The organism is Streptomyces sp. SP17BM10 (assembly GCF_036322405.1).
GTDB lineage: Bacteria > Actinomycetota > Actinomycetes > Streptomycetales > Streptomycetaceae > Kitasatospora.
Map to the genome: position 1 here is coordinate 1 of NZ_JAQYXB010000424.1, position 57283 is coordinate 57283.

The 57283-nt window shown below is 71.7% G+C and carries 51 protein-coding genes and 6 pseudogenes (1 of these 57 cut by a window edge); 36 read left to right on the top strand and 21 right to left on the bottom strand.

Going from position 1 to position 57283, the window contains the following annotated elements:
* A pseudogene (locus PUR71_RS03970) lies at nt 1-652 on the bottom strand (hypothetical protein); the annotation flags it as partial.
* Nucleotides 653-1613: 961 nt separating this feature from the next.
* Here PUR71_RS03970 and PUR71_RS03975 point away from each other — a divergent pair.
* Together PUR71_RS03975 and PUR71_RS03980 are read left to right on the top strand one after the other, a co-directional pair.
* The gene (locus tag PUR71_RS03975) at nt 1614-3266 is read left to right on the top strand and encodes a hypothetical protein (protein WP_329924906.1); all 1653 of its coding nucleotides are present in this window, start codon (nt 1614-1616) and stop codon (nt 3264-3266) included.
* 129 nt (nt 3267-3395) lie between these two features.
* Complete coding sequence (locus PUR71_RS03980; protein ID WP_329924907.1) at nt 3396-4916, top strand: phospholipase A2; 1521 nt, start codon at nt 3396-3398, stop codon at nt 4914-4916.
* 834 nt (nt 4917-5750) lie between these two features.
* Here the strand turns inward: PUR71_RS03980 and PUR71_RS03985 are convergent.
* Nucleotides 5751-6410: a hypothetical protein gene (locus PUR71_RS03985; RefSeq protein WP_329924908.1), complete on the bottom strand. Its 660-nt coding sequence runs from the start codon at nt 6408-6410 to the stop codon at nt 5751-5753.
* Nucleotides 6411-7146: 736 nt separating this feature from the next.
* Here PUR71_RS03985 and PUR71_RS03990 point away from each other — a divergent pair.
* Entirely contained in the window at nt 7147-7851 is a 705-nt protein-coding gene (locus PUR71_RS03990; RefSeq protein WP_329924909.1) for a hypothetical protein, read from the top strand.
* 196 nt (nt 7852-8047) lie between these two features.
* On the opposite strand, the gene PUR71_RS03995 is transcribed toward PUR71_RS03990, so the two are convergent.
* Nucleotides 8048-8518: a hypothetical protein gene (locus PUR71_RS03995; protein WP_329924910.1), complete on the bottom strand. Its 471-nt coding sequence runs from the start codon at nt 8516-8518 to the stop codon at nt 8048-8050.
* A 374-nt stretch (nt 8519-8892) separates the two neighbouring features.
* Between PUR71_RS03995 and PUR71_RS04005 the strand changes: the two genes are divergently transcribed.
* The 11 genes and pseudogenes from PUR71_RS04005 (at nt 8893) to PUR71_RS04055 (ending at nt 21392) form a co-directional block, all read left to right on the top strand.
* Nucleotides 8893-9912, top strand: a complete 1020-nt coding sequence (locus tag PUR71_RS04005) for a GlxA family transcriptional regulator (RefSeq protein ID WP_329924911.1) — start codon at nt 8893-8895, stop codon at nt 9910-9912.
* Entirely contained in the window at nt 9909-11675 is a 1767-nt protein-coding gene (locus PUR71_RS04010) for a thiamine pyrophosphate-binding protein (protein ID WP_329924912.1), read from the top strand. Before PUR71_RS04005 ends, PUR71_RS04010 begins: the two co-directional genes overlap by 4 nt.
* Nucleotides 11647-12339 (top strand): SRPBCC family protein, encoded by a 693-nt coding sequence (locus PUR71_RS04015; RefSeq protein ID WP_329924913.1) that lies wholly within the window; start codon nt 11647-11649, stop codon nt 12337-12339. Before PUR71_RS04010 ends, PUR71_RS04015 begins: the two co-directional genes overlap by 29 nt.
* Nucleotides 12336-13349, top strand: coding sequence for a ketoacyl-ACP synthase III family protein (locus PUR71_RS04020; protein WP_329924914.1), 1014 nt, complete (start codon nt 12336-12338; stop codon nt 13347-13349). The genes PUR71_RS04015 and PUR71_RS04020 overlap by 4 nt, the downstream gene beginning before the upstream one ends.
* A 9-nt stretch (nt 13350-13358) precedes the next feature.
* Nucleotides 13359-13541: pseudogene (locus tag PUR71_RS04025) on the top strand (MerR family transcriptional regulator); the annotation flags it as partial.
* A 290-nt stretch (nt 13542-13831) separates the two neighbouring features.
* Nucleotides 13832-16528 (top strand): LuxR family transcriptional regulator, encoded by a 2697-nt coding sequence (locus PUR71_RS04030; RefSeq protein ID WP_329924915.1) that lies wholly within the window; start codon nt 13832-13834, stop codon nt 16526-16528.
* 312 nt (nt 16529-16840) lie between these two features.
* Nucleotides 16841-17296, top strand: a complete 456-nt coding sequence (locus PUR71_RS04035; RefSeq protein ID WP_329924916.1) for an SRPBCC family protein — start codon at nt 16841-16843, stop codon at nt 17294-17296.
* Between the two features lie 72 nt (nt 17297-17368).
* Nucleotides 17369-18805 carry an MFS transporter gene (locus PUR71_RS04040; protein WP_329924917.1) on the top strand — a complete coding sequence of 479 codons (1437 nt, stop codon included), beginning with the start codon at nt 17369-17371 and terminating at the stop codon, nt 18803-18805.
* Between the two features lie 53 nt (nt 18806-18858).
* The gene (locus tag PUR71_RS04045; protein ID WP_329924918.1) at nt 18859-19299 is read left to right on the top strand and encodes an SRPBCC family protein; all 441 of its coding nucleotides are present in this window, start codon (nt 18859-18861) and stop codon (nt 19297-19299) included.
* Nucleotides 19300-19377: 78 nt separating this feature from the next.
* Nucleotides 19378-20724: a carotenoid oxygenase family protein gene (locus PUR71_RS04050; RefSeq protein ID WP_329924919.1), complete on the top strand. Its 1347-nt coding sequence runs from the start codon at nt 19378-19380 to the stop codon at nt 20722-20724.
* Between the two features lie 71 nt (nt 20725-20795).
* Entirely contained in the window at nt 20796-21392 is a 597-nt protein-coding gene (locus tag PUR71_RS04055; protein ID WP_329924920.1) for an SRPBCC family protein, read from the top strand.
* A 311-nt stretch (nt 21393-21703) separates the two neighbouring features.
* Here the strand turns inward: PUR71_RS04055 and cynR are convergent, their stop codons facing one another.
* Nucleotides 21704-22609, bottom strand: a complete 906-nt coding sequence (cynR, locus tag PUR71_RS04060) for a transcriptional regulator CynR (RefSeq protein ID WP_329924921.1) — start codon at nt 22607-22609, stop codon at nt 21704-21706.
* A gap of 125 nt (nt 22610-22734) precedes the next feature.
* Between cynR and PUR71_RS04065 the strand changes: the two genes are divergently transcribed.
* The 8 genes and pseudogenes from PUR71_RS04065 to PUR71_RS04100 all read left to right on the top strand — a co-directional run bounded on the left by PUR71_RS04065 (nt 22735) and on the right by PUR71_RS04100 (nt 27688).
* On the top strand, nt 22735-23322 hold the full coding sequence (locus PUR71_RS04065; protein ID WP_329924922.1) for a carbonic anhydrase: 588 nt from the start codon (nt 22735-22737) through the stop codon (nt 23320-23322).
* Between the two features lie 56 nt (nt 23323-23378).
* Nucleotides 23379-23849 (top strand): cyanase, encoded by a 471-nt coding sequence (gene cynS / locus PUR71_RS04070; RefSeq protein ID WP_329924923.1) that lies wholly within the window; start codon nt 23379-23381, stop codon nt 23847-23849.
* A 129-nt stretch (nt 23850-23978) separates the two neighbouring features.
* Nucleotides 23979-24500, top strand: coding sequence for a nucleoside deaminase (locus PUR71_RS04075; RefSeq protein ID WP_329924924.1), 522 nt, complete (start codon nt 23979-23981; stop codon nt 24498-24500).
* The gene (locus tag PUR71_RS04080) at nt 24493-24900 is read left to right on the top strand and encodes an NUDIX hydrolase (protein WP_329924925.1); all 408 of its coding nucleotides are present in this window, start codon (nt 24493-24495) and stop codon (nt 24898-24900) included. Before PUR71_RS04075 ends, PUR71_RS04080 begins: the two co-directional genes overlap by 8 nt.
* Nucleotides 24901-25045: 145 nt before the next feature.
* Nucleotides 25046-25144: pseudogene (locus PUR71_RS04085) on the top strand (mycothiol transferase); the annotation flags it as partial.
* Nucleotides 25145-25675: 531 nt separating this feature from the next.
* Nucleotides 25676-26863, top strand: coding sequence for a hypothetical protein (locus PUR71_RS04090; protein ID WP_329924926.1), 1188 nt, complete (start codon nt 25676-25678; stop codon nt 26861-26863).
* Between the two features lie 358 nt (nt 26864-27221).
* Nucleotides 27222-27551, top strand: a complete 330-nt coding sequence (locus PUR71_RS04095; protein WP_443077340.1) for a replication-relaxation family protein — start codon at nt 27222-27224, stop codon at nt 27549-27551.
* A complete protein-coding gene (locus PUR71_RS04100; RefSeq protein WP_443077341.1) occupies nt 27506-27688 on the top strand; it encodes a hypothetical protein in 183 nt (60 codons plus the stop codon). Before PUR71_RS04095 ends, PUR71_RS04100 begins: the two co-directional genes overlap by 46 nt.
* A 61-nt stretch (nt 27689-27749) precedes the next feature.
* Here PUR71_RS04100 and PUR71_RS04105 read toward each other — a convergent pair whose 3' ends face one another.
* Entirely contained in the window at nt 27750-28142 is a 393-nt protein-coding gene (locus PUR71_RS04105) for an ASCH domain-containing protein (RefSeq protein ID WP_443077348.1), read from the bottom strand.
* Between the two features lie 195 nt (nt 28143-28337).
* Between PUR71_RS04105 and PUR71_RS04110 the strand changes: the two genes are divergently transcribed.
* The gene (locus tag PUR71_RS04110) at nt 28338-29519 is read left to right on the top strand and encodes a hypothetical protein (protein WP_329924927.1); all 1182 of its coding nucleotides are present in this window, start codon (nt 28338-28340) and stop codon (nt 29517-29519) included.
* A 710-nt stretch (nt 29520-30229) separates the two neighbouring features.
* Here the strand turns inward: PUR71_RS04110 and PUR71_RS04115 are convergent.
* Entirely contained in the window at nt 30230-30709 is a 480-nt protein-coding gene (locus PUR71_RS04115) for a hypothetical protein (RefSeq protein ID WP_329924928.1), read from the bottom strand.
* 121 nt (nt 30710-30830) lie between these two features.
* Here PUR71_RS04115 and PUR71_RS04120 point away from each other — a divergent pair, with 121 nt between their 5' ends.
* Both PUR71_RS04120 and PUR71_RS04125 read left to right on the top strand, forming a co-directional pair.
* Nucleotides 30831-31853, top strand: a complete 1023-nt coding sequence (locus PUR71_RS04120) for a hypothetical protein (protein ID WP_329924929.1) — start codon at nt 30831-30833, stop codon at nt 31851-31853.
* 43 nt (nt 31854-31896) lie between these two features.
* A pseudogene (locus tag PUR71_RS04125) lies at nt 31897-32160 on the top strand (IS630 family transposase); the annotation flags it as partial.
* 334 nt (nt 32161-32494) lie between these two features.
* On the opposite strand, the gene PUR71_RS04130 reads toward PUR71_RS04125, so the two are convergent.
* The gene (locus PUR71_RS04130) at nt 32495-32857 is read right to left on the bottom strand and encodes a peptidoglycan-binding domain-containing protein (RefSeq protein WP_329924930.1); all 363 of its coding nucleotides are present in this window, start codon (nt 32855-32857) and stop codon (nt 32495-32497) included.
* Between the two features lie 411 nt (nt 32858-33268).
* Here PUR71_RS04130 and PUR71_RS04135 point away from each other — a divergent pair, with 411 nt between their 5' ends.
* The 3 genes from PUR71_RS04135 (at nt 33269) to PUR71_RS04145 (ending at nt 38537) form a co-directional block, all read left to right on the top strand.
* Nucleotides 33269-35050, top strand: a complete 1782-nt coding sequence (locus PUR71_RS04135) for an RNA-guided endonuclease TnpB family protein (protein WP_329924931.1) — start codon at nt 33269-33271, stop codon at nt 35048-35050.
* Nucleotides 35051-35374: 324 nt separating this feature from the next.
* Nucleotides 35375-35752, top strand: coding sequence for a VOC family protein (locus PUR71_RS04140; protein WP_329924932.1), 378 nt, complete (start codon nt 35375-35377; stop codon nt 35750-35752).
* Nucleotides 35753-36047: 295 nt separating this feature from the next.
* Nucleotides 36048-38537 (top strand): pectinesterase family protein, encoded by a 2490-nt coding sequence (locus PUR71_RS04145; RefSeq protein ID WP_329924933.1) that lies wholly within the window; start codon nt 36048-36050, stop codon nt 38535-38537.
* Here PUR71_RS04145 and PUR71_RS04150 read toward each other — a convergent pair.
* From PUR71_RS04150 to PUR71_RS04175, 6 genes are all read right to left on the bottom strand, one after another.
* Nucleotides 38522-38683 (bottom strand): hypothetical protein, encoded by a 162-nt coding sequence (locus PUR71_RS04150; RefSeq protein ID WP_329924934.1) that lies wholly within the window; start codon nt 38681-38683, stop codon nt 38522-38524. The two genes, PUR71_RS04145 and PUR71_RS04150, sit on opposite strands and share 16 nt — an antisense overlap.
* Before the next feature lie 107 nt (nt 38684-38790).
* Nucleotides 38791-39927 (bottom strand): LLM class flavin-dependent oxidoreductase, encoded by a 1137-nt coding sequence (locus PUR71_RS04155; protein WP_329924935.1) that lies wholly within the window; start codon nt 39925-39927, stop codon nt 38791-38793.
* A 21-nt stretch (nt 39928-39948) separates the two neighbouring features.
* Nucleotides 39949-40956: an ABC transporter substrate-binding protein gene (locus PUR71_RS04160; protein ID WP_329924936.1), complete on the bottom strand. Its 1008-nt coding sequence runs from the start codon at nt 40954-40956 to the stop codon at nt 39949-39951.
* A 26-nt stretch (nt 40957-40982) separates the two neighbouring features.
* Nucleotides 40983-41714 (bottom strand): ABC transporter ATP-binding protein, encoded by a 732-nt coding sequence (locus PUR71_RS04165; protein ID WP_329924937.1) that lies wholly within the window; start codon nt 41712-41714, stop codon nt 40983-40985.
* Complete coding sequence (locus tag PUR71_RS04170) at nt 41687-42538, bottom strand: ABC transporter permease (RefSeq protein ID WP_329924938.1); 852 nt, start codon at nt 42536-42538, stop codon at nt 41687-41689. Before PUR71_RS04170 ends, PUR71_RS04165 begins: the two co-directional genes overlap by 28 nt.
* A gap of 350 nt (nt 42539-42888) precedes the next feature.
* Nucleotides 42889-43482, bottom strand: coding sequence for a helix-turn-helix domain-containing protein (locus PUR71_RS04175; RefSeq protein WP_329924939.1), 594 nt, complete (start codon nt 43480-43482; stop codon nt 42889-42891).
* Between the two features lie 126 nt (nt 43483-43608).
* On the opposite strand from PUR71_RS04175, the gene PUR71_RS04180 reads away from it, so the two are divergent.
* Nucleotides 43609-44712, top strand: a complete 1104-nt coding sequence (locus PUR71_RS04180; RefSeq protein WP_329925008.1) for an aryl-sulfate sulfotransferase — start codon at nt 43609-43611, stop codon at nt 44710-44712.
* Between the two features lie 90 nt (nt 44713-44802).
* Nucleotides 44803-45207: pseudogene (locus tag PUR71_RS04185) on the top strand (IS5 family transposase); the annotation flags it as partial.
* 327 nt (nt 45208-45534) lie between these two features.
* Here PUR71_RS04185 and PUR71_RS04190 read toward each other — a convergent pair.
* From PUR71_RS04190 to PUR71_RS04200, 3 genes are all read right to left on the bottom strand, one after another.
* Nucleotides 45535-46974 carry a ricin-type beta-trefoil lectin domain protein gene (locus PUR71_RS04190; protein WP_329924940.1) on the bottom strand — a complete coding sequence of 480 codons (1440 nt, stop codon included), beginning with the start codon at nt 46972-46974 and terminating at the stop codon, nt 45535-45537.
* Nucleotides 46975-48067: 1093 nt separating this feature from the next.
* On the bottom strand, nt 48068-48313 hold the full coding sequence (locus tag PUR71_RS04195) for a TetR family transcriptional regulator C-terminal domain-containing protein (protein ID WP_329924941.1): 246 nt from the start codon (nt 48311-48313) through the stop codon (nt 48068-48070).
* Nucleotides 48310-48795, bottom strand: a complete 486-nt coding sequence (locus PUR71_RS04200; RefSeq protein ID WP_329924942.1) for a hypothetical protein — start codon at nt 48793-48795, stop codon at nt 48310-48312. Before PUR71_RS04200 ends, PUR71_RS04195 begins: the two co-directional genes overlap by 4 nt.
* 425 nt (nt 48796-49220) lie before the next feature.
* On the opposite strand from PUR71_RS04200, the gene PUR71_RS04205 reads away from it, so the two are divergent.
* The 4 genes from PUR71_RS04205 (at nt 49221) to PUR71_RS04220 (ending at nt 51833) form a co-directional block, all read left to right on the top strand.
* Complete coding sequence (locus PUR71_RS04205) at nt 49221-49526, top strand: hypothetical protein (RefSeq protein WP_329924943.1); 306 nt, start codon at nt 49221-49223, stop codon at nt 49524-49526.
* Nucleotides 49527-49759: 233 nt separating this feature from the next.
* Nucleotides 49760-50749 carry an SCO2583/SCO2584 N-terminal domain-containing protein gene (locus tag PUR71_RS04210; protein ID WP_329924944.1) on the top strand — a complete coding sequence of 330 codons (990 nt, stop codon included), beginning with the start codon at nt 49760-49762 and terminating at the stop codon, nt 50747-50749.
* A 309-nt stretch (nt 50750-51058) separates the two neighbouring features.
* Entirely contained in the window at nt 51059-51424 is a 366-nt protein-coding gene (locus PUR71_RS04215; protein ID WP_329924945.1) for a hypothetical protein, read from the top strand.
* Nucleotides 51425-51488: 64 nt separating this feature from the next.
* On the top strand, nt 51489-51833 hold the full coding sequence (locus PUR71_RS04220; protein ID WP_329924946.1) for a hypothetical protein: 345 nt from the start codon (nt 51489-51491) through the stop codon (nt 51831-51833).
* Nucleotides 51834-52206: 373 nt separating this feature from the next.
* Here PUR71_RS04220 and PUR71_RS04225 read toward each other — a convergent pair whose 3' ends face one another.
* From PUR71_RS04225 to PUR71_RS04240, 4 genes are all read right to left on the bottom strand, one after another.
* Nucleotides 52207-52773: a COG4315 family predicted lipoprotein gene (locus tag PUR71_RS04225; protein WP_329924947.1), complete on the bottom strand. Its 567-nt coding sequence runs from the start codon at nt 52771-52773 to the stop codon at nt 52207-52209.
* 289 nt (nt 52774-53062) lie between these two features.
* Nucleotides 53063-53602 (bottom strand): DUF6529 family protein, encoded by a 540-nt coding sequence (locus tag PUR71_RS04230; protein ID WP_329924948.1) that lies wholly within the window; start codon nt 53600-53602, stop codon nt 53063-53065.
* Nucleotides 53603-54118: 516 nt separating this feature from the next.
* Complete coding sequence (locus PUR71_RS04235) at nt 54119-54916, bottom strand: phosphatase PAP2 family protein (RefSeq protein WP_329924949.1); 798 nt, start codon at nt 54914-54916, stop codon at nt 54119-54121.
* Nucleotides 54917-55220: 304 nt separating this feature from the next.
* Entirely contained in the window at nt 55221-55367 is a 147-nt protein-coding gene (locus PUR71_RS04240; protein WP_329924950.1) for a hypothetical protein, read from the bottom strand.
* A gap of 248 nt (nt 55368-55615) precedes the next feature.
* Here PUR71_RS04240 and PUR71_RS04245 point away from each other — a divergent pair, with 248 nt between their 5' ends.
* Entirely contained in the window at nt 55616-56128 is a 513-nt protein-coding gene (locus PUR71_RS04245) for a MarR family winged helix-turn-helix transcriptional regulator (RefSeq protein ID WP_329924951.1), read from the top strand.
* A gap of 72 nt (nt 56129-56200) precedes the next feature.
* Nucleotides 56201-57088, top strand: a complete 888-nt coding sequence (locus tag PUR71_RS04250) for a sterol desaturase family protein (RefSeq protein ID WP_329924952.1) — start codon at nt 56201-56203, stop codon at nt 57086-57088.
* Nucleotides 57089-57118: 30 nt separating this feature from the next.
* Here PUR71_RS04250 and PUR71_RS04255 read toward each other — a convergent pair.
* Nucleotides 57119-57283, bottom strand: a pseudogene (locus PUR71_RS04255) (phosphotyrosine protein phosphatase) (its annotated part continues 21 nt past the right edge of the window); the annotation flags it as partial.

A 57283-nucleotide genomic window follows, 5' to 3' on the forward strand; every position in this document is an offset into this window, starting at 1 on the left:
CGGCACCGGTGTACTCGAAGACCCCGTGGTGATCGACGCTGACTCCGTACAGGTGGTCGCCAGTGGCGGCGAAACCGCTCCCGGGAGACCCGATCCGCATCCACGTCCCACGCGCCCGGTCGTACTGCTCGATGTCACCGGAGGCCGGGTCCGTCGCGTACAGCGTCGTCGCGCTGGTGTAGATCTGCCCGGCGGGGCCGCCGACTTTCGTCCACGCGCTGTTCTTGCCGGTGTACTCCTCGACAGCCGTGCGGTCGGGGGTGATCCGGTACAGGTGGCTGCCGGTCGCGGCCACGGTGGGACCGCCCGGTGCGGCCGCCGTCGCGACGGCGGGTGCCGCGGGCATGCCGGCGCTCGCGGACGCGGTGCGGCCGGGGACCGGCGCGGGAGCTGCGGCACTGGTAAACGGCAGACCCGGGGACGACGGCAGGCCCGGGGACGACGGCAAGCCGGGGTCCTCTCCGGGCAGCGTCGTTCCCGCAGTGGTGGGCAGCCCGGACGGGGACGGCAGGTCGGGGTCGGACGGCAGCGAAAGACCGTCCGGCGGGGCGGTCACCACGGGGACGGCCGTGTCCTCGCCGTGCCGCGGCTGCTGGTAGTGGTTCGCGACCACCACCGCTGCGAGCAGTGCCAGCAGCGCGGCCCACTGCACCGGGGTCCGCCAGCGCCTCCAACCGCCGGCGGTACGTGGCCGGGAGCCGTCCGCTCCGCCGCCCGGCCGAGGAGCCGGTGGTGCGGGGGCCGTCCGAGAAGCCGACGCCACAGGGGCGGGGGCGGCCGGGGCTGCGTGAGGACGGGATCCGGCCTCAGGCCGGGCGAAAGGAAGGGACTTGGTTGCGGGCCCGGCAGTGGAATCAGAGGTGGGCTCAGCAGCGGGCCCGGCGTCGGGCTCAACGCGCCCTGAGCCCGCCTCGGGGGCCCTGCCGGCGATAACCCCGGCCTCGCTGCCTCCCGCGGCCGGCGCGGCGCCCAAGGGTTGTTCGCTGGGCGGTGCGAATGCGTCCTCGCTGGTCAGGGAATTGTTCGCGGGTCGTTCGCCTGCGGGCGCGAGTCGTTCGCCGCCACGGGACGGACGCGGGGACGCCGGGGGCGATGCCGCGGCCGAGAGCTCGGTCTGGGCCTGCAGCGCGGCCACGTAGAGCCGGCGGGCCTCCTGGAGCTTGGCCACCCGCGTGGGGGCGTGAGGGAAGCGGTCCTCGGTCAGCTTCTTGAGCCGTTCCCACGGAATGATCTTGATGCCGGAGCGGTACTCGCTCCACACGCTTCTCACTCCCCCGTACTGCGCGTGCAGCTCCCCACCCGTACGGCCGTCGGTCAGCCCTCGCACGAACCGCGCGAGCGCGTTGGCCTGCTCGGTGCGCCCCTTCAACGGCCCCTGTGCCCGCCCTGCTCTGCCCATAGGTTCCCCCTCGATGATGACCGTCGTGTTCGCGGACGTTCGCCGAAGTTCGCCGAAGTTCGCGACGTTCGATTGACTTTGCCCCCGCTGACCTGCGGCGACAGCCAACGCATCCCGTTCGCCTCTGACGGTCAATCACATCAGGTCCCAGTGTGGTGATCCACCGCTTCCGCCAAACCCGGCGGCGGCCCGTCCACCACCCGAAGGGACCGCCATGCACCATGCCCTGTCGCGTCACCCGAAACGCCTGGCCGCGCTCGCCGGCCTCGCCCTCGTCGTCGGCGCCGCCGTCCTGCCCGCCCACGCCGACAGCAAGCGGTCCGGCGAAACGCCCACCAGCACCGGGACGCTCGGCCACCGGGCGGCCCCGGGCGGCCCGATCACCCGCGAGCAGATCCTCGCTCGCGCCGAGGCCTGGGTGCGCCAGGGCGTCCCCTACAGCCAGAAGCACGCCTGGGCCGACGGCGAGACGGGCGGCTACTACCGCCAGGACTGCTCCGGCTTCGTCTCGATGGCCTGGCAGCTCACGGAAAGCCTGACCACCGGCGGCCTGCCGGACGTCGCCGACCGGATCACATGGGAGCAGCTGCAGCCCGGGGACGCGCTGGACACGCCCTTCGACGAGAACGGGCACGCCATCCTGTTCGCCGGCTGGATCGACCAGGCCAAGGGCGAGTTCCGTTACATCGCCGAGCACAGGCCCGATACGGCCGCCAGCGCCTCAACCGCCAACCGGTACGCCGCGAAAATCGCCGACCACGTAACGTCCGAGTACGTCCGGCTGCGGTACCGCAAGACCGCCGAAACCCCGCCCGCACACGCTGCACAGCCCCCCGCGCCCGCGCCCGCGCCCGCACCGGCACCGGCACCGGCACCGGCACCGGAGCCTGCCGCCCCGTCGGCACCCGCCGCCGTACCGACCGCCCCGCCACCGGCCGCAGCCCCCGCACCGCCGCCGCCCACGCCGGCACCGACCACCGGTCAGACCCCGGCCTCGCCCTCGCCCGTGGACTCCGACACCGTCGCCGCCACCGGCAGCCGCCTGTACCGGATCACCCCGGACCGCACGGCCGTCGAGGAGTACACCGGAAAGGGCGACATCTGGGTGAAGGTCCGCGGCGCCACCAGCCGCATCTACACCAGCCGCAGCACCCTCTACGCCACCGACCGCACGACCGGCGACATCTGGCAGTACGACCCCGCCCACAAGAACACCGGCGGCGAACCCCACCAGGCCGGCGTCGACTGGCCGTGGATCCGTATCGGCGGCCCCGGCGCCCAGTTCGCCGCCACCGCCGACCGCCTCTACGGCGTCAGCCCCGACCACTCCGGCATCTACGAGTACACCGGCACCCCCGGGGTGTGGAACCGGGTCCGTCTCGCGGGCACGGACCGGATCATCACCAGCGCCGGCACCCTCTACGCCACCGACCCGGTCACCGCCGGCACCCGCGGCGACATCCACCAGTACGACGCCGCCAGCGGCCGCTGGACCCGCATCGGCGGCCCCGGCGCCCAGTTCGCGGCCACCGCCGACCACCTGTTCGGCGTCAGCCCCGACCACAGCGCCGTCTACGAGTACACCGGCAACCCGGGCGCATGGGAGCGGGTCCGCGGCGCCACTGACCGGATCTACACCAGCCACAGCGCCCTCTACGCCACCGACCCGGTCACCGCCGGCACCCGCGGCGACATCCACCAGTACGACCGCGAACGCCGCACCTGGACCCGCATCGGCGGGCCCGGCGCGAGCTTCGTCGCCACCGATACACACCTGTACGGCGTCAGCCCCGGCCACACCGGCATCTACCAGTACACCGGCCGCGGCGACACCTGGACCAAGATCAGCGACCCCCTCGCCACCTGACAGGGAGCGACCGCGCAAAGCCCGGGCCCGCTCCGGCCACGCCGAAAACACCCCCGGCCGGCCGGCTGCCGACCCTTGCGCCTGACCTGCCGCACATGACCCAACCACCCAACCGCCAGGAGGAACTACGTGAAGCTCCGCATCCCCGCCCGTCCCCGCCGCGGCCGCCCGGCCGCCGAGCACTCCCCGCACCCGTCGCCCGCACCGTGGACGCCCGCCCGGATCGTCCGGCTGCTGTGCCTGGTGATCGCCGGCGTCCTCGCTCTCGGAGTGTCCGCCAACGCCGTCACCGGCAAGCGCGCCTTCGGCACTCCCCCGAACCCGGCGGCCGTGTTCGGCGAGCTCGTCGCGACCAAGGACAGCGCCTACGCCCTGACGAAGGACGGCTCCGCCGTCTACCGGTGGGCCGACAACCAGGATCGCTGGATCAAGATCGGCGGCAAGGCCGACCACATCTACGCGAGCGAGGACACCGTCTACGCCACCGAGCCGGGCACCGGGGACATCCACCGCTACGACTCCGCAACCGAGTCGTGGCCCCGCATCGGCGGGCCCGGCGCCGACTTCGCCGCCACCAGCAAGCACCTCTACGGCATCAGCCCCGACCACAGCGCCGTCTACGAGTACACCGGCCGCGGCGACACGTGGACGAAGGTCGGCGGTCCGGCCGACCGGCTCTACACCTACACCGGCGTGACGCCCGCCATGAAGCTGAACCCGAAGGTCATCCCGGGACGCCCCTCCGACGGCCCCCTGTACCTCACCCAGCACGGCACCGGCGACATCTACCGCTACGACGGCCACGCCACCGCATGGACCCGCCTGGGCGGCCCCGGCGCCGACTTCGCGGTCACCGAGAACAACCTCTACCGCCTCGCGCCCGACCGCTCCGGCGTCGCGGAGTACACCGGCTCCGGCGACACGTGGACCCCCGTCCGCACCGAGCGCACGGAGCACCTCTACGCCGCCAGCACCCTGTACGCGACCGACAGCACGGGCGACATCCTCAAGTACAACGGACACCCGAACCAGTGGAACCCCATCGGCAAGCCCGGAGCCGCGTTCGCCACCTCCGGCGACCACCTCTACGGCCTCACCCCCGACGGCTCCGCCCTCTACGAATACACCGGCAAAGACGCCCTCTGGACCAACCACGGAGCAGCTCCGGCCCAGCCCGCCAGCCTGGAGGAACGCAAAGCCCACCTCAATGAGCTGACCCAGCCCGGCCCGGCCGCAACCGCCGCATGGAACCAGGAACGCGCAGCCCACCTCGCGGGCAAGCCCGACCGCTACCAGTTCAACTGGGACACGAACTACTGCAACTTCCCCGCCGTCAACAAGACCCCCGTCTTCGACTTCACCATGGCGTGCGCCCGCCACGACTTCGGCTACCACAACTACAAGGAACTGCTCAACCTGGACGACCTCGCCACCAAGCACGAAGGCCAGGAAGCCAAGCACCGCGTCGACGTCATCTTCAGGGACGACATGGACAACTCGTGCACCACGAGCATCGATCTCTTGTCCTGCCGGGACAACGCCGGGGTCTACTACACCGCCGTCGAACACTTCGGCTCCACCAGCCAGATCCAGCGCTTCGTTCCCCCCGTACCGTCCTTCACCTGGCACAACCCCCTCGGCTGGATGTAACCCTCCGAACCCCGCCCGGCCGGGGCCCAGGGCACCAGCACCGACAGATCGACCAGGCAGCCCCACGGGCCGTACGCACCGCCGGACGACCTCACCGGCCAGCTGACCACCCCGTGCATCGCCACCGCCGAGCGCGACGCGTGCCGCCGGATCGCCGACAAATACGTCGAGGCGGTCGCCACCTTCGGCTGACCCCCAAAAACCCACCCGCACGACCCGCGCCGACCACCCGGAACACCGGGTGGTCGGCGGATTCCTGCCAGGACTGACCCGCCATGCACGCTCCGGCCCCGCACGTTCTTTTTACAGACCGTGCCGGTGGTCAGGCAGCATCCTTGGTGTGGCTTCGGACGAAGTTCCACGGTGCGGGTGCGTTGGCGGCTTCGTACTCGTCCGCGATGCCGAAGACGCTCCCGCATCCTGGGCATTCCGCCCGGCCGAACAGGTGCGTCAGACCCCAGGCGAGCCGTTGCTGGCCATCCCGACCGGCCGACTCGTGCAACATCCTCCCGGTGCCGGTCAGTGATCATCAACCGGGCCGCCCGGCAGCGGTGCCAGCCTTCGCTGTCCCACCAAAGACGCCGCGTAGCCACCGCGAACGGCGTTGACCGGGCCGTCCAGGACGGGAGGCGTCGACGAAGGCGCAGTCGTCGAGGACGCGGCCCGCGCACAGTTGGAGGTGCCGGTACGGGGCGAGGGCGTCGGTCCTGATCCACCAGCGGTCCGCGTCGTGGACCAAGCGCAGCTGGGAGACCGAGTGCCCGAGGGGCGTGCGGGCCTGGTCCTGCCGCCCGCACGGCTCCGCTGCTGCGTCCGCCGGGTGGGCCGTTCCCGTCACTGCGGTGGGTGGCGGTAATGGGCGCCTCGGAGGACCAGGGCCGGGGTGTCCGGGTCGTACGCGCCGCAGGCGGTGGCGGACCACGGTGACCACTGCTGGGGCACCGAGTAGTAGGGCACCAGCAGCGGGCCGGTACCGCGTTCGGTCGCCTTTTCGGGCAGCAGCGCGGGAAGGACGTCCGGAAGTTGGCCGGCGAGTATCGCGTGGCGGCAGGTCAGGCAGGCGGGACGGCGGTCGGCGGCCGCCTCTCGGGCAGTGTGGGTGGGACGCTGGCGGCGCTTCCCGGCCTGGCGCAGGGGTCGGGTGGTGGCAGCGGGACCGTGGAGCGGGTTATAGAAGCAGCGGATCGCGGCCGGTTCCGGGCGGGCTCCGGTGTGCAGGGCGTGGGCCGCGGCGAGCCTCTCCACCGCCTGCTCGGCGAGCACCACGGCGGCGGCGAGGTCCGGCAGGTCGGTGTGCGGGTCGGTCATGGACTGGTCGAGCAGCCGACCGGCCGCCTCGTACGCCTCCAGCGCCCAGCGGTACGCACGATGGGCCGCGGACTCCTCGACGGCGAGGGTGAGTTCGGCGGCACGGAATAGCTCACCGGCAGCGGTCACCCGCTCAGCGGCGATCCGCGACAGCCGCTCGCGCAGCACCTCCCACTCCCGCAGCACCAGCTCCCGCTGCTCCCGGCCGACCCGACGGCGCCGATGACCGCGCGGCCGCTCCTCCCCCTGACTACCCAGCAGACTGACGAACCACCAACGGCGAAACACCGGTCCTCCGACGCGACGACTGTGAGCGACCGGATCATTCTGCGCCCGCGCCATCGCCCCCGGAACGGCGGGGAGCCGGCGGGGCATAGTCGCCGCGGTCACCGACCAGGCCAGGCCCTGCCCAGATGTCGAGGCGATGGGCGGATGCGGTGCCCGTACTGCCACAGGCGGGATGCAGCCGCTGCTACGGGCGACGAAGGTCTGCCGGCCCGAGGTGGGCAGGCGGCCGCATCGGTTCGACGTGACGTGGCGGTGCCGCAGCCCGGGCCGAGCTCGGTGGCTGCCCGGAGGGGCGGGTACGGCGACCTGGAGCTCGGGACCCGCCTGGTGGCGTGGCTCCGCGAGCAGGCCGACACGCCCGAGGGCCTGGTCAATGCCGCGGTCGACGTCGCGCCGAGCCGTCGCGACGGTCGGGAGGAGGAGCTGCGGGCAGAACTCGCCGCGCAGGGCCTTGACGGTCGGTCACCGGTTGCCGCCGCGGCGCGGAGAGCCGGGCGAACGCCTCGCCGGCCAGGGGCCGCTGCTGGACGCCTACCCCACCGATCGGTGGGGCAAGAACCAATGGAAAGATCGCCTCCGTCCTGATCGCTGGCGCACCTGCCAGTCACGCACACGCACAGTTCCGGGGGGAACGATGACGACGCGCGCCCACGTACTGTCCGCTGCCACGGCCCTGGCCGGGGCAGCGGTACTCCTGCTCGCCGGATGCAGCAAGGATGTGCCCGCCCTGAACTTCGGCTCCGCGCAGCCGTCGGGGACCCGGCTCGCCGCCCAGCCGCCGTCGGGTCGCTCGCTGCCGCTGGCCCAATGGCCGCACGGCTGCGAGGTGCTGAGCGACGCCGAGATCAAGGCGATCCTGCCCCAGGCCGGCAGCATCAAGCGACAGCCGGTCAAGGTCACCATCATCAACTTCGACCCGCTGTCCCAGGCGGACCCCGGCACTACGGGCGATGTGCCCGACGGCGGTTGCAAGTTCGGCTTCGGCCTGCCCGACAAGTACGAGAGCGACAGCAACAGCAGCATCACCCTGACCTTCACCGCCGCCGCCGATCCCGCGCTCGTCGCGAAGAGCTATGCCAAGGACCTGGCCCGCGCCCGTGAGGACGCCACCAAGTACCACAAGGAGTTCGAGGACCTCGGCGCCACGCTGGGCCCGCAAGGCTGCTACACCGACGACCTTGCCAGGGGCAACCTGACCTGTCACCAGGGACCGTACGAGTTCGAGGTGGGCGGCACCTCGACGGCCAGCGGCGTGGGAGAGTACCCGAAGGCGGACCGGAACTGGAGCGAGAAGGTGCTGCGCCAGGTTGTACGCACCGTCAGCGCGCGCATGCCCTGATGGGGCGAACCGGCCCGCTCGGCCTTCGGCCGATCGCCGGCAGCGGGTGGGCCGAGCGACGCCGCCCCGACCGGCCGCCGCCGGGCTCGACCTCGTGGACGCGGCAGCAGTGCGTTGTTCGATGCCGCCACCGAGAACCGCGGGGCGGTGACCTCTGACAGACGATCTTGACCGTTTTCCAGGTGACTTTGACCTCTCAGAGCAGGTAGGGGTGCAGCTCTACCTTGTCCGCTTCGACGCTGATCTCGATCCAGGCGCTGTCGGGCGGTGGCGGTGAGCCGACCTCGAACAGCACCTGCGAGTCACCCATCTCAAGGACCGCGGCGCCGTCTTCGGTCAGCTGGAGCCGTCCTCGCAGGAAAACCCAGCCGGCCTCCTCGCGCACCCCTGGCTCGGCAAGCGCGGCCGAGCGCGTGTTGCGGCCCCAGAGGACGTCCGCATCGACGGTCCATTCGATGTGGTGCCGGCCAACGGCGTTGTCCAGGTCACCGCGCCAGACCGCCACGGCGCTGCCGACGGGCGTGTTGACCCGGACCATCGGCAACCCCGACGGACCCAGCGGCAGCAACTCGGTACGCACCAGCACACCCCGATCATCCACCACCCGGCCGACGCGGCCAGCGGCCAGCCGGAGCAGAACGGTCGAGATCTCTTGGCAATCGGTCACGATCGCCGCGCGCCCGGGTGATGCACGCGCGTCGGCACGCCCGGGACTACGAACGCCTCGTCCAGGACTCCGAGTCGCTGATCACCTGGGCCGCGACCGTCTTGATGACCAGGCGCATCACCCAACGGCGGTCCAAGCGGTCGGGACAGCCGGCCTCCCGCGAGGCCCAGCGGGACCGATCGTTCTCACGGTCACCGCCACCGCCCTGGCAGCCGACCGGAGGGACCGTCAGGGCAGCGCTATGACTCGCCTCACACCAGACCGTGACACCGTGTCATCACTGCTGGTGTGTGCGGTAGAGGCCGGCCGCGCTGGCCGAATTCGTCAGGAATCTGTCATTGCCGCCACCCACGGTGTGGACACAGGCTGTGACGGTGTCTCAGCGACGAGTTGTTGTGGTGGTCTACCCCGGCGTCCAGGCCTTGGACATCGCCGGGCCCATTGAGGTGTTCGACACCGCCGGCCGACAGCGGCGGGACGACCGGGGCGGCTACCAGGTCGAGTTCGTTTCGGCGGCCGCGCCACGGGTCCGGACCAGCGCGGGGTTGGTGATCGAGGCGGAGCCGCTGGAGGCGGGCGAGGGACCGATCGACACGCTCCTCGTGCCGGGGGGTTGGAGCCTGCGCGAGGCGCTGGCCGACCGGGAGCTGGTGTCCTGGATCCGGCGGGCGGCCGAGCGCTCGCGCCGGGTGGTGTCGGTCTGCGGCGGTGCTTTCCTGCTCGCCGAGGCCGGCCTGCTCGACGGGCGGCGCGCCACCACCCACTGGGCCTACCGCGAGGAACTGGCCCGCCGCTATCCGAGGGTGACGGTGGAGCGGGAGCCGATCTTCGTCTGGGACGGCCGCTACGTCACCTCGGCCGGGGTGTCCACCGGGATCGACCTGGCGCTCGCCCTGGTGGAGGCCGACCACGGCGCGTCCCACGCCCTGGAGGTGGCTCGCTTCCTGGTGCTCTTCCTCAAGCGGAACGGCGGCCAGTCGCAGTTCAGCATCATCCTGGACGCCCAGCTCGCCGACCGGCCGCCGATCCGGACGGCGCAGGAATGGATCCTGGAGAACCTCGAACAACCGCTGCCCGTACCCGAGATGGCCGAGCGAGCCAACATGAGCGTGCGCAACTTCGCCCGGGTGTTCCGGCGCGAGGTGGGCACGCCACCCGGCCAGTACATCGAGCAGATGCGCATCGCCCGGGCCCGCAAGCTGCTGGAGTCCACCGAGTTGACGGTGAAACAGATCGCCGGCCGATGCGGCTTCGCCTCGACCGAGACCTTCTTCCGGTCCTTCGGCCGAACGCTGGAACTCACACCGAACGAGTACCGCCGGCGCTTCCAGACCCTGGTACCGGCCGGACTGGTCCTCGACGCCGTCCCGGGCGAGCGGAGTGCCACCTCGTGACCACCGACACCCGGGCGACCCCGCGGGCGCTCGCCCCAGCCCCCGCCCCCGCTTCCGCGTCCACCGCCGTCCGCGCCGTCGACCACCTGGCGGCCGTACTGGCCGAGTCCGGCGTCCGGCAGGTGTTCGGGATCGGCGGCGCGAACATCGAGGACCTGTACGACGCGCTGAACGCCACCGGCGGCGCGGTGCGCACCGTGATCGCCAAACACGAGTTCTCCGCCGTCACCATGGCGGACGGTCAGAGTCGGGCCACCGGGCGGCTCGGGGTGGTCGCGGCCACCTCCGGCGGCGGCGCGATGAACCTGCTGCCCGGATTGGCGGAGGCGCACGCCTCACGGGTGCCGATCCTCGCCCTTGTCGGGCAGCCGCCCACCGAGCTGGACGGGCGCGGCGCCTTCCAGGACTCCAGCGGACGGGCCGGATCCCTCGACGCCCGAGCCGTGTTCGGGTCGGTCAGCCGGTACTGCGCCCGGGTCGAGGCGGCCGAGGAGCTGCCGCGGCTGCTGGCGCAGGCGATGGCGGCGGCGTTCGGCACGCACCCCCGGGGGCCCGCCGTCCTGCTGCTGCCCAAGGACGTCCAGCAGGCGGCCCTGACGCCCCCTAGGCCCGCGCCACCGGCGCTCCCGGCCGCACCGCGAACGCCACCGCGGCAGCTGGACCGCGCGGCTGAGCACCTGCGGGGCGCCGGGCCGGTGCTGATCATCGCCGGCGAGGGGGTCGCCGCGGCCGGTGCGAAGGCCGAACTGGCCGACTTGGCGCGGAGGTTGGGAGCCTGGGTCGCGGTCGTGCCGGACGCCAAGGACGTCTTCGACAACGCCGACCGGCGGTTCGCCGGTGTCGTCGGAGTGATGGGACACCCGAACGTCCCGGACTGCCTGCGCAGGGCCGGGCTCTGCCTGCTGGTCGGCACCCGGCTGCCGGTGCTGGCCCGCGGCGGCCTGGAGCAGGAGCTGGCCGGCACGCCCGTGATCTGCGTCGATCCCGAGCCTCCGTTCGCTCCGTGCGCCCCCGGGCTGCACCTGTCCGGCGAGCTGGGCGACACCCTGCGCGGACTGGCCGCCCGGCTCGCCCCCGAGGTCCGGCCGGCCCCCGCGCACGCCGGACCGGTCCCGCTGGCCACCCCGCCCACCGGGGGCGGCCTCGGTCACGCCGAAGCGGTGGCGGCGGTGGCGCACGCGCTGCCCCCGGACGCCCACGTCTTCGTGGACGCCGGGAACGCCGGTGCCAGCGCGATCCACCGCCTCCCGGCCCCGCGGCGGGGACGGTTCGTGGTCGCCGTCGGGATGGGCGGCATGGGCTACACCTTCGGCGCCGGCATCGGAGCGGCGCTCGCCACCGGACGGCGCACGTACGTGCTTGCAGGTGACGGTGCGTTCTTCATGCACGGCATGGAGGTGCACACCGCCCTCGAGTACGCCGCGCCGGTCACCTTCGTGATCCTCAACAACAACGCGCACGCCATGTGCGCTATCCGCGAGCAACTGTTCCAGGGTGCCCCGCACCCCGGCAACCTGTTCCTCCCCTCCGACATCGCCGCGGGCGCGGCGGGCCTGTTCCCCACCTTGGAGGTGACCCGGGCCGAGACCGCCGAGCAGCTGCGCCGGGCGCTGCTGCGCAGCAACGCGGCCAGTGGCCCGGCCCTGGTGGCGCTGGACCTCGACCCCGCCGAGATCCCCCCGTTCCTGCCCTTCCTGTCCGTTCCGACCACTGCTGAGCACGAGGAGACCATCCATGATCGCCGCACCGTCCACGTCGGCTGACGCCACCCACCCGACCGGGGTCCCCGGGCTGACCACCGTGGAGAACACCTCCCCCGCCGACGTGGCCGCGTACTGCTCGGAGCTGACCCGCCCGGCCTACCCGCACCAGGAGATCTACGGGCAGTACTGCACGATCCACGAGTACGTCGACTGCCCGCCCGACGAGGCGTACGGGTACCTGAAGCAGGGTCACCACCTGGAGGAGTGGACCTTCAGCCTGCGCAACTTCGAGCCCGCCGCCACCCCCGGCCTGTGGGTCGGGGACGACCTGCTGGAGGCGGGCACCCGGATCTACTGCCGGGTCGAGACCAACGCCGAGGCCAGGACCGTGGACTTCCACTGCTCCTGGGACCAGGGCGAGCAGCTCTGGATGATCTACCTGATGCGGGTCGTCCCCGCCGAGCTGGTGCTGAACCGACCCGGCTCGGTGATCACCTGGACCAACTGCCGGCACCCGTTCTACGACGCCAACCCCCGCCCCGAGCTCGCCCCGCGCCCGGACCGGACCTGGGTGGGCGGCTTCTGGGACCTGTTCTACGCCGGCCACACGGTGGAGATGGCCAACCTCAAGGCGATCCTGGAGCACCGCCACCGCGGCGGCCTGCCGGTGAGCGTCCCGCCTCGCGCGGCGGGCGGCAGCACCGGCCCCGCGGTCGCCCGGTGAAGACGGTCAGCCTCACCGACGTCTCCGGCTACCTGCCCGGGGAGCCTGTCCCCGCGAGCTACTACACCGACTGCCCGGGCGCGGAGGACCGGCTCAGGGACAACCCGATGTTCCGCGTCCCGCCGCTGCGGCACCACGTGACCGGGGAGAGCAACGTGGACCTGGTGGAGCGGGCGGTGCAGCCACTCATCGAGCGGCACGGCCGGAGCGAGATCCGTTCCGTGGACGTGTTGCTGATGCACAGTCAGCTGCCCGACACCCCGTTCGTGGGCGCCGGCACCGAGGTCGCCCGCCGGCTCGGACTCAACCCGAGCTGGCTGATCGACGTCGCCAACGCGGGGTGCGCCTCCTTCGTGCACATGCTGGAACTGGCCCGGCAGATCCTGCGCAGCACCGAGGCCAGGACGGCGCTGATCTGCAACGCGCAGACGGCGGCCGGCCAGCTCTTCACCCAGTCCGAGGTGCGGCGCCTCGCCCAGGCGGCGATCCCCGGCGACGGCTGCGGCGTCGGCTACCTCACCACCTCGGCGAGCTCGCCCGTGCTGGAGCTGGTGTCCCGTCACATCGGCGCTTACGGCGGCGACATGACCGCGGTCCTGGACGACGGCCGCCGCTACTGGGAGCCGGGAAGGTCGCAGCTGCGGATCGGCTTCAGCGAGGAGGGAGTCAGCACGGTCCTGGAACGCGGCAACCGGCTGGTTCCCGAACTGGTCAGGGAGGTCTGCGACCGGATCGCCGTGCCCACGGAGGAGATCGACCTGCTGGTCACCAACCAGCCGAACCGCACCTTCCTGCACAACTGGCGCCGATCAATGGGCCTCCCCGCCGAGCGGCACCCCGACACCTTCGACACCTGCGGCAACCTCTTCGGCGCCGCCATCCCCATCACGCTGGACCGGGCGCTGCGGTCGGGGCGGGTGCACGAGGGCGACCTCGTGGTACTGGGCGGCTTCGCCCACGCCGGCGACTACGCGGCGGCGGCGGCGATCCGCTGGGGCGAGGTTGCCTGACGGTACGTCGCGTATCCGGAGGACCGCGTGCGCCGTGCGATGTCGGTGTGGACCAGGGCCGGGCCCGAAATCGAGCAGCGGGCGGTGCGAAGCCTTGGCGACGACCTCGAATCCGACCGGTGGGCCGAGCGCAACAGCGCCCTCGCCGACCTCGACGCGGCAGATCCGGGCCTTCGCCTGCTCATGGCGTGAACCGCGTCGAAGCGTCAGTGTCGTGCGCCTCCTGGAGGGCCCGCCGGTCCTGTGCGGTTCTGAGCGGGCATGGCACTGTGGACAGGGCCGGCGGCGCGACTCGGCATGCCCGGGTCGATCGCCCGCGAGCCCCTCTGGTCGATCTGCGCAAGCTCGTCCAGGGCGGGTGTCGCGGTCGGGGTCGTAGCGCTCATCCGGTCGCTTTCCCGGGTACGAAGGGCTCGGAGACCGCTTCCGGTCCCGGTATCCGTCCAGCTCGGAGCGCATGTCATGATTCCGGGGTGGCTCCCGTGACCGGCTCTCAGTACTTTCCGCCCACCGAACGCGTCGCTCTCGCTGAGCTGTTCGCCGCCGCGCGAGCGGGGCGGGGTGGGGCGGCAGTCGTTCGCGGCGAGGCCGGTATCGGGAAGACCACCTTGCTGCGCCATGCCACCGAAGGGCTGGAGGGCGTGCGGTTGTTGTGGGTGAACGGGGCCGAGTTCGAAGCGGAGTTCGCCTACGCGGCGGTGCACCAGCTCACCCGTTCGTTGCACGACCGCATCGGGCGGCTGCCCTGCGCACACCGGGAGGACCTGGCCGTGGCCATGGGGCTGCGGGACGGTGGCACACCGAGCCGCTTCACCGTCGGCCTCGGCTTGCTGGGCCTGCTGGCCGACGCCGCTGGCGAGGCGCCGGTGCTGTGCGTCGTGGACGACGCGCAGTGGCTGGACCGGGCGTCGGCGCAGGTATTGGCGTTCGTGGCCCGGCGGATCGCGGACGAGTCGGTGGCGATCGTGTTCGGAGTGCGTGAGCCGCACACCGTCGCGGAACTCGAAGGGCTGACGTCGCTGACGCTGTCCAGGTTGCCTGACCAGGCGGCCCGGGCCCTGCTGTCCATCCGCCTCCTGGGCCCGTTGGACGAGCGGGTCCGCGAACGGATCCTCGCGGAGGCACGCGGAAATCCGCTCGCCCTGCTGGAACTGCCGCGCCGGCTCGGCCCCGCCGGTATGGCCGGAGGGTTCGGCCTGCCCGCTCCGGTCTCGCCGGCCAGCCGCATCGAGCGTAGCTACCAGGAGCGGGTCTCCCGACTCTCCGAAGGCGCACGCACGCTGCTCCTCGTCGCGGCCGCGGAGCCGACAGGGGATCCGGGCCTGTTGTGGCGGGCCGCCGACGTGCTGGACGTGCCGCCGGAGGCCGGAACCGAGGCCGAGGCCACGGACCTGATCGCGTTGGGCGGGCAGTCCCGGTTCCGGCACCCCCTGGTGCGCTCGGCGGTGTACACGTCCGCGTCTCCGGCCGAGCGCCGCCGCGTCCACGCGGCACTCGCCGATGTCACCGATCCGCTGGCGGCGCCCGACCGACGTTCGTGGCACCGGGCACAGGCCGCCCCCCGTCCCGACGAGGACGTCGCGGCCGACCTCCTGCGCTGCGCGCAGCGTGCCCGGAGCAGGGGCGGTGCCGCAGCCGAGGCCGCCTTCCTGGAACAGGCGGCGGCCCTCACGGACGATCCGCGCCTGCGGGCCGGCCGTAGCCTCGCCGCGGCCCGGGCCGCGCTGGAGGCCGGCTCCTTCGAGACCGCGATCACGCTGGTCGAAGCGGCCGAGAACGGCGCGATCGACGGCGCCGGCCGGGTGGAGGCCGAACTCCTGCGCGGCCGGGCGGCATTCTTCCGGGACGGCGCGGCCGACGCGGTCGGCCATCTCATCAAGGCCGCCGGTCTCGATCCCGACCGGGCCCGGCTCCACCTGCTGGACGCCCTGCAGGCGGGGCTCGTCGTCGGCCGCGCCTCCGCAGCCGCACGCGACGCGCTCGAGGCAGCCCGGCGGGCCCCTGTCGCGGCGGGGGACCGCACCACGGCCGACGAGCTGCTGGACGCGCTCGTCGCCTACCTCGACGGCGACCTGGCAGCGGTCCCGAGGCTGCTGGAACTGCTGTCGAACGTCACCGATCCGTTCTGGACCGGGCGCTTGTCCCTCGCCGCACTGCTGGCCATCGAACTGTGGGACGTCGCCCTGGAGGACAGGATCGCCACCCGCGCCGTTGACGCCGCACGTGCCGGCGGAACGCTGATGACGCTCCCGGTCGGGCTCTGGATGCAGGCCATGGCAGCCGTCCAACGCGGTGACCTGCTCTCCGCCTCCGCCCTGAACAGCGAGGCCGACGCGATAGCCGAGGTGACGGGAGTCCCGCGTCACTGGTACGGCCGCCTGTTCGCCGCCGCGCTGCGCGGAGGAGCCGCCGAGGCGCAACCGCTGATCGCCCGGGTCCTGGCCGAGTCCCACGCGCGGCACAAGGGCATGCTGACCGCGACCGCCCACGCGGCGGCGGCCCTCCACGCCAACGGAACCGCCGACCACCGCGCGGCGCTGGCATCGGCCCGGCTTGCCCTGACAGACGGTGACGTCGGGGTCTCCAGCCTCGCACTGCCCGAACTGGTCGAAGCGGCACTGCGCTGCGGCGAGGACGACGCGGCCCGCGAGGCGTTCGCACGGCTGTCGGACCACGCCCGCGCGGCGGGCACCGACTGGGCGCTCGGCGTGCGCGCCCACCTCGCCGCTCTGCTGTCTGACGACCCCGGGCCGCTCCACGCCGAGGCAGTGGCACGGCTGGACGCCGCCGACCTGCGGCTGTGGCACGGCCGGGCCCTGCTCCACCAAGGGGCGTGGCTGCGCCGGGACGGCCGTCGACGGGAGGCGCGTGACGTTCTGCGCGCGGCCCACGAGCTGTTCACCGCGATGGGGGCGGAGGGGTTCGCCGAACGGGCCAGGGCCGAGCTGGTCGCCGCCGGTGAACAGGCCAGGTCCGCCGTGCTCGGGGTGATGGAGCTGCTGACCGGTCAGGAGTTGAACATCGCCAGGCTGGTGGCGACCGGTGCGACCTCCCGCGAGGTGGCCGACCGCCTCTTCCTCAGCCCCCGGACCATCGACGCCCACCTGCGGAGCGTCTTCAAGAAGCTCGACATCACCTCCCGCCGCCAGCTCGCCGCCGTCCTCGGCCAGGCGACGTAGCGCGCTCGTCCGACCGACCATGTGCGTGGGGGCGGGAGGGTGACCGGTTTCCCGGTACCCACCCAGGGGGACGCCCTCCGGCGCCCGTGGCGCGGACTGTTCCGCGGTGCCTCGAACACCGGCTTCGGCGACCCGCTTCCCGGGCGGGCGGCGGGAAGGGAACGAGGGCCTTCGGAGCCGGTGCGGCCCGGCGGGTCGTGCGGGGCCCGGTGTCGCCGCCGGTCTCGGTAGCCGTCCACGCGGGGATTAGGCAGTCGCCTAGGTGACTTTCGCCGATGAGGGGGCGTGGCCGGTCGGACGAGACTCGGTCCCATGAAGAACACGCCCTCGGGGATCGACCGGGCCGCTCCGGTGGTCGCCCGTCGTGAACTGCCGATCAGTGCCCCGGCCACCGCTGTCTGGGACCTGCTGACCTTCGTTCCCGACTGGCCGTCCTGGCAGCCGGACATCACCGAGGCCCGGGCGCTGACCCCGTTGACGCCGGGCGCGGTGTTCCAGTGGCGGACCGCCGGGCTGGACATCACCTCCACGGTGTACGCGCTCGAGGCACCCCGCCTGATCCTGTGGGGCGGCCCGTCCCAGGGCGTCACCGCCATCCATCAGTGGACCCTCACGCCTCGGGCGGGAGCGACCCTCGTCGCCACGGAGGAGTCCTGGGACGGCGCGCCCGTACGAGCCGACCCCGCAGGCATCGGGCAAGCGCTCGACCAGTCCCTGTTCCAGTGGCTCCTCCACCTGAAGTCCGCCGCCGAACGCGCCCCGCGCTGAAGGGCGCCGCACCCGCCCGGCGCGGAACGCCGCCGCCTTCCCCGTCCCACACCGGCTCGTCAAGGACTTCGCATGCGCAAACCGCCTCCCGGCGCCGTCCTCGCGGTACTGGCCGCCGGCCAGTTCACCGTCATGCTCGCCACCTCCATCGTCAACGTCGCGCTGCCGCAGATCCGTGACGGCGTCGGCCTTTCCGACACCGCCACCACCTGGGTGGTCAACGCTTACGGCCTGGCCTTCGGCGCGCTGTTGCTGGCCGGCGGGCGCGCCGCCGACCTGCTGGGCCGGCGCCGGGTGCTGCTCGTCGGTCTGGGCACGTTCGGGGCCGCCTCCGCCACCGCCGCGCTGGCCTCCTCGCCCGGTGTCCTCATCGCCGCCCGCGCCGCCCAGGGCGCCGGCGCGGCGGCGATCGCCCCCGCCGCCCTCGCCCTGGCCATGGGCCTCCGTCCGCCGGGCCCCGGCCGGAACAGGGCACTCGCGGTCTGGGGCGCGGTCTCCGGTGCGGGGGGTGCGGCGGGAGTGGTCCTCGGGGGGCTCCTCACCCAGGCGTGGGGCTGGCCCTGGATCTTCCACGCCGTGGCAATCGGTACGGTCGCGGTCCTGGCGGCGACGGTCCTGCTCGTCCCGTCCGCCGCCCCCGCGGACAGGGCCGGCTTCGACCTCGCCGGAACCGCTGCCAGCGCCCTGGCTCTGACCGCCCTGGTGTGGGGCCTGACCACGGCCCGCCGGGCCGGCTGGACCGACACCCGGGTCCTCGCCGCATTCGTCGCCGCCGCCGCACTCGCGCTGCTCTTCCTCCGGATCGAGCGCGGCGTCCCGGCCCCGCTGGTTCCCCCGCGCCTGTTCGCGGGCGGGAACGTGGCGGCCAGAAACCTCCTGATGGCCCTGTTCGGCTCGACGTGGATCGCCCTTTTCTACTTCCTTCCGCTCTACCAGCAGCAGGTCCTCGGCGAAGACTCGCTGACCACCGGGCTCGGCCAACTCCCCCTCGCGTGCGCCAACATGGTCGGTGCCGCACTCGCCCCCGCCCTCGCCCGGCGGGTCGGCAACCGGGCCGTGGTGGTCGGGGCCCTGCTGACCGAGGCGGCCGGGATGCTGTGGCTCTCCCGCATCAGCGCCCACGGCGGCTTCCTGACCGACGTCCTCGGCCCCAGTGTCCTCGTCGGAATCGGACTGAGCATCGCGTTCGTGCAGCTGACCGCCCTGTCCGTCGAGGGCGTCGCCGGGGCGGACGCGGGCCTGGCGGGCGGGCTGGTCAACACCACCCGCCAGGTGGGCGGCGCCGTCGGGCTCGCCGTCCTCGCGACCGTCGCAGGAACCGTCACCGCGCACGCCACCGACCACCAGCTCCACCTGGAGGCACTGACCTCCGGCTACCGCACCGCCTTCGCCGCCTCCGCCGCCGTCCTGGCCGCCACCGCCCTGCTCGCGGCCCGCCTGACCCGGCGCACCGCCCCCGCCACCACCCCGGACCCCGCTCCCCGGAGCGTCGTCCCCGGCCGGCACTGACCACCCGATCCACCACCAATCCCCCGGCACACCGACCGATAAGGAACACCGCCATGACCACCATCGACGAGGCCGCGCCCGTCATCGTCCGCCTGTCCACCGAGATCGACGCCCCGCTGGACCGGGTGTGGGCCCTGCACACCGGCATCGGCGACTGGCCCGTGTGGAACACCGACATCGACCAAGCCCGCCTGGACGGCCCGCTCGCCGAGGGCACCACGTTCACCTGGCGCACCCATGGGCTGGACATCACCTCCACCATCCACGAGCTGGTGCCCGGCGCCCGGATCGTCTGGGGCGGCCCCGCGCACGGCATCGACGGCGTCCACGTGTGGACCTTCGAGCGCACCGGCGACCGGGTGCTCGTGAGCACCGAGGAGTCCTGGAGCGGCGCCCCCGTGGAGGCGGACGCCGACCAGCTCGGCGCCGCCCTGCGCACCTCCCTGGAGAACTGGCTCGCCTGCCTGAAGAACCGTGCCGAACAGCGCTCCTGACGCTCCGCCACGCGCCGGCCGCTGCGCCGCCCGGCCCGCTCCCCCACGCCACCGCGCCGAGACCCCGAGGAACCGACCGTGATCGACAAGCCTTTCCTGACCGGCCACTACACCCCGGTCGCCGACGAGCTGACCGCCACCGAGCTGACCGTCGAGGGCACCCTGCCGCCCGAACTGACCGGTCGTCTGGTCCGCAACAGCCACAACCCGAAGCCCGGCGTCACCCCCACCCACTGGTTCAAGGGCAGCGGGATGGTGCACGGCGTCCGGCTGCGCGAGGGCCGCGCCGAGTGGTACCGCAACCGCTGGGTGCGCACCCCCGCGCTGGACGGCGCCCCGTACATGACCGAGAACGGCCCGGACCTGACCGCCTCCACCGCCGGCACCCACGTGATCGAGCACGGCGGCCGACTGCTGGCCCTGTGCGAGGCCAACTTCCCCTTCGAACTCACCAAGGACCTGGAGACGGTCGGCCCGTTCGACTTCGACGGCAAGCTGCGCAGCGCGATGACCGCGCACCCCAAGAGCGACCCGCTCACCGGCGAGCTGCACTTCTTCGGCTCCTCGCCCTTCCCGCCGTTCCTGGTGTACCACGTCGCGCACGCCGACGGGCACATCACCCACAGCGCCGAGATCCCCGGCGCCACCGCCTCCCTGAAGCACGACTTCGCCGTCACCCGCAACCACGTGGTCTTCGTCGAGGGCACCGTCACCTTCGACCCCGCCGAGCACTCCGGCATCCCGTACTCCTGGCAGGACGCACAACCCGCCCGGATCGGCGTCATGCCGCGCGGGCCGCAGGGCGCCGCCGCCGTCCGCTGGTTCCCGATCGAGCCGGGAAACATGCTGCACGTCGCCAACGCCTACGAGGACGCCGACGGCCGCATCGTCCTGGAGGGCCCGACCGTCGACCGCGAGGGCTTCCAGCTGTCGTGGAACTGGTGGGTCGGCGCCCCCGGCCGCGGCAGCGAGCCCAACACCCGCTCCTACAACCGCCGGTGGATCGTCGACCTGGCCGCCGGCCGGGTGCAGGAGCTCGTGATCGACGACCTGCCCATCGAGTTCCCCACGCTCAACGAGGACTACCTCGGCCTGGAGAACCGCTACCAGTACGCGATCTCCTTCCCCGATCAGGACGGCTTCGGCGGCTACGGCATCGTCAAGTACGACCGCAGCACCGGGGAGCGGCGCATCCACCAGGCCGGCGACGCCCGGCTGCCCAGCGAGGCGGTGTTCGTGCCCGCGGCCGGCGGCACCCGGGAGGACGACGGCTACCTCCTGACCGTGGTCTCCGACCTCAAGCAGGACGCCTCCCACCTGCTCGTCCTGGACGCCGCCGGCCTCGACCGGATCGCCACCGTCCACCTCCCGCGACGGGTGACCGCCGGCATCCACGGCTCCTGGATCCCCGACGGCACCCTGTGACGAACACCGGGACGGCCACCGCCCCGGGGACGCGCCCAGCAGACCCACACCTCCCACGAAAGAGCACAGACTTGCGCACGCTCACCACAGCCCAAACCGCGGCCGTCACCGCGGCCGTCACCGGGGCACTCCTGCTGACCACCTCCGCCTCCGCCTCCGCCCTCACCACGGACCGCCCCACCGCGACGGCCGAGACGAGCGCGAAGCACCCGGGCGACGTGCAGATAGACCAGCAGGCCCCCGTCATCACCCGCACCGAGATCCTCATCCACGCCCCGCTGCGCACCATCTGGAACATCCAGACCGACGTCGGGAACTGGCCCGCCTGGCAGCCGAACGTCGAGAGCATGACCAAGGAAACCCCCGGCCGTCTGCGCCCCGGCTCGGTGTTCCGCTGGAGCACCGAAGGCCTCGACATCACCTCCACCGTCAAGCAGGTCGTCCCCGGCAAGCGCCTCGTCTGGGGCGGTCCCGCCCAGGGCATCACCGCCGTCCACGTCTGGACCTTCACCCCCACCCGCGACGGCGTCCTCGTCCACACCGAGGAGTCCTGGACCGGCGAGCCGGTCACGGCCAACCAGGCCGTGCTCCAGGCGGCCCTCGACAACTCCCTCCACCACTGGGTCACCAACCTCAAGCACGAGGCCGAGGCACAGGCCCACCGCTGACCCACCAGCCCCTTCCTCGGCCCGGACCGGCAGCCGCCCGGTCCGGGCCGAGGCCGCCGTTCCGGCTCGGCCGGTTCCCCGCCGGGGCGGCCGGCGGTGAGACGATGGAGGAGCGGCTACCGTGCCACCGGCCATCGCGCCTCGGAGCGAGGGATGATCATGGTCAAGGGAAGGCGGAGGCCGGCGGTGGACGGGACAACCCCGCCGTCGGCGTGTGGCGGAGTCGCCCGCTGGGTGAGCTGACATTGCGCTGCCGCTACGCGGCGGTGGTGAGGTCGGCAAGGTGGGGTGAGGGGGCTGCTGCCTGCCCATCAGGCGGGGGTGTAGCCGCGGTTGTGGATGTGGTCGTGGGTGAGGTGGGTGAAGGCGCGGGCGGCGGCGCTCTGGTAGGCGTTTTCGCGCTGGAGGAGGGCGACGGTGCGGGCGGGGAGGGCGGGTTCGAGGGGGATGGGGGTGAGGTGGGGGTGGTCGTGGGTGATGGCGTCAGGCAGGACGGTGGCCAGGGTGGTGCGCTGGACGATTTCGGTCAGGGCCTGGATGGAGTTGGCTTCCACCGCGATGCGCGGCTGCACCTTGTGGGTGGTGAAGTAGGCGTCGATGTGGATTCTAGTGGCGAAGTCACCGCTCAATAGGGCGAGTTGGCGTTCGGCGAGGGTCCGTACGGGCAGTGGTTCCCGTTCGCCCGCGTCGGGCCGGTCGGCGCCGGTGACGAGGCTGAGGGTCTCGGTGAACAGGGCGGTGGCGGTGATGCCGGGCAGGTGGGGACCGTGGAAGGCGATGCCGAGGTCGAGGTCGTCGGCCAGCAGGCCGGCTTCGATGCGGTCCTGGGTCATTTCCCTGATGTCCAGGGTGATGCCGGGGTGGCGGGTGTGGAGTTCGGCGGCGAGGGGGCCGATGAGGTAGGCGGTGAAGGTGGGGGTGAGGGCGAGGCGGAGGTGGCCGCGGGAGAGGTCGGCGACGTCCAGGACGGCGCGTTCGGCCGCCGCCAGGTCACGCAGGGCCCGGCGGGCGTAGTGCACGTAGGTCTCACCGGCGTCGGTGAGGCGTACGGTGCGGCCGGTGCGGTCCAGTAGCTGGGCGCCGACGGTGCGCTCGAGCTGCTTGATCTGCTGGGAGAGGGTGGGCTGGGAGATACGCAGGTCCTCGGCGGCGCGGGTGAAGTTCGCGTGCTCGGCGACCGCGAGCAGGTACCGCAGGTGACGGAGTTCCAAAGCCATACCCGCAACTATAGATGGCATCGATTATTGGCATCGGTATTGAGTCTTGGACGCTATAGGTGCTGGACGGGCATGGTGGATCTCGTCAGCCCCACGGGGGCCGGCAGCCACCGAAGGGAGTGACCATGCACAACCTCACCGAGGGCGTCGCGCGTTTCAGGCGGGATGTCTTCCCGGCCAAGGCGGAGCTCTTCGCGCGCCTGGCGACCACGCACCGGCCGACGACGCTGTTCATCAGCTGTTCCGACGCCCGTGTGGTGCCCGAGCTGATCACCGGCTCCGAGCCGGGCGAGCTGTTCGTCATCCGCACCGCCGGAAACCTGGTGCCCGCCTACTCGCCCGGCATCGACGGCATCGCGGCCAGCATCGAGTACGCGGTCGCCGCCCTGGGCGTCAGCGACATCGTCATCTGCGGCCACTCCGCCTGCGGCGCGATGACCGCCCTGGCCGACAGCCACGACATGGGCGCCCTGCCGACGACCGCCGACTGGCTGCGCCACGCGGATGCCGCACGGGCCCGCACCACCACGGCCGGGGTCGACGCACTCGTACGCGGCAACGTCCGCGCCCAGCTGGCGAACCTGGTCACCCACCCGTCGGTGGCCCGCGCCCTGGCACAGGGCACGGTCACACTGCACGGCTGGTGCTACGACATCGGCAGCGGCACCGTCGAGGAACTCGACGTCGTGAACCCCTTCGCCACCGCAGCCTGACCCCTTTCCCACCGATTTCCCCCCAGCTTCACCCTTCTCGAAAGGAAACCCTTCTCATGGTGCACGCCCAGTTCGACAACACCGCCCGTCAGGCCCTGGCCGTCAAGGCCGTCGACGCCAAGGTGCGCAAGGACCTCACCTGGCAGCAGATCGCCGACGCCGCGGGCCTGTCGGTCGCCTTCGTCACCGCCGCCGTCCTCGGCCAGCACCCGCTGCCGGAGCAGTCCGCCAAGGCGGTCACCGAACTGCTGGGTCTGGACGCCGACGACGCGATGGTGCTTCAGACCGTCCCGATGCGCGGCTCCATCCCCGGCGGCATCCCCACCGACCCGACGATCTACCGCTTCTACGAGATGCTCCAGGTCTACGGCACCACGCTCAAGGCCCTGGTCCACGAGCAGCTCGGGGACGGCATCATCTCCGCGATCAACTTCAAGCTCGACTTCAAGACGGTCGAAGACCCCGAGGGCGGCAAGCGCGCCGTCATCACCCTGGACGGCAAGTACCTGCCGACCAAGCCCTTCTGATCCGGCCGCTCCGGAAACCAGCCCCGGGGGCGGGCCCACGGCGACGGCGCCGCCGGCCCGCCCCAGCCCCCTTCATCTCCGCCTCGCCCCAGCGGGCGGCCGCGTCCGCCCTCCCCGGGAGGAATCCTCATGGACTTCGAACAGCGCACCATCGACATCGCCCGCAAGAACGTCGAAGAGGGCGGCCGCCCGTTCGCGACCGTCATCGTCAAGGACGGCGAGATCCTCGCCGAGTCCCCGAACCTGGTCGCGCAGACCAGCGACCCGACCGCGCACGCCGAGATCCTCGCCATCCGCGACGCCTGCACAAAGCTGGGCACCGAACACCTCACCGGCACCACCATCTACGTGCTGGCCCACCCCTGCCCGATGTGCCTGGGCTCGCTGTACTACTGCTCACCGGACGAGGTCGTCTTCCTCACCACCCGCGATGCCTACGAACCGCACTACGTCGACGACCGCAAGTACTTCGAACTCGACACCTTCTACGGTGAGTTCGCCAAGGACTACACCGAGCGCCGCCTGCCCATGCGCTACGAGGAGCGCGACGCCGCGGTGGACGTGTACAGGTTGTGGCAGGAACGCAACGGCGGCGAGCGGCACGTGGCCGGCGCCCCCACCGCCTCCTCCGCAAGCAGCCACGATGCCTGACGTGATCGAGAAGGTGGCATGGATCCGGCTGGACGAGGGCCGGCTGCTGGCCACCCGCACCCGCGGCCGCGAGGTCTTCTACCTGCCCGGCGGCAAGCCGGAACCCGGCGAAACCCATGAACAGGCCCTCGTCCGAGAGATCGCCGAGGAACTCGGCGTCACCCTGGACGCGGCCGCCCTCACACCCCTGCTGCTCGTGGAAGCCCCCGCCGACGGCAAACCGGCGGGCACGGTGGTGCGCACCTTCTGCTACGCCGCCGACGGCGCGGGTGAGCCCGCGCCCTGCAGCGAGATCGCCGAGATCGCCTACCTCACCCACGGCGACCACCCGCGCGCCAGCCCCGCCGCCCGGGAGGTCCTGGACCGACTGGCCGCCACCGGCGAACTCCGGCGTCGGTAGCCAGCCTCCGGAGCACTCCTGAAAGATCTACTGGTGAGGTCGCGTATTCAACTGTCGCCAGTTCCTCTGCTGTCCAGCCGGATGGTGACCGTAGGTGGTCACCGACGCTTTCTGGCTCCTGGTTCATTCCGGGTTCGGACAAGCGCTGCGTTACGTCTTCACCCACATGATCGAGGAGTACGCGCGTCACAACGGCCATGCCGACCTGCTGCGCGAAGCGATCGACGGAGTCGTCGGCGAGTAGGAGGAGCCGAGCAAAACGTAGAGCGTCCGGGGCGGCGGACGTCCCTGTGGCAAGCCTCGAGACGCAGGGCCCGGGCACTACGCAGCAAGCAGCCGCGAGATGAAGACAGCAGTGCGGAGAACGGTCAGAAGAGCTGTGGCAGAAGCAGACCGAACGAATACGAACGGCCATGGCCTATGCCGTACGTCAGCGCAGTCACGAACGCCGCCGGGTCAGTCCCGGAGGAGCGGCCGCTACGGTGACTGCCTGTCACGTCCCCGGCGGCGGACAGCTGGAATGCGCACAGCGGTGGTGAGGCGGTATCTCCGCGTGCGAGGCGGGTAGGGGGGCGGGGACGGGTGCCGGAGCGGGGAGGAATCGGTGGTGTCCGAACAGCACAGGGCGGTGGCGAGATACACCTGGCGCGGCCCGAGCTCGGCGGTGCCGAAGTGTCTTGTGTACTGGGTCGAGGGCGAGCCGATGCCCGACGGTGCCCGCAGCCAGGAGCCCTGGCGGTCCATTCGTGACTGCAGGGCGGACAGCGTCCGGGTGATGACGACACCGGAGGAGGTGGACGCCTGGCGTGACGCCGCCGTCGCCTACATCGCAGAGACGGAGGCTGCGGCCGACGAGCTGTGGCAGGCCATGGCACGGTGGGCACCTCGGCGGCGGCTGGCACGGACCCTGCCCGGGGCCGGCGCGCGAAGGGCGCGCCGTCGGCGCAGCGCCGAGGAGGCGTACGCGACCCGGATGGCGGCTGCCGCCGCGGCCTACCGGCCGGTGCTGGAGCAGATCGAAGCGCGGACAGCCATCGTGCGGGAGGAGGAGCGCGTGGCCCGCGAGCGGGCTGCGGCCCGCGAGAAGGCCGACCGGGCCGTCCGGTACGCCGTGTTCCAGGAGTGGAAGAAGCGACAGGCCGCCGCAGCGCAGGCCGCCGATCTGCGGCTCTTGGCCTGGGAGTTCGATGCGGACGTCCTCCGCGTGATGGTGCACGACGTCGCCAGCCACACACAATCTCCGTTAAATGCCCTGGAGTTGGCGAAGATCCTGGTCGTCCTCCATGGTCGCGGGTGCAGCCGGGTGGCCTGGGAGCCGGCGGCCCGCCGCCGCGTGGAGGAGACTGCGGGCGCCGGAACCTTCCCGGGCTGGTGGCGGGATCTGCTGTGCGCAACGGTGAACGCCCGGGCGCGGCACGCTGCGGAGCAGGAGATCGTCGCCACGGCTGAGCGCGTCGGAGGGGCCCTTCTCGCGGCCGGGAATCCCGGCATGGAGACCTACAGCGCGGGCTCCTCGGAGTTCGTGACCGGGTGGCCGGTGGTCCTCGACTGGCCGGAGCGCCTCCCGCCACTGGCCGTCACCCCTCCACCGCTTCCGTGGGCGGACCCGGCGGATCGTTGGCGGCTCCGGTCGTACGGCGGCCGGCCATCCGACCGCAGTACCCTGACGCTCACAGTGGGCGGTTGGCCGCCCGATTCGGTGCGGTTCGCCGAACTCGGAACCGAGACCGTCTACCAAAGCTTCACCCGGCAACGGTGGCGTACTGTCGCACCCGCGTTGTTCGCCCGCATCCTGCTGGATGACACGATGGCCCATCGCGGCCCCGGGTATCCGAAGGAGTTCACCCTCCGCATCGCCGAACACGCCGACCCCCGCCAGTTCGTACCGTTCGTATCAGCACTCGCCGGGACGGTGATCACCGCGCTATTGGACGTCGCCTGCCGCAACGACACCCCGTTATGACGTGAGGTACCGGTACCAGGGGTGACCCTCGCACTCCGGACTGTCATCCAGTAAGGTCCGGTCGGCTCCGTCCCCGGCCTCCTTGGGACGGGCCCCGGTCGCCTACCGGGCCCGCCGGTGTTCCGGCGCGGCCGGGGTGGCTGGGGTGCTGGGCGAGGGCGGCGTGCAGCGTCGCGCCGGCCTCCCCATGCCTCGGCGTGCACGACGGGCTCCGGCTCCTCCCCGCGCCCGACGCCACCATCGACGAAGTCCGGCCAAGCCCAGGGGCGTGGGGTTCAGCCGGGGATGAGGCCGTCGTCGCTGAGCATCTGACGCACCAACAGGCCAAGTCCTTCTCGCCGCAGTCCCGTTCGCCGTCGTGCGCACCCGCCTCACCTTCCTCGCCGACGCCCGGCGCCGGGGCGATGCCTACGGGCCGTTCGACTTCATCCCGGGGATCACCCACCGCTTCGCCGAGGGCCGCGAGGGCACGGTGCGCCCCGAAGGCCTGCTCTACTACACCCGCACGACCGCGGACGGCGCCCAGGTCACCAAGCTGGCGTTCGTCGAGGTCGACCCCGGCACCATGGGCGGGCCCCGGCTGGCCGCCAAGCTCAACGCCTACGCCCGCTACTGGGCCACCACACCGAGCCCGGCTGCGCGGTGCGGGCGGCGCTGGCCGACGGCACCCTGGCGCAGCGCCGGATAGACAGCTACCTCAAGCTCCAGCGCGAGAGCGAGTGGATCGCCTCGCGCACGGACGCCCGGGTGGCCAAGGCGCGGCTGCAGAAGTGGAAGACGATCACCAAGTCGATGCGGGCCGCGGGAGGTCCGGTGAAGCACTGACCGAGGAGTGGCCGGAGGCAGGCCTCCGTCGGCCGGCCTCCACCGGGTCCGCCCGCCCGGCTCAGCGGAGGTCGGCCTCCAGGCGGAAGCGCTGCAGGACCACCGGGGTGCCGTCGTCCACGGTGAAACCCGAGTCGTCGAGGGCGGCGAGCATCTCCGGGCTGCACCAGAAACGCTCGTGCGTCGCACGCCACTCCCCCTCGCCCTCGTCCAGGGCGTGCTGCAGGTCGACCTCGGCGCGCGGGACCACACGGATGTCCGTGGTCTCGATCACCGCGACCCGGCGGCCGTCCGAGTCGAGGACGGCGGCCCGCTCGCCGGGCTGCGGCAGGGGTTCGCGCTCGTGCTCGTAGTCGGCGACCGGCCCGGTGGTGCTGGTCTTGGCGCCGCTGAGGACGGCCGCGACCACCCGGTCGCGCAGCGGGCCGGGGAACGCGAACTCCGCCGGGGGCAGGGCGACGACCCGCGGGTCGTCCGGGCCGGTGCAGCGGTGGTCGGCGGGCTTCTCGCTGATGGGGCGAGCGTAGCCACGGGCCCGCCGGAGGGCCCCCACTTTTCGGGTGGTGCGATTGGCCGTCCTCGACGCGCACACCCCGTTGCTCAGTGTGATGATCCGCTTACGAATGGTCGATTCTCCTGGGAGATGGACGTGAAGAGGCGTTTCACCGCTACGGCCTTCCTGCTCGCCCTGCTGGCGAGCATCTCGGCGACGGGCACGGCCCGGGCAGTCCCCGTCACGCCACCCGTGGCCTCCGACTGCTCGCATGACGTCACCGACGCGTTCAACACCTGGCTGGCTACGGTGCCCGACGGGGCGACCATCCGCCTGGCGCGCAACGGCTGTTACCTGACCAACGGCTCGATCACCTTCACCCAGCGGAGGAACATCACCATCGAGGGCAACGGCGCGACCGTCAAGGCCACTGTCGACGCGCCCGTGAGTACCAACCGCGCGCGGCTCTGGTTCGACCGCGGGGGCGGCTTCGTCGTCCGTGATCTGACCCTTCAGGGCACGAACCTCTCCGAGCACTGCGCGGTGGTCGCCCAACCCTCCTGTTACGACTCGGCCCGGGAGCACGACGCCGGGGTCAAGATCGGGGGTACCGACGGCGTTCTGCTCGAACGGCTGCACATCGAGAACACCTGGGGCGACGCCGTGGAGCTCTTCTCCGGCGGAACGTGGGACGGGCAGGGCAACGGAGCCGTGGCGCCGCGCGATGTCACCGTGCGCGACTCCACCGTGCACACGACCGGTCGGCACGCGTTCTCGTGCGACAACTGCCACAACTACGTGATCGAGCACAACGACGTGAGCAACGTCGGGTACTGGATGACCGACGTGGAGATCGAGGGCGCGGTGTGGACCGGGGACGTGACGCTCGTCCGGAACACCTACCGCGATGTCTACCTCGGGCTGCTGGCTGCGGCGAGCGACTACGGCGTGAAGCCCGGTCCGTTCATCCTCCGGGACAACGTCCAGACCAGTGACCCCGTCACCTGTTACCCCCCGGTCTACATCGCTCCGCCGACCAATGAATACGGTCCGGCGCGGGTCACCGGGAACTCCCTGAGATCGTTCGGCACCACGATCGCGCTCGGCAACGTCTCCCGGGCCGATGTCTCCGGCAACACCACCACCATCCAAGCCGGCGGGTGCGGTTTCGCCGCCGGGGTCGAACTCGTCGACGTGCCGAGCGGCGAGGTCGTCCACAACACGTTCATCGGCGCGGATGCCGTCGTGCAGAACTACTCGTCAACGGTCACCGTGTGCGGCAACCGTACGACGGCGACGGGCCCGTACGACAAGCCGGTGCCCTGCGGCAAGGTGTAGACGGGTCCGCGGAGGGTGGCGCCGTGGCGGGGGCCCGGGAAGGAGCCGGTGACCGGCCGGTCCGCCCGCGTGCCGGTGGCCGTTCCCTGACCGGCCGGTGCCGGTCGCCCCCTCGGCCGGCACCGGCCGCGCCCCCGGGAGAGCTTCTTTCCGGGGTGGCCCGACAGGTACTTCGTGACCGTGCGGCGGTTCAGCACGGTCTCTTTCGCGATCTGCCGCAGGCTCATCGCCCCGGAGTCGTGAAGCGCGCGGTACCGCCTCAACTCCAGCCAGCGATGCGGGTCCGACGCCACCGTCAACCGCCCCTCTGTCACCCGTACCGACAGCAGCAGGCTCACGGACAACGGTCAGTCACCGCATTAACTTTGGCGCACAGTCACCCGTACCAGGTGGTACACGTTGACTCGTACGCCGGCGATCGAGGGCACTCCAGCCTCATAGACCCGATTGCCAACGTCTACGCAGGGTGACCATGTCGCCGGGTTCAGCGCCCCCGATTGCTCACGGAACACCGACACGAGTAGTGCGCATTGGGAGCGGATTCGCGGGTTTTCGCAGGACCCAGCGCTCATCGAAGCGTGGACCCTACACGGCTGCTCCGGGCCGCCGGGGCACGGGCCCCGCGTTTCGGACCACCTCTCGCCCCCAACGACCACCGCCGCCGATGACGCCCGATCAGCCGCCGTGACGGCCCCGCCCGCCCGGGAGTCTCAGCGGGTTTCGACGGCGGTCATCCCGAACAGCACCAGCCCGGCGGACCACGCGTCCTCCAGCCTCCGGGCGAAGACCGCCTCCCGATCCAGGTAGGGCCAGGTCAGCACGTCGGCGGGCCAGGTCCCGGGCGGCACCACCATCACCAGCACACCTCCCCGCTCTTCGGCCGCCGCCAGCCACCCCGGCGAGAGCACAAGCGGCGCCTGCGGCTCCCAGACCCGCAGGCCCCCGACGAGTACCAGCCGCCTCATGAACCCGCCACCGACCTCGACGACCCCACTCGAGCCCGGCGGCTCACCCGAGGCGACGACGAACCCGCTGTCCACCGCGGCCTCCGCCAGGTCGGCATGGAGCCCGGCGCCGACCTCCACGATCAACTCCGCGAACGGCGGACCGTCCACCGCCTCGCGCACCGCCAGCACCCACACCACCGGCGCCTGGCGCCGGCCCCGGTCCCGGTCCCGCTCCTCAGCCACACCCCTTCAACGAGCCACCCGCACCGACCGCGCACGCATCACCCGATCAGCCGCCCTCCGAGACCACCCGACCGCACTTTGGACAAGCCCGGCCGCCGGCCCGGCCGTAGAGTCCGAAGACATGGCCAGCACGCCGTCCCCCTTCGACGCCATCGCCGACGAGCTCTACACCCTCCCCCCGCAGGACTTCGTCGGCGCCCGCAACGAGCACGCCGACAACCTCAAGAAGACCGACCCGCAACTCGCCAAGCGCATCCGCGCACTGCGCCGCCCCACCCTGGCCGCGTGGGCCGCCAACCTCCTCGCCCACCGCCACCGCGACCTGGTCCAGCAACTGCTGGACCTCGGACAGGCCCTGCGCGACGCCCAGGAACACCTCGCCGGCGAGCAGCTGCGCACCCTCGCCGAGCAGCGCCGCCACCTGGTGCGGGCCCTCACCGGGCAAGCCGAGCAGGACGCGACGGCCACCGGCCACCCGCTCGGCGCGGACGCGGTCGCCGACCTCGACCGCACGCTGGGCGCCGCGCTCGCCGACCCGGACGCCGCCCGCGCCCTGGCCGAAGGCCGGCTCACCACCGCACTGGAGCCGCCCCTGTGGCCCGGCGCCGCCCCGGGCACACCGGCCTCCGGGCACCCCGGCGTCCCCGTCGCGGCCGAAACCGGCCACGGTACGAGCGCGCCCGTCGGCCGGGCCCGGCCGACCGCACAACGCCGGGCAGCACCCGGCCCCGAAAGGACTCCCCACCGGGAGGAGCCGCCCACCGACCAGGCCGAGACTGAGGCCGAGCGGCAGCGTCTTCGCGAGCAGGAACGGGCCGTGCAGATGGTGGCCGAAGCCGAGCAGGCCGAGCGGGAGGCCGCCGCACGCGCCGCCGGTGCCCAGCAGGCGCTGCGCGACGCCGAGTCGGACCGGCAGCGGGCACACGACGACGCCGAACACGCCCGGACCGCGCTCGCCGCGGCACGAGAACGCGAAGCCCACACCCAGAAGAAGCTCACCCAGACCGCGAAACGCGTGCGGGCCGCCGAGCTCGCCGCACGCACCGCCCAAGATCAGGCCGTCCAGGCCCGCAGGACCGTACACGACGCCGCCGAACGGCTGCGCCGCCTGGACCCCGGCCGACGTGACGGTCACGTCGGCTGAGCCCACGACTTCAACGCCGATGACTTCGAGGCGCTCCACCTGAAGGACAAAGGCGGCCGAGCGCGGCCTGCCGTTCTCGACGTGGAGCCTGGCCAAGCTGGCCGACTTCCTGGTCGCCGAGGGGGTGATCGACGACATCAGCCACGAGGGCCTTCGGGTCCTGCTCCGCGAGGAGGGCGTCTCCTTTCAACACGTGAAGACCTGGGAGCCCTCCCGCGACCCTGACTACGCCGCCAAGAAGGCCCGCGTCGAACACCTCTATGCGATCGCCGACGGCGAGGTCATACCCGAGGACGGCGAGCTCGAGGACGACGAGCAGCGCCTCCGCCGGGGCTGCTCTCGAACATGTTGTTACCCGCGTATGAAGAGCGTTGGCAGCCCCGAGGTGTTCGCCGGGATCGGGCAGCTGCTCAAGGCGGTTCAGGCCGGGGGTGTCGACCCGCGCCTGCTGTCCGTGATCCACTTGCGCGTCACCCAGATCACCAGCTGTGCCCCGTGCGCGTACTCGGGGGACATGTTCAACCGGATCAACCACACGGCCCGGGAGCAGGCCGGCAAGGCCTGGTGAGGCAGGACCGCAGAAGGTCGGGGGCAGGGCATCCGCTGATGACCTGCCCCCGGTTCAGTTGCTAACGGCTACCTCAGCAGGTGGGGTAGCCGTTCTGGGCGGTCCAGTAGTCCAGCGCCGCCCAGGTCTGCGGGCCGACCTCGCCGTCCACCTGGAGGTTCTTCATACACTGCTGGAAGGTGATGACGGAGTTGTAGGTGGCCTGGCCGAACACCCCGTCGATGACGAGCTGGGTGCGGCCGTTGGGGTTGAGCGAGTAGTTCAGCTCGCACTGGAGTGCCTTGACGGCATCGCCGGTGGCGCCGGCCTTCAGCAGCGGCTCGTTGTTGCTCCAGCCGGAACAGCGCGACGCCTCGGCGCTCGCGGTGCCGGCGGCGGCGACGGTGCCGCCGAGGAGCATGGCTGCGGTGGCCAGCCCGATGATGATTTTGCGCATTGAAGGTTCCCTCCCGTTGGCCGCGCCTTACTCGTCAGCGCGGCGTGTGCCTCGAACCTAGCCACCAAGTGGGCCGCCAAAGGTGTCCAATTGAGCGCCACATTATTGGTCCACTTTGGGCGCCCGGGCTCGCTCACCCGGGGAGGCGGGAGCCCAGGACGTCGATCTCGCAGCCGGCGCGGACGGGCCGTAGCCGTGCTTGGCCAGCCGGCGGACGGCGATCGGGCCGCGGGAGGACCACCAGGCGCGGATCGCCTCGACTTCGGCACGACGTAGCCGCTGCCGATTTCGGCATATGCAGGAAGAGCCCATACGCGTGATTACCGATTGGCTCACCAAATTCCCCACCTTCTACAGTACGGAACGATTCGATCACCTGAGGTAACGGAAGCGTGTGGGGAGGAAACGTTCATGCCCGGAACGCAGGTGCTGCGTGCGTACCGGTTCGCCCTGGACCCCTCCGATGCCCAGCGTGCCGCCCTGTCCCGCTATGCCGGGGCCTGCCGGTGGGCCTACAACTACGCACTCGCCAAGAAGACCCGATCCCACCAGGCCTGGGCGGATCGTCGGGCCGCTTACCTCGACGCGGGGCTGAGCGAAGCCGAGGCGAAGGAGCGGATCAAAGCCGACGGCGCCGAACTCACCGACCGGATCAAGGTGTGGGACCACCACCGCAAGAGCCTCGCACTCACCGTCACCGGCATGCCGCCGCTGCCCGCGATGCAGCCCCCGGCCGGTCAGGAGGCCCTCGCCCGCCGGCTGGACGCCGTGCGCGCGGACGCCACCGGTACCAGTCGTGGACGCGAGCTGCTGGCCGAAGCGCGCGCAACGGTGAACGCGCTCAAGGCCGAGGCGTTCAGCGCCGGGTTCCGCACGCCGACCGCCATCGACACCAGCGCGCTGTGGCGCATGGAGCGGGACCGGCCCAGGGAGGAGGGCGGCAGCCCCTGGTGGACCGAGGTCAACGTGTACTGCTTCACCGCCGGCTTCGACCGCGCGCAGGTCGCCTGGAGGTACTGGCAGGACTCGCTCGCCGGCCGCCGCGCCGGCCGCCGCCACGGATACCCCCGGTTCAAGAAGAAGGGCCACGCCGAATCGTTCGCCCTCTTCCACGACGTGAAGCGGCCGATCATCCGCCTGGAGGGCTACCGGCGCCTGGTGATGCCAGGCCTGGGCAGCATCCGCATCCACGACAGCGGCAAGCGCCTGGCCCGACTCGTGGAGAGCGGCCAGGCCGTCGTCCAGTCCGTGACGGTCACCCGCGGCGGCCACCGCTGGTACGCCTCCGTGCTGGCGAAGGTGCAGCAGGACGTTCCCGTCCTGTGGGAGCACGTCGACGCCGACGGCACCCGCACCCCGTACCTGAGCCGCGCCCAGGCCGGGAAGGCCGCCGAGAACGGCGGACGCGTCGAGCAGACCGGACGCCCCACCGCTCGCCAGCGCGCCGGCGGCCTCGTCGGCGTCGACCTCGGCTCCCGCTACCTGGCCGCCCTGTCCAGCCCTCTCGATCCGGCTGACCCCGCCACGGACCTCGTGCCCCACCCGCGCCTGCTCGCCGACAGCCTGGCCAAGCTCGCCAGGGCCCAGCGCGCGCTGTCCCGTTGCCAACCGGGATCAGCGCGGTGGAGGAAGGCCGCTGCCCAAGTCGCCCGCCTCCACCAGCAGATCACGGTGCGACGCGCCTCGTTCCTGCACGGCCTGTCCAAGAAGCTCGCCACCGGCTTCACACACGTCGCCATCGAAGACCTCGACCTCACCGCTCTCACCACCTCGGCCAAGGGCCCCCGGGCCAAGTCGGGCAGGAACGTTAAGGCCAAGGCCCGCTTCAACCGTCATCTCCTGGATGCCGGCCTGGGCGGCCTGCGCAAGAAGCTCGAATACAAAACCGCCTGGTACGGCTCGCAGCTCGTCGTCCTCGACGACGGCGAGCCTGTCGCCGGCACCTGCGCGAAGTGCAAGGAGCGAAACCCAAGCTCCGACCCCTCGCGCAGCAGGTTCCACTGCCCCTCGTGCGGTGCGGTCGTACACCGGCACGAGAACAGCACCGCGAACATCGTTGACGCGGCGCGAAGGCAGCTCACGACGGTCGCCTCCGATAGGGGGGAGACCCGAAACGCTCGCCGAGCCCCTGTCAGTCCCGGAGCCCGCAAGGGCCCCAGACAAGGGGCGTTGAAACGAGAAGACACCGGCTGACGCCGGTGCCACCCCCGGGGAGCGACCCCCGGGCGTCCCAGACAACCAACGCGACAGGGCAGCGCCGAAGGCCCCGGGCCATCCAGCCGCCGCCCCCTACGCGCCTGGGACGATCCGTGTTCTGGCAGATCGACAGCCACCCCACGGTGCTTCGGACGAGTGCGTCCCTCTCACTCCACGTGGGAGACCGTCGGCGTGCACATGCACGCCTGGGTGAGCCCATCCAGGAGGCGTGGCGGGTACGTGACCAACATGCACGCGCTATCACTGTGTGCCTGATACTCCACGTAGATCGTGATCAGGCCTCGTGAGATGCTGCCCGGCGTGATCGCGAAGCTGCAGTGTGTCGTGTTGGACTGTGCCGATGTTGCTGAGCTGTCCCGGTTCTACCAGTCGCTTCTCGGCGGCGTGGTGAACCAGCCGGATCCTCGGTGGTCGCTCGGCGAAGGCTGGGCGACTCTCCATACGGATGCTGGGTTCGTGCTGGCCTTCCAGCGCGTGGAGAACCATCAGCCGCCGCAATGGCTGGACTCCGCCCGCCCCCAGCAATTCCACCTCGACCTCGGGGTCGAGGACCTGGACCAGGCCCAGGAAGGCGTGCTCGAGCGGGGCGCCACGCTGCTCGACGATGGCGACGGAAAGCGGAGTTGGCGCATATTCGCCGACCCCGCAGGACACCCCTTCTGCCTGGTCCGGGACTGACCGGAGACATCGAACGGGTGCGGCCACCGTTGACGGTCTCCTGGTCCTGGACGAAGCGCAGCACCGGCGGCGCGGGCCGGGCCCGGGGGCCTGGCGGCGCGGGCCACAGCAGCGGCTACCGGCGCTGACCCGGCCAGGCAGATCAGCGGTGGGAGCACCGGAAGCCCCCAGGACTCCCCTGCCCACCGCACCTGCCGCGTTGGATGCCCGGCAACCTTTTCGTCGGCGGTGACCACTGAAGGTCGACCAGGTGCCGCCCCGAGCGGTGCCGCCTCGATCGGAGGGGAGCGACCTCGTGGCAGATCAGAACCGCCGCAGGCACCGTCGTGGATGGACGGCCCGTCGCGTGCTCGCCGTGGCCGGGGCCCTGGCCGTCGTCGGCGCCGCCGTCCCGGTGGTCGCCGACGCGGCCCTGAGCCACAGCGCCAGGACGCTCACTGTGGCCGCCGACGGCAGCGGCCGCTACCGGACGGTGCAGGCCGCGATCGACGCCGCCGCGCCGGGGGACATCGTCAGCATCGCCGGGGGCACGTACCACGAAGTGGTCAAGGTGCCGTCCGACAAGACCGGACTGACCGTCAAGGGCGCCACTGGCAATCCTGAGGACGTCGTCATCTCCTACGGCAACGCCAGCGGGACGGCGGCGCCGGGCGGCGGCAAGCTCGGCACCATGGGCAGCGCCACGGCCAGCTTCGCGGCCGCCGGGACGACGGTCTCGGATCTCACCGTCATCAACACGTTCGACAGGGCGGCCAACCGGTCCGCCGAGGGTACCCAGGCCGTCGCCGTGGCTGCCGAGGGAGACCGCCAGGTGTACCGCAACGACCGCATCATCGGTCGACAGGACACCGTTCTCACGTGGTCTCCCAAGGCCACGGCGCAGACCCGGCAGTACTTCGTCGACGACTACATCGCGGGCGACGTGGACTTCATCTTCGGGAACGCGACCGCTGTGTTCGACCACGCCACCATCGACGCCGTCGACGACGGTGCGGCCGCCGGCGGAGTGAACGGATTCCTCACCGCGGCCAATACCGAGGCCTCGCACAAGTACGGGCTGCTCATCACCGACAGCACGGTGCGCAGCACGGCGAAGGATGGTACGTACTTCCTCGGCCGGCCCTGGCACCCCACCGCCTCCGGTGTGGCCCAGGTGGTGGTCCGCAACACCCGGCTGCCCGCCGCGGTCAAAACGGGTACGCCGTGGACGGACATGGGTGGCTTCTCCTGGAAGTCGGCTCGGTTCGCCTCGTACGGCAACACCCGCGCGGGCGTCGCCGTCAGCGACGGGCCGCAGCTGGCGGATGGTCAGGCCGCTGACTTCACCGCTCGAAAGTACCTGGCGGGCACCGACGGCTGGGATCCGGTCGGGGCCGGCTCGTCCGGTACCGGTGTCGGCCCTTCGGGCTCGTCGGGCTCTTCGGGCGCGGTCGCGACCGGCGACACGCGTAACGTCAGGGAGCCTGTCGTGCCGACCGCCGTCTGCGCGACCGTCACCTCCGACCTGGCGATGCCGGGGCGGACGGCAGACGCGGCCGAGGAGAGCGCTCCACCGGACACGGCGCGCCTTCAGAAGGCACTGGACGGCTGCGCCCGGAGCGGCTCCGCTCCGGTCGCCGTCCGGCTCAAGGGTGCCGATGCCACCCGGACGGCCTTCCTCACCGGGGCGCTGACCGTCCATCAGGGAGAGGTGCTGGTGCTCGACAGCAACGTCACCCTCTACGGCTCCCGCAATCCGAGCGACTACCAGGTCAGCGGCAAGCCCACCTGTGGCACCCTTTCCTCGTCCAGCGGCGGCTGCAGGCCGCTGATCACCGTGGCCGGGGCCGACGCGGGCATCGAGGCGGTGCGTGCCGGCGACGGAAGCCAGGGCCGGATCGACGGCCGCGGCGACCAGAGCATCCTGGGCACCGGCACCAGCTGGTGGCAGCTGGCCACCGAGGCGCAGAAGGCCGGCAAGAACCAGAACAACCCCCGGCTGATCCAGGCCGACGACTCCGACAACTTCACGCTGTACCACGTCGACCTGCTCAACTCGACGAACTTCCACGTCGTCTACAACGGCGGCAACGGTTTCACCGCGTGGGGCGTGCGGATCAAGACGCCGGCGACGGCTCGGAACACGGACGGCATCGACCCGGCCGGCGCCACCAACGTGACCATCACCGACTCGTTCATCATGGACGGCGACGACGGCATCGCGATCAAGGCAGGGAGCCGGGCCAGCAGCAACATCACGGTGTCGGGCAACCATTTCTACGGCACCCACGGCATCTCGATCGGCAGCGAGACCACCAGCGGCGTCAGCAACGTCCTGTTCCGCGACAACACCCTCACCGGCACCGACAGCCTGGGCAACACCAGTGGCAGCAGCACCGGGATCCGGATCAAAAGCTCGCCGGCCAACGGGGGCAAGGTCAGCGACGTCAGCTACCTCGACACCTGCCTCGACACGGTCCGTGCCCCGCTGGTCTTCGACACCCACTACTCCTCGGGCAGCGGCTCCGGTGTCCCGTTGTTCACCGGCATCGTCGTCAACGGTGTCACCGCGACGCACTCGCCCAGCGGCGCCGAGTCCACTTTTGTCGGACTGGACTCGGCCCACCCGCTCGGCCTCACCCTGCGGAACGTCAACCTGGACGTCACCGCCAACACCGCCTCCTACGCGACCGTCGGCGCCGCCGACAGCAACCTGCACCTCTCCGGCACCGGCGTGTCCGTCACCGCGGTCACCGGCTCGGGCTCCGCGCCCCGCTGCACCTTCCCCGCCTACCCGGCGATCTGAGAGGACGTGCTGAACCTCCTGCCGGTGCCGGTGCTGCCGGGCGGGACCCAGTACACGCTCAGCTGGACGGCATCAGGGGGACGGCGCACGTGCTGGAGGGCCACGAGGTCCGCCTGGTGTCGCGGCGCGGCAACGAGCTCGGTCACCGCCTTCCCCGGCTGCCGCCGGCGCTGGCCAGAGTGGTCCGCGCGGCGAGGGTGGTCTTGCCATCAGGGTGGTCCTCCATGGTGAACCGTTGCTGAAGGGAGAGAGGTCAGCGGGCACTCGGCGGGGGCGCGACGAGGCCGCGGGCCTGGAGCACGGGGCGAACGCCCTCGCCGAACCAGTAGGCCTCTTCCAGATGCGGGTAGCCGGAGAGCACGAAGTGGTCGATGCCGAGGGCGTGGTACTCCTCGATCCGGTCGGCCACCTCCTCGTGGCTGCCGACCAGGGCGGTGCCGGCGCCGCCGCGGACCAGACCGACGCCGGCCCAGAGGTTGGGGTGGATCTCCAGCCCGTCGCGGGAGCCCCGGTGCAGCGCGAGCATCCGCTGCTGGCCGACCGACTCGCTGCGGCCGAGCAACTGCTGCGCCCGCTGCACCTCGGTGTCGTCGAGGTCCTCCAGCAGCCGCTCGGCCTCCCGCCAGGCCTGCCGGGAGGAGTCGCGGGAGATGGTGTGCAGCCGAACACCGAAGCGGATGTCGCGGCCCTCCGCCTCGGCCAGTCCCCGGATCCAGTCGATCTTCTCCTTGACCTGCACGGGGGGCTCGCCCCAGGTCAGGTAGACGTCGGCGTGCCGGGCGGCGACCGGTCCGGCGGCGGCCGAGGAGCCGCCGAAGAAAATCGGGACGGCCGGCGCCGGCGGGACGGGCACCTGAGCGCCGGTCACCCGGTAGTGGGTGCCGTCGAAGTCGTACGGCACGCCCGACCACGCGCCGCGCACCACGCTGAGGAACTCGTCGGTGCGGGCGTAGCGGCTGTCGTGGTCCAGGTGGTCGCCGAACCGGGCCTGCTCGGCGGTGTCGCCGCCGGTCACCACGTTGAGCAGCAGACGGCCGTGGGTGGCCCGCTGGTAGGTGGCGGCCATCTGGGCGGCGAGGGTGGGTGAGATCAGGCCCGGCCGGAAAGCCACCAGGAACTTGAGGTGTTCGGTCTCATGGGCCAGGAACGCCGTGGTGAGCCAGGCGTCCTCGCACCAGGTGCCGGTCGGGGTGAGCACGGCCTCGAAGCCGAGCCGGTCGGCCGCCTTGGCGATCTGCGCGAGGTACTCGATCTCGGGGCGGCGGACGGCCGCGGCGGCGCGGCCCGCGGCGGCCGGGGGGTGGGTGGTGTTGGCGGCGTAGGCGTGCCGGTCGACCAGGCCGCGGCCGTCGCCGCCGGTCGGCAGGAACCAGTGGAGGTGGACGTTCATCGGTTTCGGGCTCCGGGGTGGTCAGTTGGCGGGTGCGGTCGTGGTGGCGGACGGGGGCAGGTCGGCGTTGAACCGGCGGTCGGTGAAGTCGGCGAAGGTGAAGGAGGAGGGGATCAGCTTCTGTGCGGCGAAGGTGTCGACGATCCGCTGCTCGGAGCGGACGGCGTCGTCGTCCAGCGCGACCCCGAACGAGGTCGACTGGGTCCGGCGCACCGATACCAGCGCGACCTCGTACGGGATGCCCGCTTCCTTGGCCCACACCTGCGCCCACTGCTCCTGGTGCGTGGCCGCCCAGCGCCAGGCCGCGCGCACCCGCCGCAGGTAGTCGCCGACCAGCTCGCTGCGGGCCGGGTCGGCCAGCGCCCCGTCGGAGGCGACGGTGAAGGCCAACCCGGCGGAGACCGGCTCGCCGGTCGCCAGAATGTGCCCGCCGGCCTGCTCGGCGATCGCGGTGTACGGGTCCCACACGGCCCAGGCGTCGACCTTACCGGCGGTGAACGCGGCCAGCGCGTCGGCCGGTTGGAGGTAGCTCAGGTGCACGTCGGCGGGGCCGAGCCCGGCCTTGAGGAGCAGTGCCACCAGGGTGTTGTGCGCGGAGCTGCCCTGGGCGACGGCGATCGTCCTGCCCTTGAGGGCGGCGACGTCCGTCAGCGCGGAGCCCTTCGGTACCAGCACCGCGTCCCCGGCCTCCGAGGACCGCAGCGCACCGACGACCTTCACCGGCCGGTGCGCCGAACCGGCGAAGACCGGAGGGGTGTTGCCCACCGCGCCGATGTCCACCGAGCCGGCCCCGATCGCCTCCACCATCGGCGGCCCGGAGCTGAAGGAGGACCAACTGATGTGGTACGGGAGACTTTTGGACTGACCGGAGGCGTCCAGCAAGGCCTGGGAAGCGCCGCCCTTCTGGTCCCCCACCCGCAGGGTACGGGCCGGCGAGCTCGATGCGGAGGAGCCGCAGGAGGTCAGTGCGGCGATCAGGGCGGGGGTGAGGACGACCGCTGCGAGGGCGCGCCGGAGAGGGCGGGACATGGCTGTTGCGGCTTTCTGTCGTGACATCAGGAAGAGCTGACACCGAGGCGGTCGAGCAGTGACCGGCGCAGCGCGATGACGGCGGGGTCCGCTGCTCCGCGCGGCCTGGGGAGGTCGACCGGCTCGTCGTGGACGATCGCCCCGGCCCGCATCACCAGCACCCGGTCGGCGAGCAGTGCGGCCTCCTCGACATCGTGGGTGACCAGCAGGACCGCGCACCGGCGGCGCTCCCAGACCTCGCCGACCAGGCGCTGCGCCGTGAGCCGGGTGAGGGCGTCCAGGGCGCCGAACGGCTCGTCCAGCAGGAGAAGTTCGGGTTCGCGGACCAGTGCGCGGGCGAGTGAGGCCCGCTGCGCCTCGCCGCCGGAGAGGGTTCTGGGCCAGGCGTCCGCCCGGTGCCGGAGGCCCACCTCGGTGAGGACCCGCTCGGCGAGCGCCCGGTCGGGCCGGCCGGGCAGGCCCAGGACCACGTTGCGCCAGACCTTCTTCCACGGCATCAGCCGCGGCGTCTGGAAGGCCACCGCCCGGCGGCGGGGAACCCGTACCTCGCCGTCGATGTCGTGGTCGAGGCCGGCCAGGATCCGCAGCAGGGTGCTCTTGCCGCAGCCGCTCGCTCCCAGCAGCACGGTGAACTGGCCTGGTTCCAGGCGCAGATCGAGTCCGTCGAGGAGGGGCTCGGGCCCGAACGAGCGGCGCAGGCCGCGGACCAGGACGGCGGGGGCGGTGGGGCTCAGGTCCCGCTGAACGTCGGTCGCCATGACAGCAGAGTCCTTTCCAGGGTGCGGACGAGGAGGTCGGCGGTCAGGCCGAGCAGGGCGTAGACGAGGAGGCAGAGCACGATCACGTCGGTCTGGAAGAACTCCCTGGCCTGGTTCATCAGGAAGCCGATGCCGTTGTCGGCGTTGATGGTCTCGCCGAAGACCAGGGCCAGCCACGAGACGGTGAGGGCGTACCGCAGACCGGTCATCAGTCCGGGCAGCGCGCCCGGCAGGACGATGTGCCGGATCTGCTGACGTCGGGTCAGGCCGAGCGACCCGCCGGCCTCGATCAGGGCCTCGTCCACACTGCGGATGCCGGCGTAGACGTTCAGGTAGAGGTTGAAGCCGACGCCCAGCGCGATCAGCACCACCTTCGGCGCCTCGCCGATGCCCACCCAGATGATGAGCAGCGGGATCAGCCCGATGAAGGGGACGGTGCGCAGCATCTGCACGGTCGGATCCACCAGGTCCTCGCCGAGCCGGGAGAGCCCGGAGACCAGGGCGAGCCCGATCCCGACCAGACCGCCGAGGGCCAGTCCGCAGAGCACGCGCTGCAGCGAGACCGCCATGGCGGAGGGCAGGGTGCCGTCGGCGACCATGTCAACGGCCTTGCCCAGGACGGTTCCTGGCGTCGCCAGGGTCTGGGCGGAGAGGATTCCGGTGGCGCCCAGCAGTTGCCAGAGGGCCAGCAGAAGGATCGGGACGGTCGATCGCCGCACCCAGCGGGGCGGTGGCCGGCGGCGGCCGCGGCCTGTGGTGACGGTGACGAGTTCGGGAGCAGCCACGGCGCTGGCTGGGGACGGGACTTCGGCTTCGACGGGCATGGTGGCGTCTCCTCGGGCATGGTGGGGCCCGGGTGCGGGAAGGGTGTGACGGCGGACGCCAGGGGCCCGGGTGCGACGGCAGGTCGGGTCGCGGGCGGGCAGCCGTTGGCGGGGCCGGGAGTTGGGGAAGGGTGCTGCTACCGCGCGCGGACGGGCTGCGGAACGCGCGGGCCCGTCAGGCGCGGAGGGGTGCGCTCAGCAGGAGCGACAGGCGGCGGAACAGACCCGCAGGAGGTCGATGTGACCTCGGGTCGTCAGGGTGAGGGAGTGCTGCCGCATGCCGGGGAAGTTAGCCGGACTCCGCGGCCGTCGTCAACGGCGCTGTCCGCATGCTGAGCCGGGAAGCGGGTTCAGGGCCGGGCCCCTGACGAGGTGACGAGCAGCGTCCGGGCCTCGCTGCCGCCGGCCGGGCGGCAGCGGTGCGGGATCTCCCCGGGGTGGTGTGCGCTCTGGCCGGCGCGCAGCGACAGCGGCTCCTCGCCCCGGAGTTCGAGGACGACCTCGCCTTCGAGGACGTAGAGGAAGTCCTCGCCCGGATGCTCGAACCACCCGCGCTCGGGCTCGCCGGGGACGAAGGTGTGCCGGTAGGCCTCCATCACGGCGCTCTGGCCGCCGGGAATCAGCACCACCGCCGTCTGGCCGCCGTCGTCGGCGACCCGGACGGTCTGCGGGTCGGGCTCGTGCGCGATCGGACCGTGGCCGGACCGGGGGCGAAGCAGGGCGCCGGGCGGGCAGTCCAGGGACTCGGCGATCCGGTAGATCGAGCTCAAGCTCGGCGTGGCGAGGCCGCGTTCCAGCTGGCTGAGGAAGGGCTGGGAGAGCCCGGCGGAGGCGGCCAGCTCGACCATCGGGATGCCCAGGGCCCGTCGGCGGCGCCTGATCGCGGCGCCGACGGCCACCGCCTCGGGCGAGGTGCCTGTGTCGTGGGGGTCGGGAGCTGCCATACCCGCCAGTATCGCAGCGTCTCCGCGGCGCCCCGGAAAGGTTTCATACCGCCGCAACGCTCCGGCAAGGTTCCGACGGGAATATTGACGTCATCAATATTCCCGACCGTCCCGGAGAGACCCGTGATCGACCAGAACACCCTGCGCCGCCGCGGCACCGGCCTGCGCGCACTCGACCGTGGGCGCGCCTTCGACGGCCTCACCCTGATCACCCCGATCGCCGGTCCCGGCGAGGCCTGCCTGATCGACCTCGACGGCACCGAACGGCACCGCTGGAACCTGCCGTACCCGCCCGGGCGGCACGCCCGGCTGTTGCCCGACGGCACGCTGTTCTACCAGGGCAAGGCCCCGCAGCCCGAGCCGCTCTTCCCGATCTGGGCCGTCTACCACGGCGGGGTGTTCCTCCAGGTCGCGCCCGACGGCACGGTCCTCCGCGAGGCCCGCCACCCCTTCCACCACCACGACGCCGAGCTCCTCCCCAACGGCAACCTGCTGCTGCTCGCCGTCGAGCCGGTGCCCGCCGGGTTCGCGTCGAGGATCCGCGGCGGCATCCCGGGCTCCGAGGCCTCGGGCGGGGTGGTCTGGGGCGACGTGGTGTACGAGATGACCTGGGAGGGCGAGACCGTCTGGCGCTGGTCCGCCGCCGAGCACCTCGACCCGCAGGAGACCGTCCTCGACTCCCACTACGCCCGCGAGCACTGGCCGATGGCCAACACCGTCAACCAACTCGCCGACGGCTCCGTCCTGGTGGGCTTCCGCAGCGCGTCGACGGCCGTGGTGATCGACCGCGCCACCGGTGCGGTGACCTGGCGGCTGGGGCCCGATGTCCTCGCCCAGCAGCACCACCCGCACGAGCTCGACAACGGCAACATCCTCGTCTTCGACAACGGCTCCTACCGGGAGGGGACTTCGGTGCCGTACTCGCGGGTGCTCGAGGTCGACCGGGCGAGCCGCTCGATCGTCTGGGAATACCGCGACGACCCGCCGCAGAACTTCTACAGCCCGTACATGTCCAACGCCCAGCGGCTGCCCAACGGCAACACCCTGATCGCGGAGGGCTCGTTCGGCCGTGTCTTCGAGGTCACGGCCGAGGGCGAGGTGGTCTGGGAGTACGTCGTGCCGTACTTCGGCTCCTTCGGCGAGGGGGTCGGCCTGGAGTCCTCCGGCGGGGCCCAGAACGCCGTCTTCCGGGCGTACCGGTACCCGCGGGCGGACATCCCGTGGCTGTGACGGCCTCCCCCCGGACGTGCTCAGCCGTGGCCGCGAAGATCATCGGATCGTTGGTCCGGTGCGCCGTCGACCGACGCGCAGTGGGCGCGGATAGAGCCGTTGTTGCCGGACCGAACGCCGAAGCGGGGCGGCCGGTGGCGTGACCACCGAGAGGTGATCGACGCCATCGCCTGGAAGTTCCAGACCGGCTCGCAGTGGTGCACCTGCCCGAGAAGTACGGCTCGGGGAAGGGCGTGTACACCCGGCTGCGGAACTGGGCGTTCGACGGGACCTGGGAGAGGGTCTTCACCGCCCTGCTCGCCCAGGCCGACGCCGAAGGTGACCTGGACTGGGTCGTCTCGGTCGAATCCACGATCGTGCGTGCGCACCAGCACGCGGCCGGGGCCCGCAAAAAGGTGCCCCGCCGGCGAACCCGCCCACCGCGCGATCGGGCGCTCCCGCGGCGGGCTGACCACGAAGATCCACCTCGCGGCGGACGGGCGTTGCCGCCCACTGTGCTTCCATCACCGGCGACCCCGAGGTGTACGGCCGGGTCTACCTGGGCGCCGGCGGCCGCGGCGTGGTGTACGGCACGACCCATCCTGACCGATCGGCCCGTGGACGGGCGGCGGGTCCGCGCCGTGCCGTCCACGGGCCGGGGCTGGGGGAGAGGCCGGGGTCGTCCAGGCACCGCCCCGCGGCAGGCTTCTGCGCGGAGCCCAGGGTACGAGCGCGTCCGCGAAGTCCGTCAACGCGGCTGCGGTGTGCGCGACAGTGGTGCGGACCCGCCCCGCACACCGCGCTCCGGGGCCGGTCCCGGGCGGCTGCCAAGGTGCAGCGGCGTCAGCCGAGCGTCCACTGCTGGTTGCTCTGGCCGGTGCAGGTCCACAGTTCGAGCGTGGCGCCGTCGACGGTGGACGCCCCCGTCACGTCGAGACAGAGCCCTGACTGCGCACCGGTGATCATGCCGTTGCTGTTGAGCGTCCACTGCTGGTTGGCGCCCCCGTTGCAGTCCCAGATCGCCACCGGGGTGCCGGGAGTCGTCTGGTTGTCGGCGGCGTCCAGGCACTTCGCGCCGCCGTAGACCGTGAGCTGGTTGCTCGCGGTGTGCGTCCAGGTCTGGTTGCCGTTGCCGTTGCAGTCCCAGATCTGCGCCACGGTGCCGTTGGTCCGGGATGCACCGGGCACGTCCAGGCACTTGCCCGCACCGACCGCGTGGACGGGGCCGGTGGTAGCGCCCGTGCTGCCCACGCCCCAGGCGTACTGAAGCCGGTCGAGGCCGGACCGGTTGTTGATGCTGAGCGTGTAGTTCGGCGCGGTGCCCTGGAGGGAGGTGATCGCGCAGGAGGCGTTCTCGCACGGGCCGGGGCCCTGGGTCTGGTCGGCGGACTTCACGCCTGCCCACAGGATCGCGCCCATGCCCTGCTTGCGCACGGTGTCGGTGAGCGCGTAGAGATAGGACACGTCGTTGACACCGTCGCGAGGGCCGTCGTAGTTCACACCGGTGTTCATCGGGACACCGAACTCGGTGAGCACGGCGCGGCTGTCGTATCCGCAGACGTTCTTCTCGAAGCTGGTGATCCAGTCGGCCTCGGTGGGGTGGGTCTCCCCGCCGAGGGTGTAGTCGTGGAGCGAGAGCAGGGTGCCGGCGAGCCGGGAGTCGGCGCCGACGGCGCACAGGTTCCCCTCCCAGGCGCCGGGCACCAGGATCCGTCCGCGGGGCACCTGGGAGTAGTGCGCCACCCAGGCCGCCGCGATGTCGTCCTCATCGGTGGTGCTGTAGCCCCACGGCTCGTTCATGATGCCGAAGTACACCCGGCTGTTGCCCGCGTACTTGTTGATCACGGTGTCCCACATCGCGTAGAACGAGGCGGTGTCGCCGATCACACCGTTCTGCAGCCACGGGGTGAGCACCACGTTCATGCCCAGCGCGGTGGCCGCGTCGAACGCGGCGGTGTAGCTGTTCCACCAACTGCCCGCAACGGTGGCCCGATTGAACGCCATGCGGACGGTGTTGGCGCCCAGCCCCTGGAAGCCCTTGAGGATGGAGGTGGCCTTCGCGGAGGTCGTCGCGTAATCATCCGTGTTCGACAGGCCCACCGGCGTGATGTTCCCGGTGACGAAGTTGTCGTTGGGGTCGGCCCAGTTCACGCCGCGGAACTGGTTGGTGGTGGCGTGCGCCGCGGTCCCGGTCGCCGCCTGCAGCCCGAGCACGCCGAGCAGCATCGCGACGACCAGGCCGACCGGGGTCAAGCGCCGGAAGCGGCTTCCATGGGTCTTCATGAACTCTCCTTCAGGAACGGGGTTCGCATTGCTTGATGCGGCGTCGACGAAAGCGCGTCTCCGGCCAGCGAGTTCGGTCAGCCCGCCCGGACAGGCCATGGTCAGCACGCGGCGGATCGCCGCCTTGCTCGGTGCCACGCGCACTCCCAGGGCACCGACGGCCGAAACACCCCTGGCAGGCGGGGGGCGTCCCTACTGCGGGGTCCACTTCTGGCTGCCGCCACCGGTGCAGGCCCACAGGACCAGGGCGGTGCCGTTGGCCGTGGCCGCGTTGACATGAGAGCCTTCCGCCTTGTCCGGCAACCAGCGTGAATGTGAGCGTTAACAATTAGGCGAGAGCAACAGCGTGGCGCGACGGCCTTCACTATGGGTCGGCTGCGGTGTTGCGTCAAGATTTCCGACACGCAAAGAAGTGACCGGCCACAGACCGGCGTTCCCTGGCGCGCGAGCCGATGTGCGAGTTGACGTGGCGACAGATCACCTCCCCATCCCGCATGCCGCCCTCACCGCCGGCAACGGCCAGGACGACCCACGAAGCCGCCATAGCCGCCCGCCCGCCGGCCGGCCGACGCGGGCACCCTGCCGGTCAGGGCCGATCGGCCGCACAGCAGATCCGACGTTCCATCGACGCCGTCGCGGCTGCGGGCACGTGACGTGCGAGGCTTGACACGGCCCTGGACTCCGGCTTCTCTGAACCGCCGGGGGCGCTTGAGGCGATGGGTTCCGGCTGGCCGCGTTCCTCTCCCCCGCCCCGAACGTGCCACCCACCACAGACGCCGGACATGCGCCCACACCCCTGTCCCCCAAACGCGTTCCTCGGCGCACCTTGGCCATGCGCTCCACGTACCAGGACCCGTCCTGGAACGGCACAGGCGCAGACGGGCCGGCAGCCCGGCGCCCCGGCCGTCCTCGTCGCGGACCACGAGCTGATCCGGAAACAACCCCATCACGACGAACGGGGGCTTGCCCATCCCCGGCCGACTGCCGCTCGTACCCACCGACAGCGCCTCTTCCCTGTCGGGTGGTGAGCTGTCACTGCTCCCGGAGGGCACGGGCGGCACTGTGGGCACCGCGAGCACTTCGGGCCACCGCACTACGGCCTGGGTGCGGCCAGAGTGTCGAGGTGACGGTGGAGCACCGCGCGCAGCTCGTCCGGGCCGACCAGGTCGGGATGCTGGACCGCCTGGAGGGTGAGGCCGTCCAACAGGGCGGAGAGGCGGCGGGTCTCGACGGCGAGGTCGAGGCCGGAAGCCCGACGTGTTCGGCGAAGCGGTTCGCGGCGTCGCCGACGGCGGCGTTCAGCTTGCCGTGGTGGAAGCGCATTAGCTCGCCTGCTCATGCCGTAATCGAGCGCACCCTGCCTGGGTCCAGGTGCAGCTCGAACGCGGTGTTGCACTCGCTGATCAGCGTGCCCACCTCTGCACCGCAGGGGCACAGTTGGTTCATACCGCTTTGGCCGTTGAAGCCGCAGCATCCCCCGGAATGCTTCCAGTCGGGATGTGGCTGGAGACCCGGCGCGTCATCGGGGTGCAGGACCACCGTGTTCCGGGGGCCTGCGGACACCAGGAACCCGTCTCCGTCCGGGTCGCCGAGGCAGGGCCCGCCGGCGAAGACCTCTCGACATTCGTCGGAGGGTACGAGCGGGGCACCCCACGGCTCGGGTTCCAGGGCGAAGAAGCCGAGTGGCAGGGTGGAGGTGGCTTGACGGGATCCGTCCGCTTTGGGAAACCCTTGATCCATCGGACGGACGGGCACCTCGGGCAGCTTGGTCAACGGACCGGCAATCGGACGATCACAAGCCGCACACACGAACACAGTCACCCGGAGTTGATAGCACCCGACCGGCACCCTGCCAAACGGATTACGGTGTGCTGTTGTGGCGCCGAGGAGAACAACAAAACCCTCGCTGCGCCGCAGGTCAAAAAGCTCCTCCCCGCGCGCGGGAGGTCGCTGAGTGTGGTGCTCGGCTCATTGGCGCCCGAGGCCCCGGAACGCCTCCGGCGCGGCTGCGAGCGGGGGTGAGGCACGGGCGAACCGGCGGTTCCCGACGTGGAATTCACTGTTCCCCTTCTCTGACTGTGCAGTTCGGCACCGAACGGACCCGTTGGCTGTGCACTGCGGCACCTGCCGTTCCCTTTCATCGATCTAGATTCGGTGCAAGCCCACAGCACGACCGTGGGCCAGGTAATGGGAAACAGGTTTCCCCCGAGGCGGGGAAACCTCCGCCCGGCAGGAGGGGGAATTCAATGCTCAAGGTACGTGCACTGGCACTGGCGGCGGTCGCCGCGGGCTCGCTCGTGGTCGGAGTGGGCGCCGCGGCGCCGGCGTCCGCGAGGACGACCGACGTCTGCGACGTCTGGAGCGACGGCAACACGTTCGGCACCAGCTGCGGGCGCTCCGACGTCGCGATCGTCTTCCGGGCCAAGGCCCTGTGCAACAACGGTCAGATCGTGTACGGGGCGTGGAAAGCGACCGGCGGCGGCTCCTGGAGCTACGCCTACTGCACGAGCGTGAACTCGACGGTCGCCTCCGGCGGGTGGCAGTTCGCCTAGGGCGACGCCGCCCCGCGGGGACGCCGGGATTCCCGCACGGAATCCCGGCGTCCCCGGCCGACCACCAGCCGATCGTCGGGTGGAAACCCGTGCAGTCCGGTTCCTGGAGCGGGCAGGACGGATGCGGTCCGCGATCCGCGTCCGCCTGCCCCTCCTCGGATCCCGGTCCGACGTGCCCGACCGACCCGGCCCTCGCCGGTCGGTGTGTCCGAACGGGCGGGCATACTGGCGCCGTGCCGACCGCCGAGGAACCCCACCAGTCCGCTTCGCCCGACCCGTTCGAGGGGCTCGTCCTGGACGAGCGTTTCGTCCAGGACGCCGCCGTCAAGGAGCCGACCGCCCGGACCCGCATGCTCGCCGCGCGGTGGCAGCAGGAGCCGCCGGTGGATCCGGGAGGCCGCCGATGGGCGCCCGGGGAGGCCTCCGGCGCGGGCTCCGGCGCGAGTCGCCCGCGGTGGGGCCGGCCCGGGCGGCGGCGCACCGGGCTGATCGCGGTCACGGCGTTCGCGGTGCTGCTGGCCGTCGCGGTCGGGGCGGACCCGGCCGGTCTGCTGAACGGGGGCGGCCGGGCGGCGCGCGTCCTGCGGCCGGCCGCGGACGTCGCGCTGCCCGGTGGCGGGGTCTCGGACGGCACCAGGTGCGGCGCCAAGGGGTTCCACCACTTCGAGCCGGCGCCCTCGTCCTTCACCTTCGCCGGAGCGCAGTCGGACACCCCACCGCCGGGACCCCAACTCGTCCTCAGCTCCTACGGGTTCTCCCGGACCTCCCCGCAGGACCCCGGGCACTTCACCATCGGGCTGGGGCTCGGCCCGGGCCCCAGCGCCGGCGGGCGGGCGCTGGACCTGTCCGCGCCGCTCGGTCCGCAGGGCGTGGCGGTCGAGATCGACGGCCCGGACGGCCTGGTCGCCGGGGCCCACGGGCTCCCGCTCACGCCCGACGACGACGCCCCGGCCAGCGCGGGCGGCACCGTCCACGCCGGGCCCGAGAGCGGCGCCTCCGTGCAGGTGACCCTCCCGGCCGAGGCCCTGTGCCCGGGCGTCGACGGCTTCACCGTCCAGCGGTTCCTGACGGCGCCGACCGACTCGAACAACACCATCACCGGCCAGCCGCGCTACCGGCTCACGGTCTCCATCTCCGATCCGGCGATCGGCGCGCTGCGTCGCCAGGTGGGCTCGACGGCGTCCGGCGACGTGCTGGCGACCGACAACCGGGTCCCCCGCTGAAAGGAATCCCCGCGCCGGATGCCACGGCGGTCTTCCGGGCGAGCGTCGCGGCGGCATGACGGCCACCCAGCCCCGGTACGGCAGGGCTCCGGGCGACCCGGACCGCGGCGAGCGGATCGGCGGCCCCGGGCACGGCAGACCGGGATGGCGGGTGCGGCAGCGGGGTCTGGTCTCACCCGAGCCGAAGGAGAGGGGGGTCGAGAACGCGCCGCCGATCGGGCCGGAAACGCACTGTTCGACAGGTCATTCGTACCGATAGGAATGGGCCCTGGCGCGGACTCGCCGCGTCACCCGAGAGGAGCCGCCTCCGTGACCCGCCTTCGCGCCGCCGTCCTGACCGTCGGCTGTACCGCCGCCGCCCTCACCCTCACCATGGGCACCGCCCAGGCCGCGCCCGGCAGCACCACCACGATCTGCGCGTCCTCGCTCACCCCGGACGGCTCCGTGGACGTCCAGTGGTGGAACAGCGCCGGCTGCGGCTCCGGCTTCACCCCCAACACCAAGAAGATCATGCAGCTCACCGGCTACCCGGTCGGCACCGTCGTCAACGCCTGCGCCTCCACCTGGCCGCCGGCCGGCTGGACGATCGTGAGCACCTACTACAGCTCCGGGTGCCAGTACTCCGCGGTGCCGAGCCTCGAGAAGAACACGTGGCAGCTCAAGCGCGTCTCCTGACGCCTGCTGGGCTCCCGGCGCCCTGGTTACTCGTGCGGCAGGTCTGGTCCTCGCCGCTGTCGCCGTGGTGGGCGCCGTCGCGGCCCCCGCCTCGGCGGCGGTGAAGCCGGTCTTCCTCACCGAGGTGAACCACCCGTGCGCATGGCTGCTCAGCACGCCGCGGGGCGTGGTCGGCGGCGGCCTGATCGACGCCGACGACCCCGGCCGGCTCATGCTGCTGCGCGTGGAGGTGAAGGCCGAACGGGCCTGGGGCGGTCCGCGGGAGACGATGGCGGCCGTCACCGGTGTGCGGACCGGCTCGATCCGGCTGACCACACCCGCGGTGGCCACCGGCTACCGCACCCTGGTGTGCGCCACCGGCGGTCCGGCGGACTCCCCCGAGGCACAGCGCACCGCCTGCAGGTCCTGACGTGGCGTCGGCGGCGCATGCCCGGTTCTCCCGAAAGCTGCGCGCCGGACGGCAGCAGCATCGATTCCGCGGTGCGACTCCCCAGGCCGACGCAACCTCTGATCACCGGCACCGCCGGGTGCGGGCGCCCCGGGCCCGTGCCCGGGGCGCCCGCACACCGTGCCACCGCGGGAGAGGCTCTCGTCCCAGGCGAGGCGGTCCAGCACCGCGTGGCCGTCCAGTGGCGACCACAACGTCAACTCGTACGCCGATCACCAGGCCGCGAGAACTCCGCACCCGTCGTGTCTCACAGCCCGAACAAACGCTCACCAGGCCAAGGCGCGCGGCCTGGGCTGCGGTGGCCACGACCGAGAAGAGACTGCAGGGCAACGCCTCAGTACCCCGTGGAGCTGGCCGACGACGAGGCGGACGCAGAGGCCGCACTCGTGACCGCGTCGCCACTGGGACTGACCACGTACCACGACGCGCCGAAGGCGTTGACGCCCTGACCGTGGGTCTCTCCGGGCTTCGTGTCCTTGAAGAAGTAGTACAGCGGGTGGCCGTTGTAGGTCACCTGGGTCGAGTTGTCCGATCGGGTTGTCGTCGCGACCAGGGATGCGGTCGCTCCACTGCTGTTGGGTGTCCCGGTCGTGGTCAGCGGCGGCCAGTTCTGCGTACAGGTGCCGTTGCAGTTCGAGCTCGTCCCGGTATCGGCCTTGAAGAGGTACAACGTCCTGCCGGAGCCGTCGACGAGGATCTGACCGTACGGCGAATCCGCCGTCTTCACCGTGGCGGCACCACCGACGGGAGTAGCCGAGCCCGCGGTGGCCGTCGGGGCACTGGCGCTCGCGGTCGGGGTCGGGGTCGGGGTCGGGGAAGCCGTGGTGCCGGAACTGCTGCACCCGGAAACAGCGACCGCCGTGACGGCGGCACCGACGGCAAGGGTGGCGAAACGATTCATGACAGACCTCTCGACCCTGGGGATGCGGTGGGACGCCGTCGAGCGGCCACACCGGCGGCGGAGTCTCCGAACCACGTTACGCACCGACGCCCGCCCGGCCTTCCTGGGCGATCCGGCGCACACCGACCTTCACTCGTGCGGCCGACCAGAGTGCCGCAGCGGGGTTCGGCCGTCGCCACTGGCCCGTCTCCGGGGATCCGCCGACCAGTGCCCCCGGGGGGACTGCGTTGCGGATCGGCCCGATCGGCCGAATTCCGGTCATACCGAAGGGGCTGCGGACGATTCGACGTCAGAACCCCGGCACGTGGAACCCGTCGAAGAACCACAGCGCACTGGTGTACCAGACGACGACAACGGTCACGACCAGCACGCCGCCTGACAGCGGCAGCAGCCAGCCGACCACTCGCCGAGAATGGACGAACACCAGCTTGGCTGCGAACGCACCGTAGAAGAAGCATGCTGCGAGGGAGTGGATTGCGGCACGAACCGGGGTGAGCTCGACCCCGTATGTCTGGATGCAGTGGGCGGCGATGGGAAGTGTGCCGAAAAACGCAAGCGCCCCGATCGCCCGGTGGGCGCGCGGGACAGCTGTCGGAACTGTCGGTACGCGCGTCGTCCCTGGCAGTCGGCGGTACATCCACAGTGCCAGCATGAGCTGGACGATCGCCAGTCCGAGGATCACCGTGGCCAGCCGGGCCTTGAGCCGGACCGCGTCCGTCAGGTGCTGCCCGAACAACCCCGCCGCAAAGTCCGGCGTGACGTTGCGGCCGATCAAGAACAAGCCCAGCGTCACGGTGGCCGCCAGACCCAACGCCACGAGCACCGTCATGATCTGTCGGGTACTTCGATTCGCCTTCCCGTTCACGGCAGGCCCTCCATCCAGTGGTCCATACAGGCGGTGGGCGGCATTGAGCACGCAAACTCGACGTCCCTCGCTCACGGCAGCGCCTCGTCGACCGTACGTCAGGTCCGGGTCAGCGATGCGGTAGCGACCCTGGGCTTCACCCGTGGCAGCGAGCCAGTCAGCCGCGGACGAATTCACAGATGCCGCGCTGGGCCTGCCGGCGATGCGACCACAGGCACAACCGCACCCACGGCAGCGTGTCCCGCTCCGTAGTCCAGACCGGGCCCGGCCCACGGCAGCGAGATCGCGCAAGCCCCGCCACCGCCCGCGTCGACCGGCGGGACGCCACGTCAGCCTCCCCTTGCTGGCATCGGCGTCCACGAACCGCATGCAGGCCGTGGTCTTCGCCTACCGCCCCGGCCTGACTCACCGGCCCCGCCCGGCCGGAGACGCTCGCGCTGTGGTCGCAGGCGGAGCGCCGCTCGGAATTGGTGCGGACGGCTACGCCCCGGGTACGCCGGGCTCCCCGCTGTCCGGCCCCGGCACGATCGGCTGACGCGGCGGCAGGAACGGCAAGCCCGCAGCCAGCCACGCGCAGGCGAGGAGCCAGCCTCCGACGACGTCCAGCGGCCAGTGCACACCGAGATACACGCGACTCAGACCGATCAGGAACACGAACAGCGCGGCGCCGGTGACGCAGGCCCGGGCGACCGTCGGGCGGACCCGGATGAGCGCCACCACGAGCAGCCCGGCGCTCACGGCGGAGGTGAAGGAATGCCCCGACGGGAAGGAGAAGCCGGAGGCGGTGGTCGCCCAGTTTGCCCGCGCCGGACGAGGCCGTCCGAACGCGTGCATGAGCCCCGCGCGCACGAGCTCCCCGCCGGCGAGCCACAGCACGGGGCCCATCAGCAGCAGCACCGTCCGCCACCGCCGTCGTGGCGCGGCCGGGGCCCGTACCACGACGGTCCCGGCCGCCAGGGCCGTGAGATAGGGCACGACGCCGGTGCCGAACGAGGTGAACACGACGGCCGCCGACCGGATGACGGGCGGACGGTGTGCCGCGCACCAGCCGACGGCAGCCCGCTCGAAGCCGAACGGGACCCAGTTCCGGGCGGCGAGCACCCCCGCGAGGGCGGCGAAGAGAACGACCGAGATGCCCACGGCCGCGGACCACGCGCGCTCAGAGCGGAACATCCTTCGTACCACCGCCCCCATGGAAGAAAGGACCCGGCCGGACGCGGCGACGCGGCCCAGGCCGGACAGGAGCAGGCCCGGCCAGGACGGCTGACGCCTGGGCATATGGCAGGACGATACCTGGGCCGGGCCCGGCGAACGCGCTGGTGCCGGCGTCAGCTGGGCGGGGACGGGTCGGGGATGCTGCCCGTCGAAGGCCTGCGGTGGCAGGCCCAGGGACCTGGCACGCGAGTGGCGCCGGCTGCGGCGCGGGCCCGGTTTTCGTCATGGCGCACAGCATCCCGTGCCCGGTCGTGGTTACAACGGCTGCGACCCGGTTGCCGGAAGACCGGCCTCCGGCGGACGGCACCCGCAGTCGTGGTGCGCCCCGTGTCGTCCGCGAGGGTGCCAGACGGATGCTGGCAGCGCGCTACTGGTCGAAACCGGCGCGCAGGGCCGCGATGAACCAGGCGAACACCGGCGCCAGGCTTGTCGGGGCGGGCCATCCGTTGATGACGGCCAGGAGGTGCCAACAGCGTTCCGCGCGCGAGTCGTTGGCGACCTCCAGGCGTGTCAACAGCCAGCGGCGCAGGTCGGTGTCGTCGGCGCGGCCGAAGACCTGGGCGTAGCGGGCGGTGAGGGCGTCGATGCGAGGCTTTCCGGCCGTGGGAACCAGCCCAGCCAGCCGACTTCTTCACCCCGGAGGGCCAGGCGGAGCGGATCGGTGCGAGCACGCTCCTTCCGCTGGGCAGGAAGCACAGCCGGGCAGGGCCAGTTCGTCATCCATGGTTGCGCTTCCCGGCCGGTCACCCTAGATTGTCAACCATGGTTGCTGAGTTCTCCCGAGAAGGCCAGTACCGGGCGGTGGGACCGCAGTTGCTGCGTTCCTGGCTCGGTTACCGGCGTCGTGTCGAGGAGCGGCTGGCCGCCGCGGGGTTCGCCGACCGTCGCCTGCCCAACGGGGTGATCCTGCGGCTGTGCGCGACGGACGACGAGATGACGGTCTCCCGGATCGGCCGCGAGCTGGACATCAGCCGTCAGGGGGCGAGCAAGCAGGTGGGCGAGCTCGTCGTGGAGGGCTACCTCGTCCTGGAGCAGTCGCCCGACGACGGCCGGGAGAAGTTCGTGCGCCCCACTCCGGCGGCCCTCGTGTTCCTCCGCTCCTTCGACCAGGCCCGCCGTGAGGTCGACGAGGAGATCCGCGCCCGGCTCGGCGATGAGGCGCTCGACGCACTGTCAGCCCTGTTCGACCTGCTCGCGGACCCGGACGACGGGCGCGTCAACGTCTGGCGCGAGGCCCGCGCCCGAGCCGCCCTCCTCGGCCTGGATCAGCAGTAGTGGCACCGCGATCGCCCCGGCAGCGCGCCACGACCGCTCCGACAGCAGATCCCCTGACGAAAGGTCGACCTCATGGAGCAAGCCCTCATGATCGGGCTCTACGCAGCCCCGGCGTTCTTACTGCTGATGACCGTCGAGCTCATCGGCTACCGGCTGGACAAGGACCCCAGGACCCCGCGGGTCGGCTTCTCGGCCCGTGACACCGCCACCAGCCTGTCCATCTACGCGATCGGCCGCATCGTCAAACCGCTCGGCAAGTTCATCGAGCTGCCGATCGTGGCCTTCGCCGCAGCCCTCGCGCCGCACACCCTGTCCTCGTCGAGGTGGTGGGTGTGGGCCGTGGCGATCCTCCTGGCAGACCTCGCCTACTACGCCAAGCACCGGATGGACCACCGCATCCGGCTGTTCTGGGCCGCGCACAGCGTCCACCACTCCAGCCAGCACTTCAACCTCTCCACCGCAGTCCGCCTGCCCTGGCTGATCCCCGGGTCGTTCCTGGCCGGCGTGGTGGACATCCCGCTCGCGCTGCTCGGCATACCCGCCTGGATGATCTTCGTGTCCCAGTCGATCGTGCTGCTCTACCAGTACCCGATCCACACGGAGCGCATCGACCGCCTCCCGCGTGCGGTCGAGTACGTCTTCAACACCCCCTCCCACCATCGCGTCCACCACGGTGCCAACAACCCGTACCTGGACAGGAACTACGGCGGCATCCTGATCATCTGGGACCGGATCTTCGACAGCTACGCCGAGGAGACCGAACGCGTCCGCTACGGGCTGACGAAGAACATCGACACTTTCAACCCGCTCAAGGCCAACTACCACGAGTTCACAAGCCTGTTGCGCGACATCCGTGGTGCGCGGACCTGGCGAGGGCGGATCGGCTACGTCGTCCAGCCTCCGGGCTGGCGCGAGAGCGAGACCGCCGAGCAGCAGCCCGGCGTCCCCGTGTCCGCCTGACAGCCGTCCATCGGGCCGTGTCGCCGACGGTCACACGGCGGCGACGGCGCCCAGTTCGTCGAGCAGGCCGCGAACGAGCAGCTCGATCCGGTCGCGGACCGGGCGGACGGCAGCGACGCCCTGACTGGCCGGGTCGTCCGGCTTCCAGTGCAGGTACCGCTGGCCGGGGAAGTACGGGCAGGCGTCGCCGCAGCC

Coding starts and splice junctions, on each gene's coding strand:
- PUR71_RS03975 (WP_329924906.1), top strand. CDS start 1,614: ATGCACCATGCCCTGTCGCGTCACCCGAAACGCCTGGCCGCGCTCGCC.
- PUR71_RS03990 (WP_329924909.1), top strand. CDS start 7,147: ATGACGACGCGCGCCCACGTACTGTCCGCTGCCACGGCCCTGGCCGGG.
- PUR71_RS04015 (WP_329924913.1), top strand. CDS start 11,647: ATGATCGCCGCACCGTCCACGTCGGCTGACGCCACCCACCCGACCGGG.
- PUR71_RS04035 (WP_329924916.1), top strand. CDS start 16,841: ATGAAGAACACGCCCTCGGGGATCGACCGGGCCGCTCCGGTGGTCGCC.
- PUR71_RS04040 (WP_329924917.1), top strand. CDS start 17,369: ATGCGCAAACCGCCTCCCGGCGCCGTCCTCGCGGTACTGGCCGCCGGC.
- PUR71_RS04045 (WP_329924918.1), top strand. CDS start 18,859: ATGACCACCATCGACGAGGCCGCGCCCGTCATCGTCCGCCTGTCCACC.
- cynR (WP_329924921.1), bottom strand. CDS start 22,609: ATGGCTTTGGAACTCCGTCACCTGCGGTACCTGCTCGCGGTCGCCGAG.
- PUR71_RS04065 (WP_329924922.1), top strand. CDS start 22,735: ATGCACAACCTCACCGAGGGCGTCGCGCGTTTCAGGCGGGATGTCTTC.
- cynS (WP_329924923.1), top strand. CDS start 23,379: ATGGTGCACGCCCAGTTCGACAACACCGCCCGTCAGGCCCTGGCCGTC.
- PUR71_RS04075 (WP_329924924.1), top strand. CDS start 23,979: ATGGACTTCGAACAGCGCACCATCGACATCGCCCGCAAGAACGTCGAA.
- PUR71_RS04080 (WP_329924925.1), top strand. CDS start 24,493: ATGCCTGACGTGATCGAGAAGGTGGCATGGATCCGGCTGGACGAGGGC.
- PUR71_RS04090 (WP_329924926.1), top strand. CDS start 25,676: ATGACGACACCGGAGGAGGTGGACGCCTGGCGTGACGCCGCCGTCGCC.
- PUR71_RS04120 (WP_329924929.1), top strand. CDS start 30,831: ATGGCCAGCACGCCGTCCCCCTTCGACGCCATCGCCGACGAGCTCTAC.
- PUR71_RS04130 (WP_329924930.1), bottom strand. CDS start 32,857: ATGCGCAAAATCATCATCGGGCTGGCCACCGCAGCCATGCTCCTCGGC.
- PUR71_RS04135 (WP_329924931.1), top strand. CDS start 33,269: ATGCCCGGAACGCAGGTGCTGCGTGCGTACCGGTTCGCCCTGGACCCC.
- PUR71_RS04155 (WP_329924935.1), bottom strand. CDS start 39,927: ATGAACGTCCACCTCCACTGGTTCCTGCCGACCGGCGGCGACGGCCGC.
- PUR71_RS04160 (WP_329924936.1), bottom strand. CDS start 40,956: ATGTCCCGCCCTCTCCGGCGCGCCCTCGCAGCGGTCGTCCTCACCCCC.
- PUR71_RS04165 (WP_329924937.1), bottom strand. CDS start 41,714: ATGGCGACCGACGTTCAGCGGGACCTGAGCCCCACCGCCCCCGCCGTC.
- PUR71_RS04170 (WP_329924938.1), bottom strand. CDS start 42,538: ATGCCCGTCGAAGCCGAAGTCCCGTCCCCAGCCAGCGCCGTGGCTGCT.
- PUR71_RS04175 (WP_329924939.1), bottom strand. CDS start 43,482: ATGGCAGCTCCCGACCCCCACGACACAGGCACCTCGCCCGAGGCGGTG.
- PUR71_RS04190 (WP_329924940.1), bottom strand. CDS start 46,974: ATGAAGACCCATGGAAGCCGCTTCCGGCGCTTGACCCCGGTCGGCCTG.
- PUR71_RS04195 (WP_329924941.1), bottom strand. CDS start 48,313: ATGAGCAGGCGAGCTAATGCGCTTCCACCACGGCAAGCTGAACGCCGC.
- PUR71_RS04205 (WP_329924943.1), top strand. CDS start 49,221: ATGCTCAAGGTACGTGCACTGGCACTGGCGGCGGTCGCCGCGGGCTCG.
- PUR71_RS04225 (WP_329924947.1), bottom strand. CDS start 52,773: ATGAATCGTTTCGCCACCCTTGCCGTCGGTGCCGCCGTCACGGCGGTC.
- PUR71_RS04230 (WP_329924948.1), bottom strand. CDS start 53,602: ATGACGGTGCTCGTGGCGTTGGGTCTGGCGGCCACCGTGACGCTGGGC.
- PUR71_RS04235 (WP_329924949.1), bottom strand. CDS start 54,916: ATGCCCAGGCGTCAGCCGTCCTGGCCGGGCCTGCTCCTGTCCGGCCTG.
- PUR71_RS04245 (WP_329924951.1), top strand. CDS start 55,616: ATGGTTGCTGAGTTCTCCCGAGAAGGCCAGTACCGGGCGGTGGGACCG.
- PUR71_RS04250 (WP_329924952.1), top strand. CDS start 56,201: ATGGAGCAAGCCCTCATGATCGGGCTCTACGCAGCCCCGGCGTTCTTA.